This is a genomic window from Paenibacillus sp. LjRoot153 (assembly GCF_964253085.1).
GTDB lineage: Bacteria > Bacillota > Bacilli > Paenibacillales > NBRC-103111 > Paenibacillus_E.
Genome location: NZ_CAXUQH020000001.1, coordinates 2,132,844 through 2,190,514, shown reverse-complemented (window position 1 = coordinate 2,190,514; position 57,671 = coordinate 2,132,844). Strand labels below are relative to the sequence as shown.

Annotated in this window: 58 protein-coding genes (1 of these 58 only partly in view); 10 read left to right on the top strand and 48 right to left on the bottom strand. The window is 45.2% G+C overall.

What is annotated here, in order from left to right:
• Positions 1-92: 92 nt before the first annotated feature.
• From ACSQ8P_RS09675 to cymR, 4 genes are read right to left on the bottom strand one after another with little or no spacing between them, the layout of a single operon-like run.
• Positions 93-296: a hypothetical protein gene (locus ACSQ8P_RS09675; protein WP_028555750.1), complete on the bottom strand. Its 204-nt coding sequence runs from the start codon at positions 294-296 to the stop codon at positions 93-95.
• Between the two features lie 7 nt (positions 297-303).
• Positions 304-825, bottom strand: a complete 522-nt coding sequence (locus ACSQ8P_RS09670; RefSeq protein WP_436234973.1) for a PRC-barrel domain-containing protein — start codon at positions 823-825, stop codon at positions 304-306.
• A 28-nt stretch (positions 826-853) separates the two neighbouring features.
• A complete protein-coding gene (locus ACSQ8P_RS09665; RefSeq protein WP_436234972.1) occupies positions 854-2,002 on the bottom strand; it encodes a cysteine desulfurase family protein in 1,149 nt (382 codons plus the stop codon).
• Positions 2,003-2,009: 7 nt separating this feature from the next.
• Complete coding sequence (cymR, locus tag ACSQ8P_RS09660) at positions 2,010-2,429, bottom strand: cysteine metabolism transcriptional regulator CymR (protein WP_057311968.1); 420 nt, start codon at positions 2,427-2,429, stop codon at positions 2,010-2,012.
• Positions 2,430-2,749: 320 nt separating this feature from the next.
• On the opposite strand from cymR, the gene mnmA reads away from it, so the two are divergent.
• The 3 genes from mnmA to ACSQ8P_RS09645 all read left to right on the top strand — a co-directional run bounded on the left by mnmA (position 2,750) and on the right by ACSQ8P_RS09645 (position 5,312).
• Complete coding sequence (gene mnmA / locus ACSQ8P_RS09655; protein ID WP_436234971.1) at positions 2,750-3,838, top strand: tRNA 2-thiouridine(34) synthase MnmA; 1,089 nt, start codon at positions 2,750-2,752, stop codon at positions 3,836-3,838.
• A gap of 60 nt (positions 3,839-3,898) precedes the next feature.
• Entirely contained in the window at positions 3,899-4,588 is a 690-nt protein-coding gene (locus ACSQ8P_RS09650; protein ID WP_436234970.1) for an AlkZ-related protein, read from the top strand.
• A 376-nt stretch (positions 4,589-4,964) separates the two neighbouring features.
• Positions 4,965-5,312: a DUF3889 domain-containing protein gene (locus tag ACSQ8P_RS09645; RefSeq protein WP_436234969.1), complete on the top strand. Its 348-nt coding sequence runs from the start codon at positions 4,965-4,967 to the stop codon at positions 5,310-5,312.
• Here ACSQ8P_RS09645 and ACSQ8P_RS09640 read toward each other — a convergent pair.
• The 7 genes from ACSQ8P_RS09640 to ACSQ8P_RS09610 form a co-directional block, all read right to left on the bottom strand.
• Entirely contained in the window at positions 5,307-6,626 is a 1,320-nt protein-coding gene (locus ACSQ8P_RS09640; RefSeq protein ID WP_436234968.1) for a replication-associated recombination protein A, read from the bottom strand. The genes ACSQ8P_RS09645 and ACSQ8P_RS09640 overlap by 6 nt on opposite strands.
• Before the next feature lie 138 nt (positions 6,627-6,764).
• Positions 6,765-8,294, bottom strand: coding sequence for an MFS transporter (locus tag ACSQ8P_RS09635; protein WP_436234967.1), 1,530 nt, complete (start codon positions 8,292-8,294; stop codon positions 6,765-6,767).
• 13 nt (positions 8,295-8,307) lie between these two features.
• A complete protein-coding gene (locus ACSQ8P_RS09630) occupies positions 8,308-8,835 on the bottom strand; it encodes a PadR family transcriptional regulator (protein WP_436234966.1) in 528 nt (175 codons plus the stop codon).
• A gap of 141 nt (positions 8,836-8,976) precedes the next feature.
• Positions 8,977-9,735: a tRNA threonylcarbamoyladenosine dehydratase gene (locus tag ACSQ8P_RS09625; protein ID WP_436234965.1), complete on the bottom strand. Its 759-nt coding sequence runs from the start codon at positions 9,733-9,735 to the stop codon at positions 8,977-8,979.
• A gap of 26 nt (positions 9,736-9,761) precedes the next feature.
• Entirely contained in the window at positions 9,762-11,543 is a 1,782-nt protein-coding gene (aspS, locus tag ACSQ8P_RS09620) for an aspartate--tRNA ligase (RefSeq protein ID WP_436234964.1), read from the bottom strand.
• 43 nt (positions 11,544-11,586) lie between these two features.
• Positions 11,587-12,852, bottom strand: coding sequence for a histidine--tRNA ligase (gene hisS / locus ACSQ8P_RS09615; protein ID WP_436234963.1), 1,266 nt, complete (start codon positions 12,850-12,852; stop codon positions 11,587-11,589).
• Between the two features lie 433 nt (positions 12,853-13,285).
• On the bottom strand, positions 13,286-13,594 hold the full coding sequence (locus ACSQ8P_RS09610) for a winged helix-turn-helix transcriptional regulator (protein WP_236290102.1): 309 nt from the start codon (positions 13,592-13,594) through the stop codon (positions 13,286-13,288).
• Positions 13,595-13,751: 157 nt separating this feature from the next.
• On the opposite strand from ACSQ8P_RS09610, the gene ACSQ8P_RS09605 reads away from it, so the two are divergent.
• Together ACSQ8P_RS09605 and ACSQ8P_RS09600 are read left to right on the top strand one after the other, a co-directional pair.
• The gene (locus ACSQ8P_RS09605; RefSeq protein ID WP_436234962.1) at positions 13,752-14,144 is read left to right on the top strand and encodes a DoxX family protein; all 393 of its coding nucleotides are present in this window, start codon (positions 13,752-13,754) and stop codon (positions 14,142-14,144) included.
• Positions 14,145-14,443: 299 nt separating this feature from the next.
• The gene (locus ACSQ8P_RS09600; protein ID WP_436234961.1) at positions 14,444-14,758 is read left to right on the top strand and encodes a hypothetical protein; all 315 of its coding nucleotides are present in this window, start codon (positions 14,444-14,446) and stop codon (positions 14,756-14,758) included.
• A 101-nt stretch (positions 14,759-14,859) separates the two neighbouring features.
• Here ACSQ8P_RS09600 and ACSQ8P_RS09595 read toward each other — a convergent pair whose 3' ends face one another.
• The 10 genes from ACSQ8P_RS09595 to ACSQ8P_RS09550 all read right to left on the bottom strand — a co-directional run bounded on the left by ACSQ8P_RS09595 (position 14,860) and on the right by ACSQ8P_RS09550 (position 26,627).
• A complete protein-coding gene (locus ACSQ8P_RS09595) occupies positions 14,860-16,824 on the bottom strand; it encodes an FAD-dependent oxidoreductase (RefSeq protein WP_436234960.1) in 1,965 nt (654 codons plus the stop codon).
• Positions 16,825-16,959: 135 nt separating this feature from the next.
• Positions 16,960-17,133, bottom strand: a complete 174-nt coding sequence (locus ACSQ8P_RS09590; protein ID WP_436234959.1) for a hypothetical protein — start codon at positions 17,131-17,133, stop codon at positions 16,960-16,962.
• Between the two features lie 84 nt (positions 17,134-17,217).
• Positions 17,218-17,658, bottom strand: coding sequence for a D-aminoacyl-tRNA deacylase (gene dtd / locus ACSQ8P_RS09585; protein ID WP_436234958.1), 441 nt, complete (start codon positions 17,656-17,658; stop codon positions 17,218-17,220).
• 24 nt (positions 17,659-17,682) lie between these two features.
• Positions 17,683-19,869 carry a RelA/SpoT family protein gene (locus ACSQ8P_RS09580; protein ID WP_436239488.1) on the bottom strand — a complete coding sequence of 729 codons (2,187 nt, stop codon included), beginning with the start codon at positions 19,867-19,869 and terminating at the stop codon, positions 17,683-17,685.
• A gap of 184 nt (positions 19,870-20,053) precedes the next feature.
• Positions 20,054-20,566, bottom strand: a complete 513-nt coding sequence (locus ACSQ8P_RS09575; RefSeq protein WP_057311658.1) for an adenine phosphoribosyltransferase — start codon at positions 20,564-20,566, stop codon at positions 20,054-20,056.
• Between the two features lie 26 nt (positions 20,567-20,592).
• Entirely contained in the window at positions 20,593-23,010 is a 2,418-nt protein-coding gene (recJ, locus tag ACSQ8P_RS09570; protein ID WP_436234957.1) for a single-stranded-DNA-specific exonuclease RecJ, read from the bottom strand.
• Positions 23,011-23,076: 66 nt separating this feature from the next.
• Positions 23,077-24,027, bottom strand: a complete 951-nt coding sequence (locus tag ACSQ8P_RS09565; RefSeq protein ID WP_436234956.1) for a cation diffusion facilitator family transporter — start codon at positions 24,025-24,027, stop codon at positions 23,077-23,079.
• A 65-nt stretch (positions 24,028-24,092) separates the two neighbouring features.
• Positions 24,093-25,019: a protein translocase subunit SecF gene (secF, locus tag ACSQ8P_RS09560; protein ID WP_436234955.1), complete on the bottom strand. Its 927-nt coding sequence runs from the start codon at positions 25,017-25,019 to the stop codon at positions 24,093-24,095.
• Positions 25,009-26,241, bottom strand: a complete 1,233-nt coding sequence (secD, locus tag ACSQ8P_RS09555) for a protein translocase subunit SecD (protein WP_082595266.1) — start codon at positions 26,239-26,241, stop codon at positions 25,009-25,011. Before secD ends, secF begins: the two co-directional genes overlap by 11 nt.
• Positions 26,242-26,342: 101 nt before the next feature.
• Positions 26,343-26,627 carry a post-transcriptional regulator gene (locus tag ACSQ8P_RS09550; RefSeq protein WP_436234954.1) on the bottom strand — a complete coding sequence of 95 codons (285 nt, stop codon included), beginning with the start codon at positions 26,625-26,627 and terminating at the stop codon, positions 26,343-26,345.
• A 203-nt stretch (positions 26,628-26,830) separates the two neighbouring features.
• On the opposite strand from ACSQ8P_RS09550, the gene spoVB reads away from it, so the two are divergent.
• Positions 26,831-28,396: a stage V sporulation protein B gene (gene spoVB, locus ACSQ8P_RS09545; RefSeq protein ID WP_436239487.1), complete on the top strand. Its 1,566-nt coding sequence runs from the start codon at positions 26,831-26,833 to the stop codon at positions 28,394-28,396.
• Between the two features lie 11 nt (positions 28,397-28,407).
• Here the strand turns inward: spoVB and ACSQ8P_RS09540 are convergent, their stop codons facing one another.
• Both ACSQ8P_RS09540 and ACSQ8P_RS09535 read right to left on the bottom strand, forming a co-directional pair.
• A complete protein-coding gene (locus ACSQ8P_RS09540) occupies positions 28,408-29,094 on the bottom strand; it encodes a DUF421 domain-containing protein (RefSeq protein WP_436234953.1) in 687 nt (228 codons plus the stop codon).
• 104 nt (positions 29,095-29,198) lie between these two features.
• On the bottom strand, positions 29,199-30,527 hold the full coding sequence (locus ACSQ8P_RS09535) for an SLC13 family permease (RefSeq protein WP_436234952.1): 1,329 nt from the start codon (positions 30,525-30,527) through the stop codon (positions 29,199-29,201).
• 93 nt (positions 30,528-30,620) lie between these two features.
• Here ACSQ8P_RS09535 and ACSQ8P_RS09530 point away from each other — a divergent pair, with 93 nt between their 5' ends.
• Together ACSQ8P_RS09530 and ACSQ8P_RS09525 are read left to right on the top strand one after the other, a co-directional pair.
• On the top strand, positions 30,621-31,019 hold the full coding sequence (locus tag ACSQ8P_RS09530) for a TIGR04086 family membrane protein (RefSeq protein ID WP_436234951.1): 399 nt from the start codon (positions 30,621-30,623) through the stop codon (positions 31,017-31,019).
• Between the two features lie 96 nt (positions 31,020-31,115).
• Positions 31,116-31,955: a phosphatase PAP2 family protein gene (locus ACSQ8P_RS09525; RefSeq protein WP_436234950.1), complete on the top strand. Its 840-nt coding sequence runs from the start codon at positions 31,116-31,118 to the stop codon at positions 31,953-31,955.
• A 62-nt stretch (positions 31,956-32,017) separates the two neighbouring features.
• Here ACSQ8P_RS09525 and yajC read toward each other — a convergent pair whose 3' ends face one another.
• The 8 genes from yajC to ACSQ8P_RS09485 all read right to left on the bottom strand — a co-directional run bounded on the left by yajC (position 32,018) and on the right by ACSQ8P_RS09485 (position 40,014).
• Complete coding sequence (gene yajC / locus ACSQ8P_RS09520; RefSeq protein WP_056610408.1) at positions 32,018-32,326, bottom strand: preprotein translocase subunit YajC; 309 nt, start codon at positions 32,324-32,326, stop codon at positions 32,018-32,020.
• A 15-nt stretch (positions 32,327-32,341) separates the two neighbouring features.
• Positions 32,342-33,481, bottom strand: coding sequence for a tRNA guanosine(34) transglycosylase Tgt (gene tgt / locus ACSQ8P_RS09515; RefSeq protein WP_057311648.1), 1,140 nt, complete (start codon positions 33,479-33,481; stop codon positions 32,342-32,344).
• Positions 33,482-33,530: 49 nt separating this feature from the next.
• Positions 33,531-34,610, bottom strand: coding sequence for a tRNA preQ1(34) S-adenosylmethionine ribosyltransferase-isomerase QueA (queA, locus tag ACSQ8P_RS09510; protein WP_436234949.1), 1,080 nt, complete (start codon positions 34,608-34,610; stop codon positions 33,531-33,533).
• A 9-nt stretch (positions 34,611-34,619) separates the two neighbouring features.
• A complete protein-coding gene (locus tag ACSQ8P_RS09505; RefSeq protein ID WP_436234948.1) occupies positions 34,620-36,830 on the bottom strand; it encodes a SpoIID/LytB domain-containing protein in 2,211 nt (736 codons plus the stop codon).
• A gap of 167 nt (positions 36,831-36,997) precedes the next feature.
• The gene (gene ruvB / locus ACSQ8P_RS09500; protein ID WP_436234947.1) at positions 36,998-38,005 is read right to left on the bottom strand and encodes a Holliday junction branch migration DNA helicase RuvB; all 1,008 of its coding nucleotides are present in this window, start codon (positions 38,003-38,005) and stop codon (positions 36,998-37,000) included.
• Between the two features lie 32 nt (positions 38,006-38,037).
• Entirely contained in the window at positions 38,038-38,667 is a 630-nt protein-coding gene (ruvA, locus tag ACSQ8P_RS09495; protein ID WP_056610398.1) for a Holliday junction branch migration protein RuvA, read from the bottom strand.
• A complete protein-coding gene (gene ruvC, locus ACSQ8P_RS09490) occupies positions 38,664-39,164 on the bottom strand; it encodes a crossover junction endodeoxyribonuclease RuvC (protein WP_056610396.1) in 501 nt (166 codons plus the stop codon). Before ruvC ends, ruvA begins: the two co-directional genes overlap by 4 nt.
• Positions 39,165-39,300: 136 nt before the next feature.
• Positions 39,301-40,014 carry a BofC C-terminal domain-containing protein gene (locus tag ACSQ8P_RS09485; RefSeq protein WP_436234946.1) on the bottom strand — a complete coding sequence of 238 codons (714 nt, stop codon included), beginning with the start codon at positions 40,012-40,014 and terminating at the stop codon, positions 39,301-39,303.
• Positions 40,015-40,445: 431 nt separating this feature from the next.
• On the opposite strand from ACSQ8P_RS09485, the gene sigW reads away from it, so the two are divergent.
• A complete protein-coding gene (sigW, locus tag ACSQ8P_RS09480) occupies positions 40,446-41,057 on the top strand; it encodes an RNA polymerase sigma factor SigW (RefSeq protein WP_436234945.1) in 612 nt (203 codons plus the stop codon).
• Between the two features lie 71 nt (positions 41,058-41,128).
• Here the strand turns inward: sigW and ACSQ8P_RS09475 are convergent, their stop codons facing one another.
• From ACSQ8P_RS09475 to ACSQ8P_RS09455, 5 genes are all read right to left on the bottom strand, one after another.
• On the bottom strand, positions 41,129-42,394 hold the full coding sequence (locus ACSQ8P_RS09475; RefSeq protein ID WP_436234944.1) for a LysM peptidoglycan-binding domain-containing protein: 1,266 nt from the start codon (positions 42,392-42,394) through the stop codon (positions 41,129-41,131).
• 201 nt (positions 42,395-42,595) lie between these two features.
• Positions 42,596-43,462 (bottom strand): prephenate dehydratase, encoded by an 867-nt coding sequence (gene pheA, locus ACSQ8P_RS09470; protein WP_436234943.1) that lies wholly within the window; start codon positions 43,460-43,462, stop codon positions 42,596-42,598.
• A complete protein-coding gene (gene thrB / locus ACSQ8P_RS09465) occupies positions 43,459-44,436 on the bottom strand; it encodes a homoserine kinase (RefSeq protein WP_436234942.1) in 978 nt (325 codons plus the stop codon). Before thrB ends, pheA begins: the two co-directional genes overlap by 4 nt.
• Before the next feature lie 75 nt (positions 44,437-44,511).
• Positions 44,512-45,798 carry a homoserine dehydrogenase gene (locus ACSQ8P_RS09460; protein ID WP_436234941.1) on the bottom strand — a complete coding sequence of 429 codons (1,287 nt, stop codon included), beginning with the start codon at positions 45,796-45,798 and terminating at the stop codon, positions 44,512-44,514.
• Between the two features lie 29 nt (positions 45,799-45,827).
• Positions 45,828-46,280 (bottom strand): ACT domain-containing protein, encoded by a 453-nt coding sequence (locus tag ACSQ8P_RS09455; protein ID WP_056610603.1) that lies wholly within the window; start codon positions 46,278-46,280, stop codon positions 45,828-45,830.
• Positions 46,281-46,477: 197 nt separating this feature from the next.
• On the opposite strand from ACSQ8P_RS09455, the gene ACSQ8P_RS09450 reads away from it, so the two are divergent.
• Positions 46,478-46,987 carry an NUDIX domain-containing protein gene (locus ACSQ8P_RS09450; RefSeq protein WP_436234940.1) on the top strand — a complete coding sequence of 170 codons (510 nt, stop codon included), beginning with the start codon at positions 46,478-46,480 and terminating at the stop codon, positions 46,985-46,987.
• A gap of 65 nt (positions 46,988-47,052) precedes the next feature.
• Here the strand turns inward: ACSQ8P_RS09450 and ACSQ8P_RS09445 are convergent, their stop codons facing one another.
• From ACSQ8P_RS09445 to minD, 12 genes are all read right to left on the bottom strand, one after another.
• Positions 47,053-48,033, bottom strand: a complete 981-nt coding sequence (locus ACSQ8P_RS09445) for an SH3 domain-containing protein (protein WP_436234939.1) — start codon at positions 48,031-48,033, stop codon at positions 47,053-47,055.
• Positions 48,034-48,287: 254 nt separating this feature from the next.
• Complete coding sequence (locus ACSQ8P_RS09440; RefSeq protein WP_436234938.1) at positions 48,288-49,361, bottom strand: anthranilate phosphoribosyltransferase; 1,074 nt, start codon at positions 49,359-49,361, stop codon at positions 48,288-48,290.
• Positions 49,362-49,527: 166 nt separating this feature from the next.
• On the bottom strand, positions 49,528-50,832 hold the full coding sequence (obgE, locus tag ACSQ8P_RS09435) for a GTPase ObgE (RefSeq protein WP_436234937.1): 1,305 nt from the start codon (positions 50,830-50,832) through the stop codon (positions 49,528-49,530).
• 15 nt (positions 50,833-50,847) lie between these two features.
• The gene (locus ACSQ8P_RS09430; protein ID WP_436234936.1) at positions 50,848-51,654 is read right to left on the bottom strand and encodes a Spo0B domain-containing protein; all 807 of its coding nucleotides are present in this window, start codon (positions 51,652-51,654) and stop codon (positions 50,848-50,850) included.
• A 139-nt stretch (positions 51,655-51,793) separates the two neighbouring features.
• Positions 51,794-52,108, bottom strand: coding sequence for a 50S ribosomal protein L27 (rpmA, locus tag ACSQ8P_RS09425; protein ID WP_036742986.1), 315 nt, complete (start codon positions 52,106-52,108; stop codon positions 51,794-51,796).
• 4 nt (positions 52,109-52,112) lie between these two features.
• Positions 52,113-52,466, bottom strand: a complete 354-nt coding sequence (locus ACSQ8P_RS09420) for a ribosomal-processing cysteine protease Prp (protein ID WP_056610370.1) — start codon at positions 52,464-52,466, stop codon at positions 52,113-52,115.
• An 11-nt stretch (positions 52,467-52,477) separates the two neighbouring features.
• Positions 52,478-52,789, bottom strand: coding sequence for a 50S ribosomal protein L21 (gene rplU / locus ACSQ8P_RS09415; RefSeq protein ID WP_028555793.1), 312 nt, complete (start codon positions 52,787-52,789; stop codon positions 52,478-52,480).
• Positions 52,790-52,945: 156 nt separating this feature from the next.
• Positions 52,946-54,109 carry an Rne/Rng family ribonuclease gene (locus ACSQ8P_RS09410; RefSeq protein WP_436234935.1) on the bottom strand — a complete coding sequence of 388 codons (1,164 nt, stop codon included), beginning with the start codon at positions 54,107-54,109 and terminating at the stop codon, positions 52,946-52,948.
• Between the two features lie 23 nt (positions 54,110-54,132).
• Positions 54,133-55,008, bottom strand: a complete 876-nt coding sequence (locus ACSQ8P_RS09405) for a M50 family metallopeptidase (RefSeq protein WP_436234934.1) — start codon at positions 55,006-55,008, stop codon at positions 54,133-54,135.
• Positions 55,001-55,879, bottom strand: a complete 879-nt coding sequence (locus tag ACSQ8P_RS09400) for a peptidoglycan DD-metalloendopeptidase family protein (protein ID WP_436234933.1) — start codon at positions 55,877-55,879, stop codon at positions 55,001-55,003. Before ACSQ8P_RS09400 ends, ACSQ8P_RS09405 begins: the two co-directional genes overlap by 8 nt.
• 145 nt (positions 55,880-56,024) lie before the next feature.
• Complete coding sequence (locus tag ACSQ8P_RS09395) at positions 56,025-57,173, bottom strand: FtsW/RodA/SpoVE family cell cycle protein (protein ID WP_436234932.1); 1,149 nt, start codon at positions 57,171-57,173, stop codon at positions 56,025-56,027.
• 7 nt (positions 57,174-57,180) lie between these two features.
• Positions 57,181-57,671: the 3' portion of a septum site-determining protein MinD gene (gene minD / locus ACSQ8P_RS09390; protein ID WP_436234931.1), read on the bottom strand. Its footprint extends 304 nt past the window's final position; 491 of the gene's 795 nt are visible here — the last part of the coding sequence; the start codon falls outside the window, past its right edge; it ends in the stop codon at positions 57,181-57,183.

Genomic DNA, 57,671 nt, shown 5'->3' with positions numbered 1-57,671 from the left:
CAAATTAATCCTGACTTGGCACCTCATGACAAAAAAGCGTTATTGTTCAAGCGAATCCTCGCCTGACCAATAACGCTTCATACATATTAACTTTAGTTCACGTGTTCGTGGATATGAGAAACTTCTTCCTCAAAAAACAAATCATCCAGAGAACTTAACGTACCATCTTCCTCAACTTGATAGACGGACATCTTATCTCCGTTTACGCTGAGTTCGATGAAACAACCCCAGCAGTAAAATTGATGGGAACCGATCTTTCCAATATCTTTGGAATTACAGTTTGGACAACGCATCATGCTCACCCTATTCTTCTTTGGATACGAAGAGTTCTTCTACTTCCTGAGCGCAATGTCCAGGCACGATGATCGCATCTTCCCCCATGGTTGCCGTGTCTGGCATGGGAAGCCACTTTCGCCCTTCTTTTAAATCAGAAATAAACCCTTCGGACAATTCATAACCTACTATTTGTTTTCCCCAATTCTGGTTTAAATAAACATCTTCTACCACGCCTAATTCGTGCCCTCCCACTGTGATGACTGGGAGTCCCTTAATCTTGTCGCTTCCCTCAAGAAAAGCATGGCACTCATTCTTCTGCCCAAATTCGCAAATGACACTATCGTTCGGTATGGTTATAGCATCCTCACCGGCAGCAACGATTCCCTCCCATGAAATGTATCGTAAGGACGAGAACCACGTCTTTGCTTCCAGTATGATGCCGCTTATGTTCCACGTTGGGTCAATCAATAAATCCTTTACTTCACCAACTTGCTTACCCGACTCAACGGTTACCACGGGAAGTCCTATTAAATCATGCGCTCTGCGCAAGCGTAACGCCTCCTAGAACCACCCAGTACTACTTATTACGCAACCGCTGGATAATGGTTGCAACTTTTTGGGCAGCTGTTTCGATTTGTTCTTTAGAATTCCCCATTCCAAAGCTAAATCGCACAGCGGAGTGTGTCACATTTTCTGGAAGTTTCATGGCTTGTAAGACATGTGAAACTTCAAGTGAGCCAGACGTGCATGCAGAGCCGCTTGCAGCAGCTACCCCTTCTAAATCAAGGTTCATTAAGAGTGTTTCTGTTGAAACACCTGGAAAAGAAATGTTTAAAATGTGTGGGACATGCCATGCCTTATGCCCGTTAATAATAAATCCCTCACAGCCCAATTGCTGTTCTAAGATGGAAATCATGTGTTCGCGAAGCTTACTTGCTTGTGTGTAGTTGCGTTCTTGGAGCGGAAGAATGGTTTCAACTGCTTTAGAGAAGCCGGCGATGGCGGGGATATTTTCAGTTCCTGCCCTGCGCTTGCGTTCTTGTGAACCACCGAATACGTGAGGAAGCAGCTTTGTATGCTTGGAAACGTAGAGGGCACCTGCACCTTTGGGGCCATAAATTTTGTGGGCAGACAGACTCACGAGATCGACCGGCAGTTCTGCAAGATTCAGGGCAATCTTACCTAGAGCTTGCACAGCATCGACATGAAAGGCAATGCCATATTGTCGTGCTAGCCGACCTACTTGCTCAATGGGTTGGATGGTCCCCACTTCATTATTGACATACATCATAGAGATTAGAGCTGTATCGGGACGAATAGCTGCTTCCACATCTTCTATTTGAACAAGTCCATCTGAACCTACCGGGACATATGTAACTTCAAATCCAAGACTTTCCAATTGCTCACAGGGATGAAGCACAGCATGATGCTCAATCGCAGTCGTTATGATATGCTTTTTGCCACCTTGATCCCCATGCATGATCCCAAAGATCGCCATGTTATTGCTCTCTGTTCCGCCGCTTGTAAAGATAAGCTCACCAGGCAAACAGCCTAAAGATTTCGCCATACCATCACGAAAGCGATTCAGCGCAGTTCTAGCCGCACGGCCAAAGCTATGCGTACTGGATGGATTACCATAATTTGCTGTATAGAAAGGCAACATAGCCTCCCATACATCAGCATGTACGGGCGTTGTTGCAGCATGATCAAGATAAATAGGTTCCATGTGTCACCTAAATGTAAAACATGTAATTATCGTTTTTACCTTTATCCTCAAAAGAAATCAGATTCGCCAATGTTGTGGAGTCCAGCACTTCTGCAATGCTATCACGTATACGAATCCACAAGTCCCGTTTGGCAGGATCATCTTCTTCCGTAAAATCTACGGGGCTGATCGGTCCTTCAAGTACGCGAATTACTTCACCTGCTGTTACTTGCTCGGCAGATTTAGAAAGAATATAACCACCGTAAGCTCCGCGAATACTTTTGACTAAACCCGCATTCCGTAAAGGAGCTACAAGTTGCTCAAGATAATGTTCAGAAAGCTGATGTCTCTCAGCAATACTTTTCAGTGAAGTCGGTCCTTCACCCACTCGGTTGGCCAATTCCATCATGATCGTTAATCCATAACGACCTTTTGTGGAAATCTTCAAAATTAACACCTCATTCAACATGATATGCCATCAAGGAGTCTGTATATATCGCCAAAACATGAGATGCTTACCAAATCTGCTGCTCACGTTTTAACGCCAGGGTCGTCCCTATCTAGGTAAACAGCGTTTCCATTTTTCGCAAAAACATTCCAAAACATCCGTATATCGTATCTATGTTATCACAAAACCCTTGTATTGTGGGGGAAAAACAATGACATTCTCATGAAATATTTTAAATTTAAGCAATTGGCATGTATAATAGTAGTGTTCAAAATGAACAGCTCCACAAAGTCAAGCAAGATGGAAAAGAGGTTTACGCTATGGAAACAAAAAAACGTGTCATCTTAGGTATGTCTGGAGGTGTCGATTCTTCGGTTGCCGCGCTGCTGCTCAAAGAGCAAGGTTATGAAGTCATTGGCATTTTCATGAAAAACTGGGACGACACTGACGAATTTGGTCATTGTACCGCAGAAGAAGACGCAGAGGATGTCAGACGGGTCTGTGACCAACTCGACATTCCTTTCTATACAGTAAATTTTGAGAAGCAGTATTACGACAAAGTTTTCGCCTACTTTTTGGACGAGTACACCAAGGGCCGCACCCCAAACCCAGATGTCATGTGTAACCGTGAAATCAAATTCGGAGAGTTGCTGCAAAAAGTGCTCGATTTAGGCGGCGATTACATCGCTACTGGACATTACGCACAAGTAAAGGAACAAGACGGTGAATACGTGTTGATGCGTGGAAATGATGCTAATAAGGATCAAACTTATTTCCTTAACGTGCTTAATCAACAGCAGCTTGCCAAAGCGATGTTCCCTATCGGTCACCTGCCCAAGCCCAAGGTACGTGAAATTGCTGAAGCAGCTGGTCTTGCAACGGCGAAGAAGAAAGATAGCACCGGGATTTGTTTCATTGGCGAGCGTGACTTCAAAACATTCCTCAGCCAATACCTCCCTGCACGGCCAGGCAATATGGTCGATATTCGTAATGGTGAAATCAAAGGGCGTCATGACGGGTTAATGTATTACACATTAGGTCAAAGACAAGGCCTCGGGATTGGTGGATCCGGCTCTGGTGAGCCATGGTTCGTTGTGGACAAAAACTTGGAGAAAAATGAATTGCTCGTTGTGCAAGGCGAACAGCATCCTGGGCTTTACTCCAAGGGTCTAACAGCTACTGATATAAACTGGATTTCTCCGAAGAAACCAGAAGGTGCATACACCTGTACAGCCAAATTCCGCTATCGCCAAGCGGATCAAGGCGTTGTGATTACCTTGCAGCCAGATGGCAGCTGTGAAGTTGTTTTCGATAAGCCGCAAAAAGCAGTCACACCAGGCCAATCTGTTGTCTTTTATGATGGTGAGATATGTCTAGGCGGCGGTGTGATTGATAAGGTCCATAAGTAAGAGTACAGCAAGCATAAGGGCAAGAAATGAATGCAAAGATTAGTGTGGAGGAGAATGTGTATGGCTATGAATGAGATAACGATAAAAGCTGATACGTATGAAGATGTGAAGAGGCTCATTAAGGAAATTGGTATTATGCCCCTCTCTTCGTTTATCCCTGAGCATCCTTCTCTTGAATCCTTAACGGTCCATGAGCAATGGCATACTGGACTCGAAACAGATCCTTGGTTATGGCGTGATCGTCTTCCGGGTGACGGTCTTGCTGCTTATGGACGGTTTTTCGCCAAGAAGCCCTTACTCATTTCGTCTGAGCTATTTCCGTTGATCAAAAACTTACTGGATGATCCCTACACGGTGGACGAGCGTTATTCGGATGGCGAGCTGTCCAAAGCGGCTGTAGATGTCTATCACGCTATTGCCGGCAATGAAGGCATTGATGTGAAAGCTCTGCGCGCTGCGACCGATTTGAAATCGAAAGAATCCAAGAATGAATTTGATCGTGCCTTGATTGATTTGCAGAGCAAAGCAGACATCGTGATTGCGGGAATTAGTGAGCGTCTGAACGCCAATGGTACGAAAAACGGCTGGAACAGCACATGTTATATGACGGCATCGCATTGGATGGAGCTGCATGGCATAGAGAAGAATATACTGCCAACACCTGAAGCTAAAGCTCAGCTGCGAACGCTGCTGCAGGAAAAGTACAGCGAGGTTGCTGGCAAGTATTTGGGGAAAATTTTTAAGCTATAGTTGGGGGAGGAGCACTTAGGTGCTCCTTTTTTGTTGGAATGGAGTTGGATGTGGTGTGGCGGGATTGGGCTAGAAATATAGATTAACTGTAAAATTTACAGCTATTTTGAAGGATTCTACCTGAAAAATTGGTTTAGATGGATTATATGTAGTTAATTCTGCCCCTTTTGGCTATATTGGTTTAAATAGTCGAAATTCCTAGCGGCGATCCTCGCTATAGGCTCGGATTTCGAGTTTAACCACGAGGGATCTTGCTTTACAACCACGTTTTTGCTGTTATTTACCGTTCACAATGACGCATGCCTGCTCCCACTGTCGCACACGCTACAAACGAAAGGTGTGAGCGATACTGAGCAAAATCATAGCTATTTTACTCATGTTTGGCTTGAGCTGGGTTGGATCTTCATCTGTATTTGTAGTAGACGCCATCCAACAAGGAAACGGTGGTCATATCGGAAAGGCGCCCATACATGACCCCTCTTATGCTAAGTGGAGTCGTCTTGCCTTTCACGAAGCCGGTAAGGTGTATACATTGCTGGATTACAAATACATCGGAAAATCCACTGTGTCACCGGGTGTCGTACAGCAGCAGTTTCGCTTCTGGGTCAAAAAGAATGGCGATGAATTCCCGCTCATCGTCTCGATTCGTTATGATCCCGTTACAGAAAAGGTATTTACCATTCTTATGGAGCAAGAAAATAGAGGGACTCTACGGATTCTATGAATCTGTAGACGTCCCTCTTCTTTTATGCTGATTAAGCTTCATCTTCTCTTCAGTGCCTTGATTAGTTGCCGCAAAAATCACTTCATACTGAATCTCATCCGGCAAGTACTGCTGACGCACATAATGCCCCGGGTAATTATGCGGATACATATAGCCTTTATGACCGAGCTTCTCCGCACCTTTGTAGTGTGTATCACGCAGATGCAGCGGAACTTCCGCTGATCTCACCCGCTCCATCAGCTCCTGTGCGCGCATGATGGCAAGCGGGATTGAATTAGACTTCGGACTTTCCACAGCGAATAAAATTGCCTGGGAAATGATGTACTTCGATTCCGGCCAGCCGATCTTATGGTAGGCATCCATCGCCGTGACAGACTGGACCATTGCCTGCGGATTGGCGAGTCCAATATCTTCGCTGCAAGCAACGATGAGACGCCGCAGGAAGGTCATAGGATCCATGCCGAGCTTCTCGACAGCATAGAGGAACCAGAACAGCGCGGCGTCGCTAGAGCCGCGCACGCTTTTGTGAAAGGCGGACAAGACGTCATACTGCGTCGACTCGTCCGCTTTCACGATCGGGCGGCGGATCGACTCCTCCGCCACCTCGCGTGTGATATGAACCGTGCCGTCCGGTTCAGGTGAAGTCGTCAGCGCTGCAAGCTCCAGCGCATTCAGGGATCGGCGGATGTCGCCATTGGCCATCTGCCCGATATGCTCCAGCGCCTCCTCGTCAACGTGGAGGCGCATGAAGCCGAGCCCCTTCACGGGATCGGCGATGGCTCTTCGCATGGCGATGAGCGCATGCTCCGCCGTGAGCGGCTCAAGCTGAAACAGCGTCGAGCGCGACAAGAGGGCCCCGTTCACATGGTGAAAGGGGTTCTCTGTGGTCGCCCCGATGAAGATGAGGATGCCCTGCTCCACCGCAGGAAGCAGCGCATCCTGCCGCGAGGTGTTGAAGCGATGGACTTCGTCCAGAAACAGGGTCGTTTTACGCCCGTACATCGCTTTGGTGCTTTTGGCCAGCTCAATGATTTCACGGACGTCCTTCACGGAAGCATCAACAGCGTTGAGCTTCATAAATTCGCCTTGGGTCCGATTAGCAATAATGTTCGCTAACGTCGTCTTCCCTGTCCCTGGAGGTCCATAGAGAAGAATTGAAGTCACTTGATCAGCCTCAATTGCCCTTCGCAGGAGCTTGCCTTTGCCCACAATTTGTTCCTGACCGATATATTCATCCAATGTCGTTGGCCGCATCCGGTCAGCTAAGAGCTTCCCCACTGGATCTTGTGATGACGCATATGTAAACAAATCCATGATTAGTTTCCTTTACTTGGTGTTAAAAGTTGGTCTGTCCATTATACCTTGTCAGGATTGGCATGTCATGTCTAGTCGAATAAAAAACTCCTCCAATGCGCTTGGAATTCGCATGGAGGAGCCATTTTAAACACAAATCTAATGAGAAACAACAGGCTCCTGCTGGGCATCCTGACGAGGTGCTGGAACTGCGAAACGAAGGGGTCCCGCAATAAAGGCAGCACCTAACCCCACAACACCAAAGGCTATACTAAGAATAAATCCATGATTGATCGCTGTCCCTAGCGAGTCGCGCAGGAAGTTCATTGTAGCTGGAGACAGTTCCGAACCTACACGTATTAATTGCTCAGGATTGGCTAGTGTAGCAAGCTTATCAAGCGGCATTTGATGAGCGGCAGCACCATCCTGAATAAGGCTATTGTAGTTATTGTTCACGATGGTCGCCATAATTGACGCTCCTAGAACCCCGCCAATATTCCGCCAGAACCCAACAATTGAGGAGCTGACACCGATATATTTATGATCTACACTTTGCGCAACGGCATTTTGAGCCACACTCATTAAGGGTCCGATCGCACCAACGCCAAGAATGACCATAAGCACGATCATATAGAACTTACTTGCATCATGACTTACTACGCTGAGCAGGTAACTTACAAGAATACCCGCTGTCATACTGAAAGCGAACAAAGCACGGAAGCTGAAGTAGCGTTGCAGGAACCCAAAGCCAACAGCACCAACCATTAAGGAGAACATCATGGGAGTCAGCAAACTATTCGAATTCGCATTGCCTAGAACCGCTGTTGAGAAAATAGGTAAATAAGCAATCGCCGAAAACATAATAGCACCTTGACATAGACAAGCTAAGACTGTGGCCAGAACCATCCGATTTTTGAATAAAGGTAACGGAAGAATAGGTTCATGCGCTCGGCGCTCAACTTGAATAAATAAGAAACCAACGACAACTGCAACGGCTAACAAGCTAATGATTTGCCATGAGCCCCAGGCATAATCCTTACCACCGAACTCAAGCGCCAGCATAAGCGAAATGGTTGTAACAATGAGAAACAGCGTACCTAGATAATCGATTTTCGGACGGCGATCAGAGCGAGATTCTTTTAAAGCAAAAAATAGTACAAGGAACGACAATACACCAAGCGGCAAATTCACATAGAAGCACCATCGCCAGCCCCATGATTCAGCTAAGAGCGTACCGATTTGCGGCCCAGCAACGGAAGATAGTCCAAATATCCCTGCAAATACGCCTGACAACTTCGCCGCCTGCTTGGGATCGGCAAATATCGTGTAAATGATCGTGAAAGAAATCGGGAAAATCGCTCCAGATCCGATACCCTGAATAGCACGGAACACAATAAGTTGGGTCATATCCTGGGCCATACCACATAATGCCGACCCAATCAAGAAGATCGAAATCCCAATCATATAAAACAATTTTCTACCGAACATATCCGACAACTTACCGAAAACAAGCATCGTGCTTGTGGAGGCAAGCATATACGCGGTGAATACCCAGCTTATTTTATCAAACCCATTAATATCGCTAATAATGTGTGAAATTGCTGCTGATGTCACGGTGTTGTCGAGTGCGGACATGAGAAGTCCAAGAGCCATCGCTAAAATAATCAAACCTGTTTTCTTATTCGCCATTTCGAAATCTACCTCACTTCTGTTCTACATTTTTTAAACGGGCTATCCCTTGTGCCAGGGTAAGGATCTGACTTTCTGAATTGTTGATGCCAATTTGAATGCATATTTCCTGTGTAGGCGACATCTCGGGCTGGCAATCCACGTACAGCTTGCGTAACCGCTCCAAATTTACCTTCGTTCGCTTAAGGTACTCTTCTAACACACCAACCATAATATCCGCCTCTACAAACTCGCCAAAAAACAACCGTGTCATCGCATCTGACTTGAACTCATTGTCTTCAACTGGACTGTACATATACTTTTTAAATTGAAGTTGCCCCTCCTCCGTAATGGAATAGAGATTCTTATTCGGTCTACCTTCTTGGATGACGCTTTCCTTGGTAATCAAACCATCCTTCTCCATTTTGCTAAGCGTGGGATAAATCGTGCCGAAGCTCGCGTTATTAAAGTAGGATAGAATCGTTTCCATCTTATGCTTGATGTCATATCCAGATAAGCTATGGTGCATCAATAAACCCAAAATCACATCTTGACTATTCATGTTGTGAAGCCTCCATTTTTTGTAACTGTCTCGCTCTAATTTTAATTTATCAGATTACATATATCGAGTCAACATATACTTAATTGATATATGTATGAATCCAAAAAAAAGACACCCATTTTAAATGGGCATCCCTAAGTGCTATGATTTTTTCTTCGCACCGATCTCCAACAAATCCTTCACAGCCGCACTCACCATGATAAGTCCTGCTACAGGAGGTACAAAAGAATTACTCGCAGGCGGTTGTTGCGCCTTACGTCTATCTGGTGCATCTGCAGGCACGATTTGCTCAGTAACGTCTTCCCGTGGCTTCATCGGTTCTTCCATCGAGAATACGACCTTCACACCTTTCTTAATGCCATCTTTACGTAATCTTTGGCGAATTACGCGTGCGATCGGATCCATACTTGTCTTAGAAATATCAGCAATTCTAAATTGCGTTGGATCCATTTTGTTTGCCGCGCCCATACAAGAAATCATCGGAATTTTGCGTTCAAGACATTGCTTGATCAGATGAATTTTGTAGGAAATCGTATCACTTGCGTCGAGCACATAGTCGATTGGGTACGCAAATACTTGCTCGTATGTTTCTTCTGTATAAAACATCCGGAGAGAAATAACTTCACACTCGGGGTTTATCAAAAGGATGCGGTCCCGCATCAGATCAGCCTTTGGCTGACCTACAGTTGTCGTAAGGGCATGGATCTGACGGTTGATATTCGTGATATCGACAACATCTTTGTCGATCAGAATTAAGCGTCCAACGCCAGATCGTGCTAAAGCTTCAGCTGCGATGGAGCCGACACCGCCAATACCGAGTACAACAACGGTACTATTTTTCATAATTTCAAGACCCTCAGGGCCTATCGCTAGTTCTGTTCGCGAAAATTGGTGAAGCATAAGGGAACACTTCCTCTTCAAAGTTCTTAGGCTTTAGCAGCAGGTTGCTTAAGCGCTAAGCGAATCGACAGTTGTTCTAGTTGTTTGTCATCCACCGTTCCTGGTGCATCCGTCAACAGATCTGTAGCACTTGCTGTTTTCGGGAATGCAATAGTTTCTCTTAAGTTCGTACGGCCTGTGATTAGCATCACCAAACGGTCAAATCCGAATGCAAATCCACCGTGAGGAGGCGTGCCATATTCAAATGCTTCCAACAAGAAGCCGAATTTCTCAACTGCTTCTTCTTTGGAGAAACCAAGAGCTGCGAACATTTTCTCTTGTACATCACGTTGGTAAATCCGCATGGATCCGCCGCCTACTTCATAGCCGTTCAAGACAAGATCGTAAGCTTGCGCACGAATTTGACCTGGATCTGTGTCGAAGAAATGAATATCATCTTCGTTCGGACGTGTGAACGGATGGTGTTCCGCTACATAGCGTTTCGCTTCTTCATCATACCCAAGAAGTGGGAAGTCCACTACCCAAGCGTATTTGAAGACGGAATCATCGATAAGTCCTAGTTGACGACCGATTTTCAGACGAAGGTTACCCAATACATCAGCAACAACTTTCTTCTTATCTGCAGAGAACAAGAGTAAATCCCCATCTTCCGCGCCCAAACGATCTGTTAAAGCTGCGATTTCAGCTTCGTTGAAGAATTTCACGATAGGCCCTTTGAACTCGCCATCTTTCACTTGAATCCAAGCAAGACCTTTCGCGCCGTAACGAGCTGCAAATGGTAGAAGATCGTCGATTTCTTTACGACTCCATGTGCCACAGCCTTTGGCATTAAGTGCTTTAACTTGACCACCGCCGTTTACAACGCTAGCAAATACTTGAACGCCTGAAGTGGAAACGATATCGGATACATCTTTCAGTTCAAGGTCAAAACGAAGATCAGGCTTATCTGATCCGTATTTCGCCATCGCATCTGCATGTGTAATCCGTTGGAACGGACGCGGAATTTCAACATTCGCTGTTTCTTTCATCAGTTTCACAACAAGCTCTTCGAGTATATCAAGAAGCTGATCCTGGGATAAGAAGGACGTCTCGATGTCGACTTGCGTAAACTCAGGTTGACGGTCTGCACGAAGATCTTCGTCGCGGAAACAACGAGCGATTTGGTAGTACCGCTCAAGACCACTAACCATCAACAATTGCTTGAAGATTTGTGGGGATTGTGGAAGCGCAAAAAACTCGCCTGGATGCACGCGGCTTGGTACCAAGTAGTCACGCGCGCCTTCTGGTGTACTTTTCGTCAAAATCGGTGTTTCCACGTCAATAAATCCTTGGGAATCCAAGAAATTACGGAATACGTTGGATGCTTTGGAACGCAGCATCAAGGTACGTTGCATTTCCGGACGACGCAGGTCAAGGTAACGATATTTCAAACGAACCGCTTCATCCACTTCCACGCCATCTTCGATGAAGAATGGAGGTGTTTTCGCTGCGTTCATAATTTCGATTTCTGTAACTTGAATCTCAATTTCACCTGTCGGGATGTTTTTGTTCACTGTTTCAACATCACGTTCTACTACTTTCCCTTTAACTGCAAGGACATATTCATTACGTGCACGGTCTGCAATCGCCAATGCGTCGCCAGAGAAATTCGGGCTAAACACCGTTTGTATTAAGCCACTGCGATCACGTAGGTCGATGAAAAGAAGGCCGCCAAAGTCGCGTCTTACTTGCACCCACCCGTTAAGTATTACTGTTTCGCCTACCTGGGCTTTCGTTAGCTGCCCGCAATGATGTGTTTTGAGCATCATAATGATTGTTGCCTCCTTGGATTGTTATGAATGATGTTGCTATCTATTCGAATAGTGTCTTTGCAGCTTGTGAGGCAAGATCCACTAAACTTACCGTGATTTGATTCCCTGTTTCCATCTTCTTCAGCGTAATTTCGCCGCGTGCTAACTCATCATCACCAAGAATCGCTACATACGTTGCTTGGAAACGATCAGCGGACTTCATTTGCGCCTTCATCTTGCGGCCCTGATAGTCCTTCTCTGCTTTTAAGCCTTGAACTCTAAGCTGGTGCAGAAGCTTCGTAATTTCTTTCTCAGCGGCTTCACCAAGACCAATTAGGTACACATCAAGCGGCTCTGGCTTCGGAATTTCAACCCCTTGTGCTTGCAGTACGAGTAGAATACGTTCAAGACCAAGGCCCAAGCCTACGCCTGGTTGATCAGTACCATGTCCACCGATCTGTTCGACTAGACCATTGTAGCGTCCGCCTCCACCTATCGTGTCAATCGCACCGATACCAGCTGCCTTAAATTCAAATGCAGTGTGCGTGTAGTAATCCAGACCACGTACCAAGCGAGGGTTAATACGGAATGGAATCTCCATCGCTGTTAAGTGCTCTTGCACCTGTGCAAAGTGTGTGCTGCACTCTTCGTCCAAGAACTCAAGGATGTCAGGTGCGCCTACGCCATGCTTTTGATCTATTTTGCAATCGAGAATACGCATTGGATTACGGTCGTAGCGCGACTGACAATCCTTACATAGCTGATCCTTCACTGGGGCAAAGAAAGCCTGCAGCTGCTCGCGGTAAGCCGTTCTAACCGCTGGTGTACCCACAGAGTTAACCTCCACGGTTACTTCTTTGAGTCCAATCTCTTTGTAGAACGTGTAGCCAAGCGCGATAACTTCTGCATCAATACTTGGATCCACCGAACCGAAGGCTTCAATGCCGAACTGGTGAAACTGGCGATATCTCCCCGCTTGCGGCTGTTCATAGCGGAACATAGGTCCTACATAAAACAGCTTCGTTAGATCAGGAATACCGTAAAGTTTATTTTCTACATACGCTCTAACAACCCCCGCCGTACCTTCCGGGCGAAGCGTCATGCTGCGATCGCCTTTATCAAGAAATGTATACATTTCTTTTTCGACGATATCTGTCGTTTCTCCAACTCCACGCGAGAAAAGCTCTGTACTCTCGAAAATTGGCGAACGGATTTCTTTGTAATTAAAACGTTGACACAAGTCTCTCGCTTTGGTCTCAAGGTACTGCCATTTCTCCACTTCGCCTGGAAGCAGATCTTGTGTACCTTTGGGCTTCTGAATACTCATCTAAGTAACCTCCCTTTTTCTCTACTTTCGCTCTCTTTCAAAAAGCAAAAAATCCCCCATCCCCGACTTACGTCAGGGACGAGAGATTTGATTAACAAATTCACCCGTGGTACCACCCACATTCAGCAATGCTATGTTTCTTGCTTACGCAATCAAACACAACTTGCTCTTTGCGGTTAACGCCCGCTATTCGCACAACTACTACTTAGCACACGAGTTCATTGCTGTTCCCAGTTGGTCCTCGGGGAGGTCTGTTCATTCACTCATCATGGGAAGCTTGCAGCCTAGGCTTCCTTCTCTGTACATGTGGGGGCGAATTACTGTGTCCCTTCAATGGATCACATTCTTATGAAATTACATTATGGTTATTGTAAACATTGGTAAGGGCAAAGTCAAGAGATAACCATCCTTACTTTGAGTCCTCCACCTATATTTAGTTAAAGGAATCCGCCCATTTTTGTACTTCATCCATGACGGGCTGAAGCCCTTTCCCTTTGGGTGTTAATTCATATTCAATCCGAACCGGTGTTTCTGGATAAACATGTCGAATAATAATCTCTGCAGCTTCGAGCTCCTTGAATCTTTCCGAAAGCATGCGATCACTCATACTTGGGATTAATACGGAGATATCTTTGAACCGCTTAGGCCCAGATAGCAACACATTCACGATAAGTCCTGTCCAACGTTTTCCCAGAAGTTCGAATGCATGCTCGAATTTGGGACATAGTTGATCATTTTCCATCTTAATCATCTCCTTCGAGTTCTTGCCGATTACGGCATCAAACACTTCTGTTAGAACTATTTTATCATAGTCGCTTGACAAAAGTAAGTGCTTCGTAATAATATACTAACATAAAGTAAGTTGTTAAACAAAATATATTTAAAGAGGAGATGTTAGTATGGCTTTAGGACTTCTTATTATTCGTTTGGTGATTGGGTTAACGATGGCGGCACATGGTACACAGAAATTGTTTGGTTGGTTTGGTGGTTACGGACCTAAAGGTACAGGGGGATTCTTCGAATCCATCGGTATCAAACCAGGTGTCATGATGGCGGTCGTTGCTGGTTTAATAGAGTTAGGTGGCGGTCTACTCTTCGCCGCTGGTTTATGGACAGAAGTTGGCGCGGCTCTTATTATTATTACAATGATTATGGCTATTATTAAAGTACATGGCAAAAACGGTTACTGGGTAACCTCCAATGGATATGAATATAATCTAGCCTTACTAGTCATTGCGCTTGGTGTTGCATTAATCGGTGCTGGTGACTATTCCATAGATGCACTTATGTAATCATTGAATTCACAAACCGTCCAGCTTAGGCTGTGGCGGTTTTTCTGTGTATACAAAGAAAATAGCCTGCAGCACGGGGCAGCAGGCTTTCAAAAGTTTATATTTTAAAGGGGGTCGTCTATTAGTATATCCCCCCAAGATTAAAGGAACATGAAGCTCTTATTACAATTTGATTACACCAAAATCTCGTTTATTTTCAAGCATTTTCATTTCTTTTCACTCGTATATTCATCCTATTTTCACATATACATGTACAACAAGGCGGATGGCCTTGAATATAACATCTGGAGGCTGTAACAATGACACTACAAAACGAGTTTCAAGAGGAACGTCAAGATCTCGTGGTGCTTTTCTCTGAAGAATCCGAAACCGAAGCCGAAGTAGAAGATGAAACTGCTGACGAAGAAGCAGCCGAAGAAGAGGCCATTGAAGAGACGGATACTGAAGCTGAAGAAACTGATGACGAAGAAGCGGCTGATGAGGAAGAAGTAGAAGCTGAGGAATCAGAGGAAGCCGAAAGCGAAGAATCCGCTGATGAGGAGGCAGAAGCTGCCGACGATGAAGAGGCAGAAGAATCCGCAGAAGCGGACGAAGAAGCTGCCGACGAAGACTAAGAAATGTAACCGCAAACATCCTTTTCTCTTACAGCCAACTACAAACTAAGAGCCTTACAGCCACATCCAATGCGGCAATAAGGCTCTTTATTGACTCTAATTTAAGGCTTACCTGTCAACCCAAGCTTAACATCACGAATCATCATGTATGTATCGGCGTTGGTTAATTTTTGTTTATCCGCTATACCGTTAATTGTTGCTGCAGTTAGCAATTTGCCCTCTACGAGCTTCGCTTGCGCTTCAGCAGCCGTGCCCTTAATACCAAGCGCTTGCGTGAAGGTATAGCTTGCTTGCTCAAGAGTCAACGGAATTTTGTCCGCATTGTCCACCTTAGCGATGGCTTGGTTAACGTCTCCTGCAAATGCATCCGGCTTCATCTTCCTCGCGCCACCAACCACATTGACCATTCGTTTCGGATTAGCCGCGTCATCAAGGCGGAAGTTATTATCATAAGCACCAGATGCTAGTCCGAGCATCATCGCCGTTTTCAAGCCCTCGAATGACTTATGTTCCATAAATGGCTGCGGCTTAATGGTCATCGGCTGAACTTCCATACCTTGCTTATTCAGCTGAGCCTGCAGCTTTGCTATCATGTCCTTGGATGCTGAAATCTGACGGAACGTCATATTCTCCGCTTTTGCCAAACTCACCGCAGCTCCAGCCGCCTCACCCTCTGCCATGCCAGTCGGCATAACGCGAGCACTTCCATGTGGAAGTGTATCGTAGCTCGCCGCTCTGCCTACAACGAGTAGGCCATCAATCTTCAGTGGAACGATGCTTCGGAAAGGAATCGCGTATTGTTTCGGCTTACATACGACATTACCTGAGTCTGTAGGCGCAATACGCTGGATATCAACGGGATAAGATCCGAAGCCGATGCGATCCCATTGATCTGCATTTGTACAAACATCGACGATACTCAATCGGTATTCGCCCTGCATGTGACGGGTCTCCCTCACATAAAGCTCTGGTGCGGAACCATCGAGCTCAACCGATGAGAACTCAGGGAACGTTTTCTGCATATAAGCAACAATATTCGGCAGTTCCTTCTTCCCAATATCGAAGGCCTCTTGGACCGACTTCGGATCAAATGTGTCTACGCCAAAAATCTGCAAGGCATTAATAAGCACCGTGTTGTTATTCTGCCTCCCCATATTAAGGCCTCTCATTTTGGCTCTATCCTTGTTAAGTGCAGGATAATTGCTCATTTCGCTGTATCCAAATACACTCACATCCGTAACACCAGTACCCGAATTGTCATCCCCATTCAATCGATTAGCCATCAATTTCCATACTTCAGGCGTGACATTCTTCAAACGAAAGGCCAGCGTGACGGCCATTTTTGATTTTGGATCCCCAATATCCTCATGTCCCATTGTAAAAGGAACCCCTGCTGCTGCTGCGAAATCACCATCCTGTGTCGCATCAATGACTGATGCAGCTTTGACAACTTGCGTGCTGCCATTTTCCAGGGTAATCGTTGCACCTTGTACCGCATTTTTATTTTGCGAAAGCAGCGGATCAATCTTCTTCGTCTTCATCAAGACATCGATATTCTTTTCATTCTTTACTGCTTCATAGAAGGCATTGGCCGCTGTATTCACATCGAAGGAATCGCCTTCCGTTTTGGCATACCATTCTGAGAAGTACCCTTTATTCCATACATCATCTTTGCCCAGCAAGGTTTTGCTCGTTGAATAATTCATATCCAAGGAATTAATCCAGCCGAGCGTCATCAATCCGCCAAAAATCTCACGATCCCGGCCATCGACAAGCAGCGTGCTCAAACCATTTCGAGCTGACGAAACCGCTGCGGCTACGCCCTCCGGGTCCGTGCCAATTACAATGACATCATAGGCTTCTTTCGCCTTTTTTACCGATTTCACTTCTTCAAGGGCTTGTTGCTGGTCACTATGTCCTTTGGCGTTCTTATGGTGATTATATTGATAGTACATGGCGGCCGTTGCAGCAAGCAGCGTAAGTACAATCAATATTCCCATTAACCATAGCCAACCTCTGGATGTGGATTTGTTGCGATTTGAATTTGCCATTACGACTTTAAGCACCCACCTTATCTCCTGCATGTCTTACAATAATTCCATAGGCTAGTTTACCACAATTTAATGGAGGAGAGAAATTCTACCTTTGGCACAAATAAAACCACGCAGAGCTGACGAACAGCACACACGTGGTTTTATGAATTACCGGTACGATTTCTTAGGAATACTCTTCATTTTTTCCTGATCAGAAGTGAATTCTGCACTAATTTCAACATCCGCAAAGGCATTTGCTTGACTCATCCGCTCAGCCATGGAGGTATGGAACAGTTGCTGTATTGGGGCAGTCATCATCTTTTCTTTAATGGATTGACGCATCTGTAGGCTCCTAACCGCAAGTTTATACATGTATAGTATAACCAGCGACCAAGCTGCCTATCCTGAATCCTTGACTCAAATCGTTTATTTACTATCGATAATCAAAGTAACAGGTCCCCAATTCGTCAGGGAAACATCCATCATTTCACCAAAAGCACCCGTTTCAACTTGCAAACCCTGCACTCTAAGCATTCTGTTGAATTCCTGATACAACGGTTCCGCTTGTTCAGGTCGAGCTGCCGACATGAAATTCGGGCGCTTGCCTTTACGACAATCCCCATACAGCGTAAATTGTGATACAGATAAGATGGCTCCTCCTGTCTCGAGAACAGACAAATTCATTTTACCTGCTTCATCTTCAAAAATACGGAGCCCGGCCACTTTATCCGCAAGATACTTCGCATCCTGTTCGGTATCTTCATGGGTAATGCCAACCAATAGCATTAGACCTTGCTCAATGCGACCGACGCTTAGATTATTGACGGTTACTTCCGCATGTTTACAACGTTGAACAACTACTCTCATCGTTCCGAAATCCCCTTATTCTTGCTAGGTCTGCATAATCCGTTGGACGGAATATATGTCTTTGACGCGTTTTATTTTCTCTACAACAGACTGTAGGTGATCAATATTTTTAATCAAAATGGTCATATGAATCGTCGCCATTTTATTCTTATCGGAACGTCCTGAAACAGCTGAAATCATCGTCTTGCTCTCGGAAACAGCTTGCAGCACTTCGTTTAAGAAGCCGCGGCGATCATGGCCAGTAATCTCAATCTCCACATTGAAATTAGATTCAACAGCCTCCGCCCAATCGACTTCAATAACCCGTTCTTCCTCGCCCATACTCGTCGGGATGTTCGTACAATCCGCGCGATGGACCGAAACCCCGCGTCCACGAGTAATATAGCCAATAATGAAATCACCAGGCACTGGATTGCAGCAACGAGCAAATCGGACAAGCAGGTTATCTACACCTTTCACGCGTACGCCATTCGTAGGACGGCTTTTGCGCTCTGTGGATACAGGTGCTTTGACCTCTTTCACTTCACTGCTCAGCTTAATAATCTGAGCTTCTTCCGCTTCCTTGCGCAGCTTCTCCGTTAGTTTGGTACATATTTGTGCTGCTGTAATGCCACCAAAGCCAACCGCCGAGAGCATGTCTTCAATATCGCTAAAATTAAACTTCTTCGCTGCTTCCAGCATTTTATCATCGCTCATTAAGGTTGGAGGATCAATCGCTAAGCGTTTAAGCTCACGTTCAATCATATCCTTACCTTTTTCAACGTTCTCTTCACGCTTCTCTTTCTTAAACCATTGCTTAATTTTACTGCGAGCGTGAGAGGATTGTGCGATTTTGATCCAATCTTGACTTGGACCATAGGAATGCTTGGAGGTTAGTATTTCAATAATATCGCCAGTTTTGAGCTTATGATCGAGCGGAACAATCCGCGAATTGACTTTGGCACCAATGGTGCGGTTCCCAACTTCGGTATGAATGCGATAGGCAAAATCCAGCGGAACAGACCCAGCCGGAAGCTCGATAACTTCCCCTTTTGGCGTAAAAACGAAAACTAGATCAGAGAAGAAATCCATCTTCATGGATTCCATGAACTCAGACGCATCGTTCGTTTCATGCTGAAGTTCCAGAATTTCACGGAACCAACTCATTTTATCTTCGAAAGTGCCGGATGGAACAACAGAGCCGCCTTCTTTGTATGCCCAATGCGCGGCAATCCCGAACTCGGAGGTACGATGCATTTCCCACGTCCGGATCTGAACCTCTAGCGGCTCACCCTTCGGCCCAATAACGGTCGTGTGCAAGGATTGGTACATATTCGGCTTCGGCATCGCAATATAATCCTTGAAGCGGCCAGGCATCGGTTTCCATAAGGTATGAATGATACCCAAAGAAGCATAACAATCTTTAATGCCATCAACAATGACACGCAAAGCCATGAGATCATAAATCTCGTTAAATTGCTTGCCGCGGGAGCTCATTTTCTTGTAAATACTGTAGAGATGCTTCGGTCTTCCCGAAATATCCCCCTGAATCCCCATCTCATCTAATTTCTCTTTGATGCTGTGAATCACATCTTCAATGTATTGTTCACGCTCAGTCCGTTTCTTCTGCATGAGATTCACGATCCGGTAGTATTGCTGCGGATTCAAATAACGGAGGGCAATGTCCTCCATCTCCCATTTGATCGTGGAAATACCAAGTCGATGGGCAATCGGGCAGAAGATCTCCAGCGTTTCTTCCGCAATGCGGCGCTGGCTTTCTTCCGATTGATACTTGAGTGTCCGCATATTATGCAGACGATCCGCAAGTTTAATCAGAATAACCCGAATATCCTGCGCCATCGCAACGAACATTTTGCGGTAATTCTCATTCTGCTGCTCTTCTTTGGATTTGAACTTAATGCGTTCCAGCTTCGTCAAACCATCAACGAGCATCGCACAAGTCTTCCCGAATTTATCTAGAACAGTTTCCAATGAAACTGTCGTGTCTTCAACCACATCATGCAAAAGTGCAGCGATCACCGAAGTGACATCCATCTGCATATTCACCAATATATCTGCAACAGCGAGTGGATGCAGAATATAGGGCTCGCCTGATTTGCGCACTTGGCCATGATGGGCTTCATCCGCGAATTCATAGGCCTCCCGAATCCTCTGCAAATCATTCTCTTTCAGATAGGTGGCGGCCTTTTCCAGCAGCTGCTCTATACCCATGCATCTACCCATTCCCTTTAGTCGATTTTTATTCATTATGCCTGCAAGTCAGGCCCCTCGTCAACTATTCACGTACAGGCTTCGACAAAAAGCATCAAAGCTGCCGAGAACACATCACATTCACTCCGTAGAATGCTATGAAAAAGAGAATCGAATAACGATCATTCGATTCTCCAACCCTGTCTTAATATTGAACAAGTGAAACGACATCAAAACCTTCGAATTTGCTGCGGCCATCCAAGTACGTAAGCTCGATTAAGAAAGCAGCTCCGACGATTTCTCCACCAAGCTGTTTGATCAAATCAACGGACGTTTGAATCGTTCCGCCTGTTGCAAGCAAGTCATCCGCAATAAGCACTTTCTGTCCAGGCTTAATGGCATCCTTGTGCATAGCTAGCTTATCTTTGCCATACTCAAGCGCATAATCCGCTTCAATCGTTTCGCCAGGTAATTTACCACTTTTGCGAATTGGAATAAAGCCCACGCCGAGTGCTGTAGCCAAAGGGGCACCAATGACAAATCCACGTGCTTCCGGACCTGCAATTACATCAATTTCTTTGTCTTGGATCAGTTGTTTTAATTGCTCGATGGCTTCTTTGTACACAGGGCCATTCTGAAGCAGCGTTGTAATATCTTTAAAACGAATGCCTGGCTGCGGAAAATCCGGGATAACGCGAATATAATCTTTGAAATTCATATGATTTCCTCCAATGTAAACTCTGTTTATTTTATGTTATCAGCGATCCACTGCTCCAGCTCTTTCGCTGAAGAATACATTACAATGGCTTCAACTTCTTGACGATGCAATCGATGCTGGTACAATCGTGATGTTGTTAAATCTCTTTTGGCAGGCGTGGCACTCAATGTAACCATATTATCATGTTTTACGATAAATTCTAATTCTTCAAAAACAGATAAAATAAAATGAATCATTCCGAGTGATAATCCCGAACGTTTACTGAAAGATGTCATCATCCTGGTATCATTCAGTTGAAGTGATTTCTCCTTCTGCAAGGTGCCATAAAGCATCTTAAACATATCCCTTGAAGGCAACGTATTACCGCTGTCCTGCCCCAGCTCTGCAAATACAGGGTAGCACCGCATCATCCCAGTCGCCTGCTGAAGCACCGATTTCAAACTATCAAGGCGACGAGGCATCGTGTAAAGAATGACATCTTGCAGCTCGTCGAACACCGCCCCGTTCGCAGCCTCATTGGCTGGCCTTAATTGGCCAGTATCCTGCACGATCCAATACGGCACTTGATGCCCGATTTGAGCAGCCATTGCTTGATACAACGCTGCATCCGATTCATCGAACAGCACGATTCCTGGTGAGCGCAGTGACACTGCTGGTCCCGCTGAGAGATTGCTTGCAAGGGTTGCAAGCTTCAAGTGCAATTGTCCCGTGCCACGCCAATCAAATACCTGCGTATGCGGGATACGCAGATCCTGCATAATGATTTGCGGCTTTCGAACGCCATTCCACTCATTAATCGAGAGCTCTCCCAATACATCCACCTTAGCCGAGGGTGCAATTAAAGCTGCTAAACTCCCTTTGCCAAAGCCTACTGCTTCTACCGTACAGCTCACTTCATCCTTAGCTTGAGATAGTCCCAACTTCAGATGCTGCTTTTCTTTGCCCATGGTTCGAATATCTTCAAGTCCTAAATCCGTGAACATGAACTTAGGCGATGGATTCCCCATGCCGAATGGTGCCAGTAATTCTAGCCCCTCAATGCTTGCAATTGGGACATCGGCGAGGTTGCACTCATTATCAACGCGTAATACAGGAACGAAGTCCTGCTCTGTCAACGTTGCCGCTGCAAGCTCGTTTAGTCGAAGTGCGAAGGCTTCCAGTTGGCCGCTAGCCAAGCTCATCCCTGCCGCTGCTTGATGCCCCCCGTAGTGGTCAAGTAGATCCTTACAAGCTGTCAACGCCTTGTGTAAATCAAAGCCTGCAATTGAACGTGCAGAGCCTTTGGCCATGCCCTTCTGCGGATCAATACTCAGCACAAGCGTAGGTCGATAGAATTTCTCCACAATCTTGGAGGCAACGATTCCAACGACACCAACATTCCAGTTCTCTTTAGCTACGACAATGACTTTATCCAAGCCCTTCGCCCGCTGCTCCTCAGCCATCGCAAACGCTTCTTGGACCATATCCTCAACAATTTGTTGACGCTCTTTATTCAACATATCCAATTCGAAGGCAATTTGCTCCGCTTCTTTTTCATCTGTTGTGGTCAGCAGCTTAACCGCAATGTCAGCCGCTTCTAAGCGACCACTCGCATTAATTTTGGGAGCGAGCGAGAATCCGATGTGCCCTGCAGTAATCTCTTTCCGTTCAATGCCAGACACACCAATCAACGAACGAAATCCAACATAGCTGGAATCCTGCATACGTGCGAGGCCCATCTTCACAAGCAACCGATTCTCACCTGTGAGCGGCATAAGGTCGGCGACGGTTCCAAGCGCAGCGAATTCAAGAAGTTCCTCCGGAAATCGCTCCAGCAGCGCATGTGCGAGCTTAAATGCCACACCTACACCCGCTAAGAGCTTATAGGGATACGGACAGCAAGGCTTCTTAGGATTGATCACAGCTAAGGCATCAGGCAGCACTTCTGGCGGTTCATGATGATCAGTCACAATGACATCCAAACCAATTTCATGGCAATAAGCAATTTCATCAACGGCACTTATTCCCGTATCCACGGTGATAAGCAACTGAACACCTTGTTCCTTCGCCAAGTCCATTGCAGCACGATTCAACCCGTAGCCTTCGCGAATCCGGTGCGGAATATAAGTATCGAAGTGTGCCCCTAACCCTTTTAACAAGTGCGCCATTAAGGATGTACTGCTAACACCATCTGCATCATAATCGCCGTAAACACGAATGAATTCGTTATTATGTAATGCCTTGCGAATGCGCTCCACAGCTGGCTGCATCCCATCCAACAAATAGGGATTATGGTAATCGCCGACGCCGCCTTGCATAAATTGTTGGGCCTCAGACACGCTGCGGATATCTCGAAGTACTAGAATACGGGCTACCAAGGGATCCAACTGCAGCTCACGAACAAATTCTTCAACAAGCGCCTCATCCGCATTTCCAATGTTCCATCTTGCCTTCGGTGCTAGCACTTGGTGGCTCCTCCTTGGTGTTTTCCGATGAAAATCTCATGGTACGTAATCTTCGAAAACAATGATTTAGTGTAAAACAGACGGCAGCTCACTTGTTTCCACATCTGCCTGCTTATAGGGATAACCTGCATCGTAAGGATTCACATGTATGTATACATGCGAGACATGATGATATTGCTTCATCAGCTGTTGTTTAATCTTCTTAGACACCTCATGCCCTTCCCAAACAGAAAGCCTAGGATTCACACTGATTGTCATATGGATGACAACATAATGCCCATGTTCTCTTGCGTTCAAATCGTCAACCGTAATCACGCCATGAATCTTTTGAACAGCTTTCACATAATCAGCTGCCTCTTCCTGGTGAAGAACTTTTTCTGTTGGTGTAGATATGGTTTTGCTGACTAATGAGAATCCCATTTTACCTATAAAGAGTGCAACGATGAGTCCAGCAAATGTGTCTACATAAGAAAATCCGGTAAATCCAATTGCTTGAGCCAGCATCGTCGAGAGAACACCTACAATGACCACAAAAGAAGAGTATATATCGGAACGGCGTCTTCGTGCATTGGCAATAAATTCCTCTGTCCCTAGCTGTTTGCCAAACCTACTTAAGAATTTGAACATCCCTTCCTTCGCAAGCAACGAAATAACGAGAACAGCAAAGGTCATTATAGTGGCATCATATTCGACCTGGTTTATCAAGGATTTAACCGCAATAACGCCTAATTCAGCACCAATTAGTAAGATCAAGACAATGAATAGAATGGAACCAACTGAAATTTGTGGATCCAACCCCCGGAAAGAAGCTCCAGCAAGCTGCACCCTCATCGTCCTTACTCTAGTGATGGCAGCAGCTACTACACAAATTCCTGCTGCCGACTGCGCCGCAGCCGCGATCAGAGAATTACTATGTGCTTGAAAGCCAACTATCCCCATCAGACATGCCAACACAGTAAGCACAAGCATAGCTGACCAAAGCGCGTATTCTGTCTTACGAAAACCCTCATCATTCACGTGGACATTCCCCCTGAACGGATACAAAGGCCGCGCAACAATCACGCGGCCGGTTATTATGGTTATTACGCTGCAACTTTCTTTTTAGAACGCGATAATGAGTTTCTTTTGAACAAATACCACAAGGAACAGGCAATGAAGATGGAAGAGTAGGCACCGCTCGTTAAACCAATTAACTTGGCCAAAGCGAACAACTTAATGGACTCGCTTCCGAACAGATACAAACAGCCAGCAGCGATTAACACGACGAGTACTGTATTGATGTTACGTGCCATCGTTTGCCAGATACTGTCGTTAACGAGTGCAACTAGATCTGCATCGGTCTTCAGTTTAGCGAAACGTAAATTCTCACGAATCCGGTCAAAGATAACGATCTTGTCATTAATGGAATAACCGATCGTGGTCAACACAGCGGCCAGGAACGGAAGGTTCACTTCGAAGCGGAAAATAGCAAACATCGCGATAACGATGAACGCATCGTGCAGAATTGCGATAATCGCAGCCAAAGCAAAGCGCCATTCAAAACGGATACTGACGTACAAACAAATTAGTACGCTTGAAATCGCAACTGCATAGACAGCTTTCATCAATAATTCTTTCGCTAGCTGTGGATCCACGGTGTTAATTTCCTTGGAAACTTCTGCGCTATAGGCTGTTGCAAAAGCGGTTTGGATTTTGTTCACCGTCGCATCGTCAAGCACGTCATCGAAACGAATAGACACGCGATCACTATTGTTACCACCAATTGTAGGATCCGCATATTTCGACTTCACATCACCGCTGGTGTTCAAGCCATGCAAGATTTCCTCAACCTTCGCACTGTCCAGCTGTTTACCAACAACGAGGTCGATATTCGTTCCAGCTTTGAAATCGACACCAAAATTCATGCCTGAGGTTAACATAACAACTAACCCAATGATAAGAATAGCGGCCGATAAGATGAAAAATTTATTGCGATTTTTAACAAAATCATACTTTTGCTTAGAGTCCACGGATGTCTGCCTCCTTCACACCGAAATAACTTGGCTTTTTCAGCAAATTACCCCGGATAATAAGATGTAGCAGCCATCTGGAGAACAAAACGTTCGTTAAGATACTGATAATAATACTCATCATCGTAATAACTGCGAATCCGCGAATTGCACCGTTACCTACATAATAAAGCACGATACCCGCGATTAAATTGGTTACGTTCGCATCCATAATCGTACGGAAGGAATGCTTCGTCCCTGCTTTCAAGGAGGAAAGGATACTCTTGCCTGCACGGATTTCTTCGCGAATTCTTTCGTATGTGATAATGTTCGCATCAACGGCCATCCCTGCACCTAATACAAGGGCGGCAATACCAGGCAACGTCAACGTGGCATTCATAAAGTCAAAGATCGCTAATAAAACCCATACATACGTAATCAAAGTGAAAGCCGCAACTAAACCTGGAACACGGTAGTAAATCACCATGAACAAGAAGATTAAGATCGAAGCGATTAACCCTGCTCTTGCCGTCTCATGCAAGGAAGCTTTTCCTAATGTAGCATCGACACGTTGTATGTATTTTTCCGTTAATTTAAGAGGCATTGCACCCAAGTTAATCATCTTCGCTACTTTGGTTGCTTCTGCAACATTCGTTTGTGTAATGATTGCGGAGTCGCTGTCAATTGGGAAATTAACCGATGCCGTCGACTGAACAACATCATCCAAGTAAATAGACAACGTACTGCCAACCAGCTTCGTTGTTACTTCTTTGAATTTCTCTCTGCTCTTCATTTTGATCTCAACGATCGGTTGCTTCGTATTCGGATCATAGCTTAATTTCGCTGCATTCTCGACGAAGTCAGTTCCATTCATGTAAACCGTTCCATCAGGACCTCTGAAAGTAAGTACAGACGGTTTGGACATCAAAGTACGAACTTCTTCTTCGTTCTCAACACCTGCAAGACGAACACGGATGCGATCTGATCCTTCTGGGTACACCTCAGGCTCAGCAACACCAAGTGAATCCGCACGTTTAGCAAGGCTTTGTGCAGCTTCCGTAAGCGTTTCCTTCGTGAGGGGTTGTCCAGCCGTTAATGGCTCTGCGGTATACAATATTTCAAAACCGCCTTTTAAATCCAATCCAAGCTTAATACGATCTACAAGCCCAGGGCTCGTTATTCCAACTGCGCCAAGAACAATGACAACCGTTAGAAAAAAGAACGAAATTCTTTTCCAATCCAGCATCTGTTGCTAGTCTCCCTTCAATACTCAATATGCCTATTATACTCAGGTCTGAAAAACGAGTCAATTTAAGTCGTTTCATGCAAAAAATAAGCCCATTCTTAGAATTGGGCTCCTCTATACATACTAATCGTCATCCAGTTCATAAACGCTGTAGATTTGAGGGATAAAATGTCATTTACGATTTGATGGAGAGAGGGCAACCCAGTTTTGCGGTATTTATCGCTTACACAATCCCATATATCCTTGCCAGTAACGTGCTCGTACCCAAGCAGAATAAATTCCTCAACCTTGCTCAAACACAAGCTTTCGATGATTTCATTCAGTTCTTGATCCGACATACCTGGATTCTCTTCTTCACTTCCGTTATCCTGTGCGTCATTCATGGGGGATCCTCCTAAAAGTTTTGCTTTAGCAAAACTATCTACGTAAGCATAAGCTAAGGCATTGGTTTTACCTGTATGTGATACAATTCGATAGCCTCCTCGGTAATTCCTGCCAAATGCGCACTTGTCCATAAAATCTTAGCATGAGCTTGGACAGCTCGCGCATAGTCATAGGTATGACATTATCGGAAGAGGGTATGGCAGTGACCAAGCAGTCGTTTATAAGAGGTACAATGATCCTGCTCGCCGCAGGTATTTTGAATCGCATACTTGGCTTCATACCCCGTATGACTTTACCGCGCGTTATCGGGGCTGAAGGTATTGGTATTTATCAAATGGGCTGGCCATTCCTGTCCGTTATTTTAACTATCATTACCGGAGGTATTCCCGTTGCAATCGCCAAGCTGATCGCAGAGGCGGAGGCAGAGAAAAACGAGACCCGAATTCGCAGCATTTTACGCATATCCCTCGCGATCACCATATCTCTTAGCCTCATTTTCACAGTTATCTGTCTTGTAGGTGCCTCATGGATCACGTCTCACTTGCTGACAGATTCCCGTGTTTACTACACTTTCTTATGTATGAGTCCCATGATACCCATTATTGGTGTCTCCGCTGTATATCGGGGTTACTTTCAAGGCAGACAAAATATGATTCCTACTGCAACCTCACAAATTGTGGAAACATTGATTCGTATTGTCATGGTTCTCGTCTGTTCGTATATGATGATCCCATATGGAATCGAATATGCGGCCGCAGGCGCGATGATTGGCGTCATGGCAGGCGAAATTGGCGGACTAGCTGTGCTGGCTATTCATTTTAGATGGGATAAAAAAGCTGCACCCCAGTCTCCACTTGCTCAAATCGGCACGAAGAAAACTACGGGACGACTCTCCAATCTGCGTAGAATCTTACGTATTTCCATCCCAATCACAGGAAGTAAACTCATCGGTGCTAGCTCATATTTACTGGAATCAATTCTAATTGCTCAAAGCTTAGCGATCGCTGGAATTACCACATCACTTGCAACCGCACAATACGGGGCATTACAAGGTATGATCATTCCCATTATTCTTTTACCGAGTGCGCTTACCATGTCATTATCTGTTTCTCTGATTCCTTCGTTAAGTGAAGCTGCCGCCCGCAAAGACCTCAAAACCATACATATGCGTCTGCATCAATCCTTAAAGCTCGCTTTAGTGACAGGTGCTCCTTTCTCCGTATTGATGTTTGTACTCGCCGAACCGATTTGTAAGTATCTATACAATCAACCTGATGTCAGTGTCATGCTTAAGATGATGGCACCGATAGCTCTTTTCATTTATTTTCAAGCACCACTGCAATCTGCTTTGCAAGCATTAAACAAGCCTGGAGCTGCTCTAATCAATACTTTCATTGGATCGACTATCAAATTAATCTTAATTTACTGGTTGGCCAGTAAGCCTGAAATGGGCATACACGGCGCTGTATTCGCCATCAATGTGAATATCGTTCTAGTTACGTTGCTGCATTGGAATAGTGTCGTTCGACTGCTCAAATTCCGTATGGAAGGCAGTAGTTTCGGGAAAATTGGCGCGGCCATGCTTCTCTCTGGTGTTGTTTGTTACTTCATCATGTACACGCCTTGGGTATCCGCGACTTGGATTCGATTCGTCTCATCCATATTAATCGGGCTCTTTTCTTACCTCTTTTTCATCACGGTATTCCGACTCATCAGTCTTAAAGATATCGGCCGACTGCTGAATATGGGCAAAAAAATGATACGATGAATCACTGAGACTCACCGCTTGCGATCAAGAAACATTCTGCCGCGATGATCAATTGAGCAGTAGAAAATTTCTTTAAAATCCCGTGCCCCTTTTTCTTGGAGCTGGTTTTTCAACCAAAACCTCGTTTGACCGATTTTCTCTAAATTATCGTCTTGTACTTTACCATCCATGATAAGAGGCAGCGGCAAGCCTTCGTAACGAATCGTGTTTTTTAATTTCGTAACTTCTGGCCCTGTCTCTTTTTCATTTTTATCTTTCTCAACTACACTTAACTTCCCCGAAGGTTCCAAGATCGCAAACTCCACATCGGCCACGTTCATAATTTTATTTTGTCTCAATTGCAGCATCAGATCATCTAAATTATAGCGATGCTTCTTCATTTCATTTCGATTAATCATTCCCTTATTGATGAGCACACTCGGTTTTCCGTCGAAAAGCACACGAATTGTGCGACTTTTTAACGTAATATAGGCAATGACAACTTGAATTAGCACCAGAGTCCCCATAGGTAAAAGGCCAGACACAAGAGGCTTCTTCACGTCCTCGAGCACGAACACGGCAATTTCTGCAATCATGATCGAAATGACTAGATCGAAAAGCGAAAGCTTACCAATTTCACGTTTCCCCATAATACGAAGCATGAGAAATACAACAAAATAGATAAGCACCGTACGCAAAAAAATGGTCAGAATATCCATCGCAACCTCCCTGATCTAAGCTCTAGCTTGTTCTCGGAGTTCACTGGTATTCTGACCGCGTACGCACTTCATCATGCAGATATTACGTATTCAATTGTTGGCAATTACAACAAGAATAATTTGAAATATAACGTAGAAATCAACAGCAATACGAAACAGATCGGAGCAGCAACGACAACATACTCACTTTGTTTTAACTTCACGCCATCATGATAGGTAAAAGATGCCGCGTATAAGCTTGCGATTGAGCTAACTAGTGTCACGCCGCTTCCGATCCCGCTTCCGACGATCAACGCCCACCACATCGGCTGTGTAGACATCTCTACAAGCTGCTCCATCTGATCAACAATCGGAATCATCGCAGCAATGAACGGGATATTATCCATCATCGCTGTACCAAAACTATTCAACCATAGCAATAGAATGGATAGGAACGGGATACTCCCTTGGCTTAGCTCGAGCCCTCGATTTGCAATGAAACCTGAAAAACCTGCATACGTTAAGCCCCCAACCATGATGAACAGCCCCAAGTAAAAGAGCCATTGTGTTTCTCTCAAGTGATGCCATGCCGCACCATAATCTTTGTTTCTAATTACCTCAAACATATCTTTGTAATTCATTGCAAGTAATGCAATAGCTCCAGAGGCAGCAATGTAGGCTGGACTCCATGCTAGTACACCATGAAGGCAAAGCGAAACAAGGGTTAACCCCGTAATCACGCTGCTTCCCAAGACGAATTCTCTATTGGTGGATAAATAGGAGCTTGGATTTAAGCTAAGCAGTTCACGCATATGTGCTTCAGCTGCAACCAATCGTTTTCGATAGATCAACCACATGATGAGATAAACGACGGCCAGCAGCAAACAGATTAGGGGAAACAACTTAATAAACATCTTCCCCGCCGATATATGCCCTGACGCCCCTAGCATACGGCTAGGTATATTTCCCATGATGGTTGCAGCACCGCCGATATGTATAGATAACAGCATGGAGATTAGAAATGGAGCCGGTAGTAATCTCATTTTCCTTGATGCAATTATGATAAAAGGAACGATGACAACGACAGCCATTAAACTATCCAAGAGTGCAGAAATGAGTGCTGCTAGAAGCGATAGACTAATGATAAGTGTTAATGCCCGCATACGATATTTTCGAACAATTGAACACACGACATACGAAATAATACCCGTTTTCTGAAAAAGGCTCGATATAATGAACAGGCTCACGAGATAGATCAAAATCGGCCAGTTCGCGTAACTTGTAAGTGCTTTATTGAGCGGCACAATGCCTAGAATCAGCATCAAACAAGCCCCACCAAGCGCGGTATACATACGATCCCACTTTTCAATCAATATACAAACGTAAGCAACTGCAAAAATAAGCAGCGCCGCTACTGCTTGCCACATTACCGGACCTTGAGAGAATTCAGTCATAAATAATCACACTCCTTTGATCTATAGTTTGTACTAATTCTATGTGCTTGGCCATACAATGATGATAATGAAGCGCTCGAATATAGGAAAGGAATGATGCCTGTGAACCCTATGAAAACGGTCAGTCAGGTTCGAATAACATCGCCATTATTTTCAGGACTCGTCTATTCTTTTAGTATGATGACCATTGGAACCATTGTGACCTCCTTGTTTTTGCTTTTAACTAGCACACAAGAAAGCTCCTTACACACATTAACAACCATCATCCACGCGGTCTCCTTATTTATTGGAGGATGGGTTTCAGGTAAACGAGCCGGTAGCCGCGGCTGGTATCACGGGGGTATGGTCGGCATCTTCTATTTCATTCTCATTTTCTTAGTCGGTTTTTTGGCATTTGATGCAGGGTTGAATCTTCAATCCCTCCAATTGCTTGGCATTTTATTCGCATCTGGGGCGCTCGGTGGTATACTTGGTGTAAACACTCAAAAATAAGTCTTTTCCGTGAAGATTGCACTCCCCCCCCGTTGAATGTGGTATAATGTCATAGTTATTGCCGCACAAAACTTCCAATATATAGGGGGATACAACTTGAGCCCTTTTCAATCTATGACGCATGCGACAGTTTATATTGTACTAACAATTTTCGCTTTTGTAATTATCGCAACGCGAAAGAGCCCATACACCATTGCAAGTAGCTTAGTTCATGAAATTTTTACTTCACGCAAGTTCCTTTTTCATTTCATCGCGTTGCTTATGATTCTCATGTTTAACAAGATGGAGATGGCGATCGAGAAAGGCATGCAATACAAAGCCGATTTCACGAAGTCGATCTATGGCATTGAGGGTGACTTTGTAGCTATTATCCAGAACTTTTTCCATAATGATATTCTTACGATCGTTTGTAGTTATTTCTATGTCATTATTTTCCCATCGATTATGATTACTTCCATTGCGCTTTACACGTATCAGAAGAATCATAAACTTTTCTATGCGGTTTGTTATGCACTCATGTTCAATTATATGATTGCCATTCCGTTTTATCTCTTTTTCCCGGTTAATGAAGTATGGTTCTTCCACCCTAAAGTAGATCTTCTAATCTTAGATGTGTTCCCAACTTTCGAACAAGATTACAGACCATTGTCTGGACTCGATAATTGCTTCCCAAGTTTGCACACTTCCATATCCATTTCAATGGCGGTCATCGCGGTTAAAAGCCGAAACATGTTTTGGAAAATTTTCGTTCCCTGCTCCGCAGCCTTTATTATTTTCACAATCTTCTATCTAGGCATCCACTGGTTGTCCGATATGTGCGCTGGTGTTGTACTCGGTGTCGTAGCTGCTCGAATGGGTCTTCGCATTGCCGAAGGTCGTCTCATCCTTGGTGAGCGCGCGCTCCTCAAGCGACCAGTCAAGAATAACGAATATTAATTTCATGTATATAAGTAAATAAAAAGCGAGAGCCTATTATAGGACCTCGCTTTTTGATTTCTTTATTCCTTCGTAGCTGGCGTTTGTGCAACTGCATTAACTGCAGAGCGATCAAATGTCATTTTCGTTGCATCGTTGACACGAAGAACGCAAATGTCATCTGTGATTTCTACAATCGTGCCATGAAGCCCGCCAATCGTAACGACCTTATCCCCTTTTTTCAATCCTCCGAGCATTTGACTACGTGTTTTCTGTCTTTTTTGCTGTGGACGAATAAGTAAGAAGTACAGAACTACGAACATAAGCACTAAAGGTCCGTATGTATACAAATATCCTACTGCACCAGTGGTACCTTCTTCAGCTAGAAACATAGGTATCCTCCTCTCTTAGAATCCTCTTTCATTATCATTCAGCCCGTAAGCGGCAAAGAAGGTATCGCGGAAATCAAGCAATCGATCTTCCTTAATCGCTTCTCTAACTTCACGCATAAGCTGTAGTAGAAAGTGAAGGTTATGAATCGTCGTCAAGCGAATACCGAATGTTTCATCTGCTTTGATGAGATGTCGAATATAAGCACGACTGTAATTCGTACATGTATAACAAGAGCATTTGGCATCAAGCGGGCCGAAGTCCGTTGCATATTTCGCATTACGAATAACTAGACGACCTGAACTTGTCATACAAGTCCCATTTCTAGCAATCCGCGTCGGTAATACACAATCAAACATATCAATACCTCGGATAGCGCCTTCAATCAATGCGTCCGGCGAGCCAACCCCCATCAAATAACGAGGCTTATTCGCAGGCATAAGTGGTGTCGTGTAATCTAACACTTCATACATCAAGTGCTTAGGCTCACCTACACTCAGTCCACCAATAGCATACCCCGGGAAATCCATGGAAGTCAACTGCTCTGCGCTCAGCTTGCGTAGATCCTCATGCATACCGCCTTGGATGATCGCAAACAAGCCTTGATCCTGTGGTCTAGCATGACTTTGCAGACAACGCTCTGCCCACCGCGTCGTACGCTCCAGTGATTTCTTCACATATTCGTATTCAGCTGGAAACGGCGGACATTCGTCGAAGGCCATCATAATGTCAGAACCAAGTGCGTTCTGAATTTCCATAGCCTTCTCTGGCGAAAGGAATAACTTATCTCCATTCAAATGCGATTTGAATGTGACGCCTTCTTCCGTAATTTTACGCATATTGCTTAAGCTAAAAACTTGAAATCCACCACTGTCCGTCAAGATCGGACGATCCCAATTCATGAACTTGTGCAACCCGCCAGCTTCTTTCACAATCTCATGTCCAGGACGAATGAATAAGTGGTACGTGTTGCTTAAAATAATTTGAGCGTCCATCGTTTTCAGTTCTTCCGGACTCATCGTTTTCACAGTTGCTTGTGTGCCTACAGGCATAAACGCCGGCGTTTCGATAACGCCATGCGGGGTGTGAACGCGGCCTAAGCGAGCGCCGGATTGTTTACAGGTTTTAATCGGTTCATACGTTACTGCTGCTGTCATGATATCCACTTCCTATTCTAAGCTTGCTTTTCTTGTTCAATCAAAAGATTTAATAAATCAACATGGCATCGCCGAAGCTGAAAAATCGGTACTCTGCTTTCACAGCTTCTTCGTAGGCTCGCATGACATTGTTCTTACCAGCTAACGCACTAATAAGCATGAGTAATGTTGACTTTGGCAGATGAAAATTCGTCAACAACGCGTCTACGACACCAAACGTATAGCCAGGATAAATGAAAATGGACGTCCAGCCTTGGGAGGACTGAATGTGTAAAGGTTGTCCTTCTTGGTAACCTGGCTGTTCGCGACTCAATCCAGCTGCTGTCTCCAACGTTCGTGCAGATGTCGTACCGACAGCAATAACACGTTTCCCCGCTGATTTCGTCTCATTAATTAATGCAGCTGTCTCTTCTGATAAAATGTAATATTCCGCATGCATCTGGTGATCTTCGATCTTATCCACGGATACTGGGCGGAAAGTGCCTAGACCTACATGCAGCGTCACGAAGGCTAGTCGGACACCTTTGTCCTTCAGTCTTTCCAAATACTCTGCCGTAAAGTGCAAGCCTGCTGTTGGCGCGGCAGATGATCCTTCATGCTTCGCATAGACAGTTTGATATCGTTCCCGCTCGGATAGCTGCTCCTTGATATAAGGCGGAAGCGGCATCTCGCCTAATCGATCCAGAATCTCATTGAAAATCCCGGTGTACCGGAATTGCAGAATACGAGCCCCCATGTCGCCAACGTCTACGACTTCCGCAGTTAGAAGAGGTTCACCGCCCTCATCAGATGTGGTGCCAAATACCGCAACAGCGCCTAGCTGCATACGTTTCCCTGGCTTGACCAGAGCCTCCCAACGGTCCTCGCCGAGCGGCTTAAGCAGCAATAATTCCACTTTAGCGCCCGTGTCTTTCTTCATGCCAAAAAGCCGTGCTGGAATGACTCGTGTATCATTCATCACGAGTAAATCCCCGGCTTCTAAATAGGCTATTAGATCTTCGAATGTGCGGTGAGCGGTTTCGCCTGTTTCTTTATTCAGTGTAAGCAATCTAGACGCCGTGCGTTCTAGCAGCGGCGTCTGGGCAATCAAGTATTCAGGTAATTCAAAATCGAATGCTTGTACTTCCATGTTAGTTATTCATTCCTTCGTTATGTTGACCCCAGTAAAGTACGTCTGAAGTATTTTTTTGTAATCGTAGCCCTTCTCTGCAAAGCCTTTTGCACCCCATTGCGACATGCCTACGCCATGACCAAAACCTTTTCCACGGAAAAAAATTTGATTTCCTTGTAGGGCAGTTGCCCCCTTAGATGGGATGCTAGATGACACTGTTCCTGTCAACACAGGCTTACTTAAGCCCGTACTGCTTAGCGTCATTAATTCCGTTTTCTTCACAGCTGTTGGCTGCGTTTGTTTACCGGATAACACATAGACGCTGTCTGATGATGAACTGCTCGAGACCATACCTGAGCCGCTCAAGATCGCAATGCTTGCAATGCTTGAAACAGATGTGCTAGTACCAGTATAACTGCCTGCTCCTTCTATTTCAAACAGCGTGCTCGGTAAACCGCCTAGTACGCCCCGAATAGCATCCGGATTATCAACCTTCACGACAACTCCGTTCGCTTTCAACTCGATTGCTCGACCAGACGGGCCTCTCTTGGAAACTTCCAGTGAGGTCAACTCCCCGTTAATGGTTATCTTAGCAGCTTCAAGCTTACTCTTGATTTCACTTAAGGTATACGGCCCCCGTATCCACGAATAAGCATTCGATTCTCTCTCTTGACCAAGGATGACAACTTTTTCTTTGGCAGCGAGTTTAGCTATGGAAGGATTCGCAACGTTATCCACATATGGTGCTACTCGAACGTTGATATCTGACTCTGTTGCTTCGAAAATAGCTTTACCTGACTTGTCCTTCTGTCCACTGTCTTTCACATACATGCTATGTACAAAACCGATTCGTCCGTCTGTCAGTTGAATCTGATACCAGATGGCTTTGCCCTGTTCAGCGCCTTCATCCGGGCTAGCAACACTACGTAAATAATCAACCGAATTGCCCCATGCCTCCGTGGAATCTGCTGTTATCCCACCCGCATTCGAAGCAAATACAGGTGAGATCAAGCCTCGCTTATTCGAAATAACTTCATCCTTCGTCGCATCAACGGCTTGGTTGCCAGCTGTAAATTCTTTATCCAAGCCATAGTAAGCCTGATCAAGCGTTGTATCCGTAACTTGCGCAATCTCATATTTGTTTCCTTGATATATGGCATATGTACGCGCAGCTACAGCCTGAGCCTTCAGCGCTTCTGCTGGCCATTGTGAGTTAAGCTCCGCTCCAACAACCCCATATAAATATTGCTCCATTGGAACTTCATTGACTACTGCCAATCGGTCGTGATACGTGCTAATCTCCATGTCGCCACGGAATTTGCGGTCCATACGTTCTTTTACAGCGATGCCCTGTTTCTTAGGATGTATCACTGTTTTCTGCTCTCCAACGGCTGTCACATAATGAGCTACAGCAACAGAAGGACTACTCGAGCTAGTTACATCCGACCTTCGGATCAAGTAGGCAGATTTCGTATTCGCAGCTTGGAGAGGGATATTCGGCGCAGCTTTCAGCGCGGCTTGCTTTACGCTCTCCAGATTAGTGTCCGTTGCCTCACTACCTACCCATACGCCATAGCCAACTTTTCCAGCCCCATCAGCCTCTAAAACCAGATCAGCTTGGACACCAGCCCCCGTGTACACGGTGATTTGCTGCTGTGCTGCCGCCTCTGAAGCATACGTCCCCGCACTCCAATGAAGGGGACCACTAAGCATAGGAGCAACTGACTTCGTTAACGCCGCTACCGTAGGGTCCTTCAAGGCTTGAGCTGCTGCACTTTCGGCTTCAGCCTTCGTAGGAAGATTCCCGTAATACACTTGGTACACCATTTTGCCCAGCATGGTACGACTTAACATGAAGCTTTCCTCTGCCATAGCAGCCAGCTTGGTGTTCAAAGACTTGGCTACTGCGAAGTCTGACGTTTCCAGCATCATCATACTATACTGATCTAATGACATCCGAATGGTTGTATCCGAAATGGAAGCCCATGGCTTCGCCTCCGTATTCGCTGAACTACGCACGCCAATATCGAATCCACCTGGGGATGAGAGTGAAACTAGCGGTTCTATCTTTTTATATTTGGCAGCATTAATGACAAGGGCAACACGAATCTGATCCAAGTGCTTAATCCCATCGGCATTAACTTCAGATCCCCCATATAAAATGGCTGTAAACGTTAATGCAGCTGCCGATATGATGGCAATTCGCTTTGGGTTAACTAGCTGATGTCTTCCAAACATAAAGGTATCGTATCCTTTCTTACGCTATCATCTACTAATGTAGACTCTAGCAAGAGACAGAAGTTTTGTTTATTCGCTGAAAAAAGACAAAAAAAGCTCTTGCCCGCCCTTCCAGCAGCGGCAAAAGCTTATAATTGTCATTTCATGAAGACTGTACGATTAATGATTTAACGTTGCTCCGGTACTGGCAATCCGAGATGGTGGTAGGCTTGCGGCGTCACGGTCCGTCCTCTAGGTGTACGCTGCATAAAACCAATTTGAAGCAAATACGGCTCGTAGACATCTTCAATGGTTTGGCTTTCCTCACCGATGGTTGCTGCGATGGTTTCAAGCCCGACAGGGCCCCCTTGGAAGCTCTGAATTATCGCACGCAGCATCTTATGGTCAATTTCATCCAATCCCAGATCATCCACTTGCAAGAGTCTTAGGGACTCCTTGGCTAACTCCATGGTGATGATGCCATCGCCTCTCACCTGCGCAAAATCGCGTACACGCTTCAGCAATCGGTTCGCGATACGCGGAGTCCCGCGCGAACGCATGCCGATCTCGCGCGCAGCATCACCAACGATGCCGACCTGCAAGATGTCGGCTGTCCGGCTGACGATGTAGCTAAGCTCATCGACCGTGTAAAACTCTAACCGGCTGACGACCCCGAATCGGTCGCGTAGAGGCGCAGAGAGCAAGCCAACGCGTGTCGTGGCGCCGATCAAAGTAAATGGCGGCAGGTCGAGACGCACGGAGCGTGCGCTTGGCCCCTTGCCGATGATAATATCAAGGGCAAAATCCTCCATCGCTGGGTACAGCACCTCTTCCACCGTCCGGTGGAGTCGGTGAATTTCATCGATAAAGAGCACATCCCCCTCCTGCAAATTCGTCAGGATGGCAGCAAGATCTCCAGGCCGCTCGATGGCAGGCCCGGAGGTTGTACGAATATTCACGCCAAGCTCATTGGCGATAATGTTGGAAAGCGTTGTTTTCCCGAGTCCAGGCGGCCCATACAGGAGTACATGATCTAGGGCTTCTTTTCTCATTTTCGCAGCTTCAATATAGATCTTGAGGTTCTCCTTCGCCTGTTTCTGACCGATATATTCAGCCAAAAACCGTGGGCGTAGACTATACTCGACCACATTGTCTTCCATCATAAAATTAGCCGATATGATCCGATCATTGTCCATGGTGTCCCTCCTTTCTTTGCACGTTCAGTTTCTTACATGGTGAATAAAGCTTGCAAAGCAAGCTTCACTAGCACATCTACAGAATCCGATGGCCCTGCTTTTGGCTTCACTTGCAGCCATGCACGATCGACTTCTGCTTCCGTATAGCCAAGTGTCATCAAGGCTTCCTTCGCTTCACTCCAAGGCAGCCCGCCTTCCGTTAATTGTGCCGATCCGACAACACTTAGTGCGACAGCAGCCTCCGGACTAGAGAAGCTCACAGAGCCCAGCTTATCTTTCAAGTCTAGAATAATCCGTTGGGCTGTTTTCTTCCCGATACCAGGAAGCTTCGTCAGAAACGCCAAATTTTCTTGGCTAATCGCTAGGATGACCGCTTCAGGTCTTCCACCTGCTGCTAGAATGCCAAGCGCTACTTTGGGACCAATACCACTAACATCCAGCAATAAGCGGAATAAAGACTGTTCATCACGCGTAATAAAGCCAAACAGGAGATGAGCATCTTCCCTTACATGATAATGGATGAACATCGTGACATCCTCATTTTCTTTATGCGAAAGCGCATAAGGGTTCGGGCAAAAAACACGATAGCCCACACCATTCACATCGAGAACCGCATAGTCACTTTCACGGAGAGCTACTTTACCTCGTAAGAAATCTATCATCGCTTGACCTCGTTTATTCTAGATTGGAGTGCGGAGGAATGTGCATGACAAATAGCGATAGCGAGCGCATCAGCGACGTCATCAGGCTTCGGTATTTGGGACAACTTCAACAAAATCTTAACCATTTCCTGCACTTGCTTCTTCTCGGCATTCCCATAACCTACAACGGCTTGCTTGACTTGAAGCGGCGTATATTCAGCAATCGGCAAACCAGCCTGCACGCCCGCAAGGATCATTACGCCTCGCGCCTGGCCTACGGTGAATGCCGTTGTTACATTTCGATTAAAGAATAGTTTCTCAATGGACATCACATCTGGTTTATATTTCTCTATCAATTGTACTGTAGCGTCATAGACATCCTTCAATCGGATACCTGGATCCGTGTGTGCTTCCGTTTGAATCGAACCATATTGTACCGGGACTAGTTTACTGCCGATTTTATCAATAAAGCCAAAGCCTACGATCGCGATCCCTGGATCAATCCCTAGAATACGCAAAGAATTTCTCTCCCATCTATAAAAAAAAGCGAACATATGTAGTCATTTTCCATTATAGCAGATAACAAAAAAAAGAGATAGACTCGGGATTTCCCGAAACTATCTCTTTTTTTTGTTATCTGTGATATGGTTTGAACTAGGGACGCGACATTGCACCTTCCGTAACTTCTATGGCATAATCGCTGAATGTAGATAATACGCTATTATACTCCTCTATATCCTTGACTCGGATTCCTTCATGGAGTTGTGCCACTGTATCTCTTGGTAAACTGCTTTCTAACTGCTGAATATTGAGTTGGAAAAAGGTTCGAATAATGTGATTGTTTGCAGGGGTCCCATTGAATAACGACAAATTGCTGCTGCCGTCTATCCCGAATACTGCTTTTTCTTTGCAGTCTGGCGATAAATCTTCAATGTTTTCCGTAAAAACAACCTCGCCTGTCTCTTGAATGCTTACCTGCCAACTAGGGTGTTGTTTCTGCAGTGATAGTAGTTCTTGTGACGTATGCGAACCCAACTGACTACGTTCTTCTCCACAAACATAGGACTTGAGCAAATAGCTTTCTCTGCGATCCGAAATGGTTTGCAACAATTTCGTTGCTTCCTGAAGACGTACATCCTCTTCTGGTGTTAAACCAGCGAGGGTCGCGCGTGTGGCAACTTTCGGGTTGTAAGGAGCATCATCACCAAATACGGACCAGGTAACCATAGCAACCAGAACAAATATCCCTAAGGTCAACCAACTTCGCTTCCAGCGTAATCTCTTCTTCAATTGCTTCAAGAACCGATGTACAATCACGTTATCCCCTTCTTCTTGTTTTTTCGTATTGTTTCCATTTGCAAGAAGCACTATACATCATTTACCATAGAAGAGAATGAAACCAATCAAGACGGATGGTGAATTTACCATGAACGGAAGAAAACCAATTAAACGCACAACTCTCCTGATAATAGGTGTCGTTTTATTTTGGGGAAGTGTAGCTTTATGGAACGAAATTCATAAGGTTGGATCCGGCACCTCGAATACCAATACAACATCTGTCTCCCATTCAAATCCAAGTCCCCGTAGCTAATCGTCACGAAACTTCCATGATTTCGGTAACAATTGGTTATAATCGGACTCTCACTCTCATTTGAATTTGACTGTAGCCACAGAAATGATATAGTCAAAGATAGATAAAAACTCTCATAGGCATACAGGAATGACGATATATATGATATAAGCAAATGAGACTGATCTACGACTTTTTTCTAAACGACAACTCTAAGGAGGGAAACATCATGAATGTGGCAGAACTTCAATTAATTCAATTATCCAGACGAGGCGATCGCAACGCTTTCGTGGAGTTAGTCGAGCTCTATCGTAGCAAAATACAAAAGCTTGCGTTTCGGATGCTGCATAACCGTCCTGATTCCGAGGATATTGTGCAAGAAACCTTTATCCGAGTCTATTTGAATTTAAACCACTTTGATGAAAGCCAGAATTTCTCAACTTGGATTTATCGGATCGGAAAAAATGTTGCCATCGACCTGCTGCGCAAAAAAAGGCCCGTTCAATCACTTGATGCGGAGCTAAATGATCTTGATGATGATTACAGCTACTACAGTAAGCTTGCCAGTCAAGATCAATCGCCGGAACATGCCGTGCTTCAAACCGAAATTCAAGAGCATATGCACGCATCCATTAATAAATTAGCTGACAAATATAAAGGCATTATTACGCTGTACTATTTAGAGGAGCTTTCTCTTCAAGAAATTAGTGAGCGCTTGAACCTGCCCATTACGACTGTGAAAACTCGGTTGCACCGAGGGCGTGAGCTCCTTCGCAAAAAGTGGGGAATGAATTTTGTGATTGGTTTAATGACGTTCTTCACATTAGGCATGATCGCTTAATACACATGCAGAATAGAAATAAGCCTCAAACCACGATGAACATCGTGGTTTGAGGCTTATTTGTTTGGAACTTAGAAATTATTAATCCATGGGCTATTCGGTCTGCTTGGTTCTCGCTTCTCCGTGCCCCGATGTTGTTGTTGTAAGAAAGCACCCAACGCTGAGGCTCCAGATAATTTAACTTTTCGCGTTGTGCGGCTTCCGCTTGTTTTGGGTTTAGCAGATTTTTGTTTGTCGCGGATGTCAATTTCAATTTCTTCTAAGGTATCCGAAACCTTCTTTAGCTCATGAGTATGAACTTGAGGCAACAAGGAAGATTCTTCATAGGGAGCGTGCTGCCCTGCGCCTACATAAGGAATACCATAGGGATCATGTTGAAATGCATAGTGCTGAGCCATTGGGTGATCATACGGCATTGGAGGCGGATAAAAGGCAGGTATCACAGGCATCTCATGTGACATATGATCCCAAGGATTCCCCATAGGAACATTGGCGTAGGGGGCTGGATAGTTCATCCATGGATGCTCATTCACGGAAGGACCACCACACCCGCAGCCTTCATCGACTACATTAACTGGAGCTGCCATCGCCCCAAGCGGCTCACAAGGCTCTTCCTGGTACGGAGAATAGGCTGGATACGTCATTGCCTCGTGCTGCTGCTCAGGGTAAGCAAAAACCTCTGTCGCTGTAATATGAAATTGTTGAAACGGATGTACCGCTTGCCCATAGGGTTGATGGAGTCCATGATCTTCCATGACTGGAGCTGGAATAACCGGCGCCTGCTGCGTTATTTGCGGCACGGCTGGAACCGTTTCTCCTGTAGATAACGGTGGTACTTCAACGACAGGTTGTTGTGGGCTCGGGATAATTGGCTGTTGATACGCATCTGTTGGCAGCATTGGCTGAGTCATAGGCACGGGAGCAAATGGCTCTGTGCTGAGCTTTGATGTATTGTGGTGCGTTTGATGCGCTCCATGCTGATTACTTTGCGTATGTCCATGCTGCATTTTGGGGACAAAAACAACATCACCCGTCATAAGTACATTTGGATTTTTCAGGTGTGCATTCGCTTTTATCATCGCTTGCAATGGCACATCCCAGGCTTTCCCAAGCTTCCACAAACTGTCACCTTGTTGTACAACATGCTTATAAACAAAATCAGATGCAGGTGGTTCAACTGGTTTAACTACAGATGGAATTTTCACTTTCATCCCAATCTCAATCTGATTTGGATCAGCTATTTGCGGATTAAGTGCAATAATCTGGTCTAGGGTGGTGTGGTACTTTTTTGCGAGCTCGTACAGGGTATCGCCTTTTTTGACAATATGGATTTTCAAAACCCTACCTCCTCCAAAGTTTTCATCTGAAAACTGACTTCGTAAGCATCTCTTTCGCGTTTCTCTTCCAATCGCCATAAACTTGGCCGCGTCAGCATTCGCTTATTCACAATAATGATATTACAGTTTATGCACGTTCCTAGGCTTTTGCCCCTGTCGCAAAAAAAAAATCCCTCGCGTCATTAACACAAGGGATTTCTCTTAAGAACCAACATATGGATAGCTTGGATAACAGCCCAAAATTCGAACCTGACATCCAATAGCTTCAATCTCTTGAATAGCTGAAGGCAGAAGAACAGAGTCCATCGTACCAGCAATATCGATATAGAAATAATAATTGCCAAGCTTCTTCTTCGTCGGTTTCGATTCAATCTTCGAAAGATTAATTCTCCGCCATGCAAAAGCCGATAGCACTTGGTGCAAAGCACCAGGATAATCCTCTGGGAGTGTAACCAGAATCGTCGTCTTCATATCCTCCGATGGCATCAACTCCGATGCTTCTTTACCAACAAGCAAGAAACGAGTCATGTTATCCTTGTGATCTTGAATCTCGCGCTGCAGCATAGGCACACCATAGTTCGTCGAGGCAATGGCTGTCCCAATCGCAACGACCGTTGGGTCCTGAAGCGTAGACACAATGCGTACGCCCTCAGCCGTAGAGCTTACTTGTTCAAACTCGGCCTCACGCAAATATTGCTTCATAAATTGATTGCATTGCGCTGGCACAACTTGATGAGACAGGACCTTACGAATATGACGATAGGGATTCGATGAATCAACTTCTGTATCGGGATTCGGGTAACCAATCAGATTCATATCGATCGGAAACACCCATTCTGCTCGAATCGGAAGATCGACTTCATGAACGAGCCAATCCACGTGAAGATGTACAGAACCCTCTAGCGTATTCTCAATTGGGATCACACTTAAATCGGTTTCACCCGATGCAGTTGCATTGAAAACCTCAGAGATCAACTTATACGAGACATACGTAAAATTCTCACCTAGAAAGTGACGTGTAGCTTCCTCCGAGAACGTGCTGGGTCCAAGAATCGCAACTCGCTTCATGCCAGCACCTCATTTTCCACCAAGGAAAGCAGACTCTCATCTCCGCTTTGAAGGACTGTCGTAGTTACACCCTCTTGGCTTGGCTTCAACCATAGAAGCTGGGCTTCAATGCCTTCCTTAGCCAACGTGTCTTGAAGAAACGCCTCTAGCTCAGCCTTCCTGTCGCTGCGTGCATCGACCAGCGCTAACATGGTTGGTCCCGCTCCGCTCAAAGCAACACCAAGCGCGCCATGATCTTCACATTCATTCAATAGTGTCTTCATGCCAGGGATAAGTGCCGCGCGATAGGGCTGATGCAATCTGTCCTTCATCGCAAGACGAATCATCTCTAAGTTCCCTGTGCTTAAGGCAGCAACAAGTAACGAGGAGTGACTAAGATTGAACACCGCATCCTTCATGGTTACATGCTGCGGCATAACGCCCCTCGCCTTTTCGGTCGATAGTTGGAAGGCCGGTATCGCCACCAGCACCTCCAAATTATGATCTGGCTCAATCCGTATGGACTCTGCCCTCACTTCGTCCCAGAACGCAACGACAATTCCGCCATATAGGCTTGCGCCCACATTATCAGGGTGCTTCTCCAAGCGCGAAGCGATTTGAAACAGCTCATAGGTTGAGAATCGATTCCCAATTAGCGCGTTCGCTCCTGCAAGCGCACCTACGATTGCTGAAGCACTGCTTCCTAGACCACGTGTAAGTGGAATTTCACTATACATGGAAATCTCAAGCTCTGGATGTGAAACGCCTGCTTTATCAAACACCATTTGAGCTACTTTATAGATTAAATTCGATTTATCCGTAGGAATTCCACTCATCTGATCGCCGATCAATTGAATTCTTGTCTGATCAGAGATCGCCATATCAATCCAAGCATATAAGTTCAAGGCCATCCCCAAGGAGTCAAAGCCGGGACCTAGATTCGCTGTACTTGCCGGTACTTTCACCCTTACCTTTTGTTCTGTCTTGTAGCTCATTTCGAAATTGCGCCTCTCTTCACTTAAATTAAACGACTAACGCACCCCTCCTAGGACGAGTGCGTTTACCGATTTCTAGCCTTCTACACGATACACGCTCTTAATCGCATGGATAACATCCATGGATTCGAATTGATTCAATACATTTTTCATGCTCGCTTGATTTGCATCGTGTGTAATAATGATGATTTCAGCTTTCGGGTTCGATTTATTCGGATGTTGGAAGACCGATTCCAAGCTAACCTCATGCTCTGCGAAAATTTGTGTAATTTGAGCGAGCACCCCTGCTTTGTCTTCAACATGAAGTAAGATAAAGTTTTTGGAAGCGATTTGTTCGTCCGTTTTAAGCTTCTTCTCTTTGTAAGGCGCCTGTACCGTACGTCCGTTAATACCTAATTTCAAATTGCGTACAACAGCCACTAGATCAGCTACAACGGATGTTGCTGTAGGAAGCTCACCCGCACCGGCACCGTAAAACATCGTTTCACCAACAGCTTCACCAGTCACATAGACTGCGTTGAATACGCCGTTTACGGAAGCTAGTGGATGCGAGTTTTTGACCATTGTCGGTTGAACACTGACGGAGATATGGCCATCATGATTCTCAGCTATACCGAGTAGTTTTACTTCATACCCTAACTTTTTACCGTACTGGATATCTTCTTTCGTTACCTTGGAAATCCCCTTCGCTTCCACATCGCTCAATGCGACATTGGCATGAAAACCAAGCGTCGATAAGATCGTCATTTTGCGAGCCGCATCTAAGCCCTCAACATCCGAAGTTGGATCTGCCTCTGCATAGCCCAATTCCTGTGCTTCTTTCAACACATCGGCATATGCTGCGCCTTCTTGACTCATTTTGGTTAAAATGTAGTTCGTAGTGCCGTTCACAATCCCCATAATCTTCGTGATACGATCGGAGGAGAAACCTTCAACAAGTGCACGAATGATTGGAATCCCGCCTGCAACACTCGCTTCATAAAAAACATCACAGTTATTTTCAGCGGCTTTGGCCAAAATTTCAGCACCATGCATCGCCATTAGATCCTTATTAGCTGTAATGATGTGTTTGCCGTTCCCTAGTGCTGTTAGAATGTGTGCTTTCGTTGCTTCAACGCCACCCATCACTTCAACAACGATATCGATATCACTATCCCCGATTACATCCCAGACGTTCTCTGTTAGCTTATCTGCATCAACAGAAATGTTACGATGTTTGGATTTATCTTGTACAAGAATTTTTGCAATTTCAATGACTGAACCTGTTTGACGTTGCAAATCCTCTTGATGCCCTTCAACAATACGCACTACACCTGTTCCTACAGTACCTAATCCTAGTAAACCAACCTTGATGGGTTTCATTTCATTACCTCCTGAATTCTATGCTAATCTTAACTGCCTTGACCGATGACCATGGCACGCTTGACTCCGTCTTGCGCCCCAAGGCGATCCACAATTTCCCGGATCTCCTCGCCCATGGATGAAATTTCTAAAGATATAACGACATTCGCCATACCTTGTAATGGAATCGTTTGGTGGATGGTCAATACATTGCCATCCAAGTTGGCGATAAGTGCGAGTACGCGGGACAATATCCCGGACCTATGCTCCAAATCCATTGAAATCGTAATTATGCGTTCGCGCTCTAGCTTGCTAAGTGGATGAATGCCATCTTTATACTTATAGAAGGCGCTTCTGCTCAGCCCAACTTGTTCTACAGCGTCGTGAATCGTCTTCACTTCACCCCGTGCAAGTAACTCCTTGGCCTGTGCTGTTTTAAGAACACCTTCTGGAAGAATGTCCTCGCGGACTAAGTAGTACCTTTCAGGTCCGATGTGCTTCATGGTTGGAAGAAACTCTTTGCTCTCCGGCACCTAACTACCGTCCTCTCCAAAAAGACTAATGTTTCTCTATAGTGGACATTATATCGAAACATGCCTCGGGAAGCAATAGGCAAAATGCATACAAGCACTCGCCTTTGCAGCCCCTTCCCTTTCTATGATAAGCTGAAATGGAACCAACGAAGGGAGGGGATCTCTCCATGAATACATTACGAATGATGTCTACCGCACTTTTATGGAACAAACATGACGAGCTTCTCATGATGAAACGCGCGTTAAACCGCACTCTCTCTCCGGGCTTATGGGCGGCAATTGGCGGTCATCTCGAACCGCATGAAATTAGTCAACCAAGAACGGCTTGCTTTCGTGAAGTCTGGGAAGAAACCGGCATTGAGCAAGACGAGATTCACGATTTACATCTGCAATATGTCTTAATTCGGCTCAATGGCCAAGAAATACGGCAACAGTTTTTCTATATCGGTACAACGGATGTGAATCCACGAATCGTTACATCGGAAGGTGATTTGCATTGGATTCACAAAGCAGCCGTCCTAGATCGCCCGATGCCCTATATTTTCCGCTGTTTACTCCAACATTATTTCAGCGTAGGCCGGACTTCCCATCCGTGGATAGGCTCAGCAGGGATTCAATTAGGGACAGATACACCTACGATTCATTGGAACCCATTATTGGACCCGATGCAAATTTAATCCAGCCCTTGACTTGGAAAAGAGCAGACAACGATTTCTCGTTGTCTGCTCTTTTTGTAGCTCCTTTATAGCGCACTGCCTCCGAATAGAAAGCGATATTCCCAGTGCCGATTCGCGATGGAATCAATTCGCACGCCGCCACTTTCTTTGGAATACGTCGAAAGGATTTGACCATTGCCTAAATAAATAGCAACATGTGTAATCGTTTGTGCTGACTTATTAATTCCTGAATAGTTGGATTGCGCCGTCCCTTTATAAGACATAAAGAACATGAGATCGCCAACTTTGAGATTATGCCAGTCCGTTACATTGTGTCCGAGCGACTTCACATATGCGCCTTGACCTCTAGAATCGGATGGTAATTTCAGTCCAATTCCGTCCAAGAATGCCTGACGTACAAAATCAGAGCAATCAAACGTAGACGTGTTATCACGACTGGAAGCATATTCATATGGCGTTCCTAAGTATTTCTTACCTGCAGCTATCACTTTTTGAATCTTTTCGCTTGTTGTCCCGCCTGTATTCGTTCCAGGAGATGTGCTTACACCTGAGGTTGAAATATAGGTAGGACTTGAACTTATGTATCCTTCACGACCATCTGATGCTTTGACTTTATACCAATAAGCATTTACTTTCTGCAGGATTTGAACGGTTTCTCCTGCCTTCAGATAACGGATTCGCGTTGCATTCTCATTTGCAGCAGTACGGAAGCTCACGCTTGCGACGATACGTCCTGTACCCGTTGAAGGTGACGTAGTTTGACCGTTTGCTTGTATATACTTAGAATTCGTTGAGACATAACCGATTTGTCCATTCGTCACTTGAACTCTATACCAGTAGGCATTTACTTTCTCAATAATGGAGACAGGCTCACCAGCTTTCAAATAGCGAATACGCGGTGAATTCTCATCAGGACTTTGGCGGAAGCTCACACTGCTAATAACTTGACCAGTAGTTGCAGCAGAAGCTGCTTTAGGGAATGGGACTGTGACAGCACCAAATAGTAGTGATGGGATAAGGGCAAAAGCAAGTAGTTGTTTCTTCAATGTTGTAGGCCTCCTAGCATTTTGTACTTACGAATCATAATGACACTAGTAAATGGTAACATATCCATTGATTAAGTTTTAGCTGTAACATCTACCAATTCTCCTACCCCCATAAAATAAACGGCTACTCCGTCCTACTTGGACAGGTGCGTTTATCTAAAAATATAGACAAATTATCGTGTGAAACTATATATTCTATATTTCAAAAAAAGACCTCCCATTTGCTGTCTACTCACAGCTTTATTGGAAGGCCTTCAACCTATTTTCGTAGAGGAGTCATCACTATCAGCAAGATCTTGCATTTTCAAATACTGACTCTGATCGATCCAACGCTGCATGATTTTATGCGCTTCTTTCCGCTGTAGTAAAGCTTCGGCAAGCTGAAAGCCCTCTTCGTAGCTATCTACCTTATCAAACCATTTCAATCTTAGCCCCGTATTGAAAATGACGTGATCACGTTCACGTTTAACTTCTATCCCGTCTTCACCTGATATAATGCGTTTCACCATCGTAATCTGATCTTCTTTCGCGAGATTAGGTAAAGGCGTACTCGAGAAGCCAAATTTCTGTGGCTCCACACTACGGGACTCATCTCCCCAGGGTGTCACAATCCGGATCGTGCTGTTCTCATAGAGGGGTAAATCCTCAGAGCCATCAATCCCGCTAATAATATAAGCTTGTTGAAACCCCGAACGAATCGAAATCGGTATCAAGGATTCCATTGCTTTGCGCTGCTGCACACCGATAATTAAATTCGTCGAAAGCACAGGATTTAGTACTTTCTCTATGGTGTCTATGACTGTCCGTATACCTAATTGTTCTCGGACCTGCTTTAGTCGTCCAATTGGCGGACACAGTTGCTCTGTGGGCAGAAATCCAATATGCAAATGAAATAACAAGGATTGCCAAGCCTTCACAGAAAGTTGCAAGGAAACACCAAAGCTTTCTACGATCTCCTTCAGTGCTGTCCCTTGTCGGGACGGAAGCGCATCGCCACCTTGCATCACCTGGGTGAACCCCACTGACGCAAGCAGCAGGCTGACTGGCAGCGTAACAGGGAATCGCTTTCTCCCTTCCGTTGGCCCGATTGAATTAAGTGAGTTAGGCTGAGTATGATAATTCAACGAATAGCCGCGATAGACATCGATAAAGGCCATCAACTCGTCATCTGCTTCCCCTTTCATACATAACGCCATTAAAAACGCTGCGCATTGCGCGTCTGTAGAATCTCCTTTCGCCATTTCTCCAGCAGCTTCTACAGCTTCTTCGTAGGTTAGATTCCGCATACGCGTCTGATCCGAACCCATCGCTTGAATCCATCTTTTCATCATGCTCCTCCTTTCTCAGGCTCAAACGGTGTTATATTTACTTACATAATTTTAGTGTTATATCTAAAATGGTAATACTTTCGATACTACATGTCAAGTATCATGACATTAAATGCATCGAAATGAAAAAAAGCACCTATCCCGTAAGGATAAGTGCTTTTTTGATCTATAGATTGTTCTCGTCGAACTCGAAATCAAAGTCGCCAATTTGAATCGTTTGTCCATGGACTGCGCCACGTTTACGCAACTCATCATCAATGCCCATGTTACGCAAAATACGTGCAAAACGCGCGATTCCATCCTGGGTGGTAAAATTCGTCCGCTTGATCAATTTCTCAATTGACGGGCTCTCGATAACGAAGACATCATTATCACGACGAATCGTGAAGTCATTCTCTTCGCGTTTCTCAAATCGATATACTTTACGCTCTTCCGTTTGAGCTACCCCCTCAACCTCAGGGGCATTCGGGATGCTTTCCACGATGTCAGAAATCTTATACAGCAGCTCTTGAACGCCGCCGCGCGTCAATGCCGAAATCGGATAAACCGCATAATCCTTACCATCAGCAGCCAACTGCTCTTTGAACATGGCCAAATTATCTTCGGACTCTGGCATGTCCATTTTGTTGGCTACAACGATTTGAGGACGTTGCTCTAACTTCGCATTATAGAGCTTGATTTCTTCATTGATTTTGATGAAATCCTCATAAGGATCACGTCCGTCCGCAGCCGACATATCCACGACATGGACAATAACCCGCGTCCGCTCTACGTGACGTAGAAACTCATGACCCAAACCTACACCTTCGTGAGCGCCTTCGATCAAGCCTGGCAAATCTGCCATCACGAAGCTTCTGCCATCCCCAACATCAACTACTCCTAGGTTTGGGGTTAACGTTGTGAAGTGATACGCTGCAATCTTAGGCTTCGCGGCAGAAACGACAGACAATAAGGTAGATTTACCCACACTCGGGAAACCGACAAGCCCTACATCAGCCATTACTTTCATTTCTAAGATAACCCAACGTTCTACGCCTTCTTCACCGTTCTCAGCAATCTCAGGAGCTGTCACACGCGCAGTAGCAAAGCGCGTATTTCCTCTTCCGCCTCGGCCACCCTTCGCAACGACAACTTCTTGCCCATGACGTGTTAAGTCAGCAATCACTTCTTGCGTGTCGTCATCAATTATGGTCGTACCAGGGGGGATTCGAACGATCATATCCTCTGAGTTGGCTCCATGCATCGATTTGTTACGGCCTTTCTCGCCGCGTTCTGCTTTAAAATGCTTCTGATAACGGAAATCCATCAATGTCCGTAGACCTTCATCTACGCGGAAAACAACATCACCGCCGTTGCCTCCGTCACCACCGGCAGGACCACCCTCCGGTACATACTTCTCCCGACGGAAAGCAACTAAACCGTCACCACCGTCGCCGCCTTTTACAAAAATCTTCGCCTTATCAACAAACATTTCTACACCTCAACTTTATATATGAAACGGCAATCGTAGTGTGACACTTGCTTCTTCTTCATGCCAATCATCATTCTCAAGCGAATACTGGGAACCTTTTGATGAAAAACTTTCTAAAATCGATTGCTCAAGTTGTTCCCGATTATAGGGGCCTTGATATACAAAATCAAGCAGTAAGCCATCTTCCTGGGCATCAAACTCCAAGCTGAGTGTGCCACTTTCCCCATCTTCGAATGCCGTATGTTCCTGAATGCAGGCCACCATTTGCCGAACCAATCGTTCAATCAGTCCGTGCTGGATCGGGAGTTGTCCAAGATTAATTTCTTGTTCGACTTCCACATTCAGCTCTAACGACTTTGACTCCACACGGAATTGAAGCAAGTAAGCAATAAAAGATGGGATCCCCAGCTTGGAGAGATTACTTTCCTGCTGCATAGTCATTTTTATTTTTTCCATATAGGGCCGCAAATTATCAAACTTCTTCATTTGAATGTAACCAAATAAAATCTGGGTATCATTCATCCAATCATGCCGTAAGCGATTTACAACGGCAATCAACTTCTGATGATCCTCTTGCTCTTGCTGCTTCAGCGTAGAACGCCACTTTTCTTCCATTCTACTTACTTCTAGTCGCCAAGCTGTATACCCACTTACGAGAGTAATTAGTAGAAATGCCACTCTAATAATCCACGGTTCTGTAACCAACAAGCCAGTCAATCCTATGAGCACAAGTGCTAATACATAGACCTGTGCGCTGCCCAATTGCTTCATTATCCGCTCGCCCCGTTCTCCTGCTTTGTAACCGTTCATCCAGTATATCATGATGCCTGGAAAACTTCACCAAACAAACGAGAAAACCCCCGCCCCGGGCCATCCGAAATGAGTGATCACGGTTAGAGGTTTTTTCCATGCATATTGAGAAAAAATCCCTGGATGAACTCTCGCTCACCAGGGATTCTAATTACGCTTCTAGAGCTGCAGCTACTGGAGCTACATCAACTGGGTATACGCTCACTTTTTTGCGATCGCGGCCCAAACGCTCGAATTTCACTACGCCTTGTACCAAAGCGAAAAGTGTATCATCCGAACCGATGCCTACGTTCGTTCCTGGGTGAATTTTCGTACCGCGTTGACGGTAGAGAATGCTTCCCGCAGTAACAGTTTGACCGTCAGCACGTTTAGCGCCAAGGCGCTTAGAGTGTGAGTCACGACCGTTCTTTGTGGAACCTACCCCTTTTTTGGAAGCGAATAATTGGAGATCCAATTTCAAAAACATGGTGTTATCCTCCTTTGTGATAGATTGTTTCAATCGTTATATAGTCACCGTAAGTTTGTTCAATCGTTTGTAACATAACGACCATCGATTCTATAATTAACTGCACTTGACCCCAAGTTTCAGGCATGGCACGCGCACTATCCGGGATGGTTACATCCAGCAGTCCAGGCTCCATTTCGTGAATGGGAATCACACCGGTTAAGGATTCTATCGAATTACATGTACCAACGGAAATCGCTGATACCGCGGCGCAGACCAAGTCTTTGCCAGGTACGTCATATTCAGCATGGCCTTCCACTACAAAAGAAAGAATTTGAGGTGAATCCGGTGCAAGACGTTCTATGGTCACGTAGATCATAGGCTTGTCTCTTACGCTTGGATTTTCTCAACTACTACTCTTGTGTACGGTTGACGATGACCTTGCTTTTTGTGATAGTTCTTTTTCGGTTTGTACTTATAAACGATGACTTTTGCGCCTTTGCCGTGTTTCTCCACTTTCGCGGAAACTGAAGCACCAGCAACCAATGGAGCACCTACTACTAGGCCATCCTCTTTGGAAACCAAGAACACACGATCAAAAGAAACAACCTCACCCTCAGCAGCGTTCAATTTCTCGATGTAAAGAACATCGCCCTCTTGAACTTTGTACTGTTTACCACCTGTTTCAATAATTGCGTACATTTTCATTACCTCCTCATGTCTCAGACTCGCCTTGTGCAGGTGACGGAACGGAATCAAATCCACTCGCGTACTTCGACCTGTTTCGTGCGGTTACAGCATGCCTAAACAACACACTCCGAGTATTATATCACAGTTATATTTTCATATGCAAACCTTTTATTTGCGTTTCCGAGTCATTTCCAACAAACCTAACTTGGTCCAACCTACAATTGTCGTCTTGGAACGATCCTTGCGTACAGCTTCCGCCATATTCGCCATGACCTTCGCACGATTGTCCTCTGCATGCATATCAATAAAATCAACAATAATGATGCCTCTAAGATTACGAAGCCGCAAAAGCCTAGGTATCTCGATAGCTGCTTCACGATTAATATCTGTAACGGTTTGCTCTAAATCAATAGAACCCGTATATCGTCCTGTGTTGACATCTATTACCGTCAGCGCCTCGGTTTGATCGATGATTAAATACCCGCCGCTAGGGAGCCAAATTTTACGACGAAAGCTCTGGTTCAGCTCTTCCGTGACGCCGAAATGATCGAACATAGGTGTTCTACGGTCGTAGAAAGCGACGCGGCCACGCCAGCCCGGTTGCTGCTTGCGCAATAAGGTTCTCATCTCTTCAAAAACCTTGTTATTGCTCATCCACACTTCTTGAACTTCATCCGATATCACATCTCGTGCTAGTTTGGGTAGTAAATCCAGGTCTTGATAAAGCTGTGCGGGAACATGCGTTTCTTCTCGCTTCGCTAGAATGGTACTCCACACATCGCGTAAATTTTGCAGATCGTCTCGAATGGCTTCTTCACTTTGACCTATTGCACCTGTTCGAATAATAACGCCTTCACCAGGCATAAGATTACCCTCTGCTAGCTGCTTCAGTCGCTGTCGCTCTGCCTCTAGATCAATTTTACGAGATATGGCAATATAATCTGCATCTGGCATATAAACAATCCAACGGCCCGGAATGGAAACGTGCGTAGTCACTCTTGCTCCTTTGGTCCCCTGTGGATCCTTGCTCACTTGAACCATTAACACTTGCCCAATTTCAGCAATATCCGTAATGGAAGGCTTAATCTTAGGCTGCTTGTCCACATGAACGGGGAGGAGATCGTCTATATAAAGAAAGGCATTCTTCGCAAGTCCAATATCGACGAATGCCGCTTGCATGCCAGGAAGTACGTTAACGATGCGGCCCATGTAGATGCTGCCTGCCCGTTGAGATTCAAGCGGATACTGCGTATCATACTCCACAAGACGTCCATCCTCTAGCAATGCCGCTTGTGTAAGCTCTGGTGCGCAGTGAATTATCAGTTGCTTCATACATGTTCACCTCACCAGTTATTTTACATGAAAAGATCGGAAACTGCACTCCCCGGTTTTTTCCCATCTAAATAACCGCCGACGATTTGCTGTTCGGGCAGCACAGCTTGAATGCGCCCTGCTTCATTCACAACATAAATCAAATGGTATCGTTCTCGCATAAATAACTTCAACGTCTCCGCCATCGTAAGCTGCTTCGTAATTACAATGGGCTGCGCTCTTGTACCTCGGCTCAGCAACTGTCCCACTCGCAATCCGCGCCCCATTAGAAAACGTAAAAAGTGATAGGGGATTTGCCGGTAAGCATACCAATTGGATACAAGTAGAAATAGACCTATAACTAGGATATTGATTGGCAGTTGCCCTTGTACGAGCTGAATAATCGACATAACAATGATCGATAGGCTTATGATTATACTGATCCAAACCGAATAAACGATCGTGTTATGGTACGACATGATATAGCCTAACAAGCTTTGCATGATTTTCCCGCCATCGAGCGGCATCACCGGGATGAGATTGAATAAACCGATCATGAGATTCGCTTCAATGAAGTAGTCCCACCAGTTACCATTACCTATATCAAACGACTTCATTATCACCGCCAGCCCTATCATCCATACGTGTTGAAGTGGTCCTGCTAAGGCGACGATCAATTCCTCACGAGTAGACGTACTCCCTAGCTCATCAACAATCAAAACACCACCGAAGGGAAGCAGTTGCACTTCTTGGACCCTCCAACCGAACCCCTTCGCCGCGGTTAAATGACCTAGCTCATGGATGAGTACGATTCCGAATAAAGTGATTGCCTCTAGGAAATACCCCGTTATCGCACAGCCAATCATAATTAGCGTAAATAATGGATGAAATCGATATTTCGTCCCTGCCCATTTAATCAAAGGTGATCACATCCGCCGGATTGATCGTCACGCCCTCTTTCATGACTGAGAAATACAGATTCCCCTGCGCTGGATTTTTGGCAGAAGCCTTACCTATGGGCTCCCCTACTTTCATCCAATCCCCTACGGCAACAGTAACCTCACTCAGTCCACCATATAAAGACTCCAATCCACCGGGATGTCGAATCATAATCGTTAATCCCGTATCCGTAGTTGTACCTGCGAAAATAACCTGTCCCGTGTCCATCGCATACACCGGAGCAAATTCAGCCGTGTTCAATTTGACTCCCTTATGGGTTGTCCCATCGTACCTTATTAGCACGGTTCCTTTGGCTGGTGCGAACAACGTACGCTTCGAGGTACTTACAATCACAGCTTCATTTCCTGTGCGGTTAAAGCTTGGAATAAAGGAAGGAGCTCCTCCGAACTTATCGGCATACCACGCGGACAACGCCGTAAAGTCATAGGACTGCGTTAGGGCTGCCGTTATATATAGCTTCCCTTGATTAGCCCATGGCTTGTCTATGTGAAACATACCGTAAACAGAAGCAAATATGACACCACTGATGAGCAGCTTAAAGGCGATTCTCCGAGCAGAAGGAGGGGTGAGAAATCCTCTTTCTGAATCATCATTCTCCGTATCCATCATAAGCTTCTGTCTCCAAGCGTATTCAGGGTCCTCCATTCGCCTTCTCCAGTCGGGATCAGCATATACAGGCATTTCCTCTTTCTGTCGTGTTGGCAGCAGGAAATCAACCGACGGAGAGGATCTGTGTGAGCTTCCATTCCCGAGTGGTACTTGTGACGACGAATCTCGCAAATGGCGAAGTCGCTCTAATCGGCGCTGCTTTACTTTATCTTTTATAACCATAGAATCCCCTCCTTATAGACTTTCATTAGTACAGCCTATGAGCAGATGTACAAGATTATGTGAAAAGTGAAGCCTTCGTTCTACTTGCAGCAATAGAAAAAGTCCGCGACCCCGATAAGGTCACGGACTTAACATAGATACAGCCTTAAAACAATTCTGGCGCACGCTCCTGATGCAGTTTCACACTCATGACAAGGCCTAGTGAAAGCATGTTGATCAGTAGCGAGGTCCCTCCATAACTGACGAAAGGAAGTGTAATACCGGTCAACGGCATAATGCCAATCATCATTCCAACGTTCTCAAAAATTTGGAATACAAACATAGATACAACACCAACAACGATATAGGCGCCAGCAAGCTGAGAACTTTGAATAGAGATTAGAATCATACGATATATAAGCAAGAAATAAATAAGCAAAAGTACGGCTGAACCACGGAATCCGAACTCTTCACCTACAACAACGAAGATCGAATCTGAATAGGCGAAGGGAATGAAGTTACTGTGTACAGAGGTCCCTTTCAAGAAGCCCTCACCTTCCAAACCACCAGAACCAATAGCCCTTACCGCGTTGCGTACCTGATAATTATCATCATCCGACACATCCTGGGGATAAAGGAACGTATCTATCCGATCCATCCAGTGGCTGAAGCCGTATCCCTTAAGCATTTCAAACAAACTATCATGAAAATGTTTATATAACGTAAGCGTCAGGAAGCCTATACCGGCCACGAGAAGGATACTTATCAAGACCTGTGAGTATTTGATATTCCCAATCCATAGCATTCCAAGCAAAATAATGATAAAAATAATCGCATTCCCAAGATCTGGCTGTATGAGCACAAGTACGAAAGGGATCAAAACAGCTAACCCTACAGGAATTATATCATTCTTCACCTGAAGCAAATCCCCACCGCGTCTGGCAAGGAGAGCTGTAATGCAAATAATCAGGATCAACTTGACGAGTTCAGCTGGTTGAAATGTCAATCCTCCTGGAAGCTCAAACCAACCGCGGGCACCGTGAATTTTTTTACCAAAAAAATAGACGGCAACCAATGAGACAATTCCAATGCCATACAAATATGGAGCAATTCGTATAAGTACGCGATAATCGAATAAACTACAGGCTAGAAAAGCGACGAGTCCTACCGCATATAGAACCAGAATTTTCGTGATGCTGATGTTAATGGTCGGATGATCGACTGATGAGCTGTAGACCATCATTGTACTTATCACCATGAAGGCAAACAGAATGACAACAATTGGAATATCAATGTTTTTCAGTTTGGCAAACACAGAACAATCATCCTATTCCAATAAACTTTTTCATTCGTTTTACCCAACCTGTTTTGTCCTCTAATTGCATAAGCGGTACTGTATCGCCAACAATACGCCTAGCAATATTCCGATACGCAATGGCTGCGCGTGATGAAGGGTTCATCACCGTTGGCTCACCTAGATTTGCTGCCTTAATAACGTGCTCATCATCTGGTACAATTCCTAACAAATCTATCGCAAGTACAGAGCAGATTTCGTCGATATCCAGCATTTCGCCTTTTTTCACCATTTGAGGACGAATGCGATTAATGACAAGCTTTGGTGAAGATATTTTCTCATTCTCCAAAAGACCAATAATCCGATCCGCGTCACGCACAGCGGCATTTTCTGGAGTCGTCACGACAATCGCTTTGTCTGCGCCTGCAACCGCGTTCTTGAAGCCCTGTTCAATCCCCGCTGGACAGTCGATAATGACATATTCGAAATCATTTTTGAGTTCCAAAATAATCGTCCGCA

Excerpts from the sequence above, each read along its gene's own strand:
- ACSQ8P_RS09675 (WP_028555750.1), bottom strand. The coding sequence starts at position 296 with ATGATGCGTTGTCCAAACTGTAATTCCAAAGATATTGGAAAGATCGGT.
- ACSQ8P_RS09665 (WP_436234972.1), bottom strand. The coding sequence starts at position 2,002 with ATGGAACCTATTTATCTTGATCATGCTGCAACAACGCCCGTACATGCT.
- mnmA (WP_436234971.1), top strand. The coding sequence starts at position 2,750 with ATGGAAACAAAAAAACGTGTCATCTTAGGTATGTCTGGAGGTGTCGAT.
- ACSQ8P_RS09650 (WP_436234970.1), top strand. The coding sequence starts at position 3,899 with ATGGCTATGAATGAGATAACGATAAAAGCTGATACGTATGAAGATGTG.
- ACSQ8P_RS09645 (WP_436234969.1), top strand. The coding sequence starts at position 4,965 with ATGTTTGGCTTGAGCTGGGTTGGATCTTCATCTGTATTTGTAGTAGAC.
- ACSQ8P_RS09640 (WP_436234968.1), bottom strand. The coding sequence starts at position 6,626 with ATGGATTTGTTTACATATGCGTCATCACAAGATCCAGTGGGGAAGCTC.
- ACSQ8P_RS09635 (WP_436234967.1), bottom strand. The coding sequence starts at position 8,294 with ATGGCGAATAAGAAAACAGGTTTGATTATTTTAGCGATGGCTCTTGGA.
- ACSQ8P_RS09630 (WP_436234966.1), bottom strand. The coding sequence starts at position 8,835 with ATGAATAGTCAAGATGTGATTTTGGGTTTATTGATGCACCATAGCTTA.
- ACSQ8P_RS09625 (WP_436234965.1), bottom strand. The coding sequence starts at position 9,735 with ATGCTTCACCAATTTTCGCGAACAGAACTAGCGATAGGCCCTGAGGGT.
- aspS (WP_436234964.1), bottom strand. The coding sequence starts at position 11,543 with ATGATGCTCAAAACACATCATTGCGGGCAGCTAACGAAAGCCCAGGTA.
- hisS (WP_436234963.1), bottom strand. The coding sequence starts at position 12,852 with ATGAGTATTCAGAAGCCCAAAGGTACACAAGATCTGCTTCCAGGCGAA.
- ACSQ8P_RS09610 (WP_236290102.1), bottom strand. The coding sequence starts at position 13,594 with ATGGAAAATGATCAACTATGTCCCAAATTCGAGCATGCATTCGAACTT.
- ACSQ8P_RS09605 (WP_436234962.1), top strand. The coding sequence starts at position 13,752 with ATGGCTTTAGGACTTCTTATTATTCGTTTGGTGATTGGGTTAACGATG.
- ACSQ8P_RS09600 (WP_436234961.1), top strand. The coding sequence starts at position 14,444 with ATGACACTACAAAACGAGTTTCAAGAGGAACGTCAAGATCTCGTGGTG.
- ACSQ8P_RS09590 (WP_436234959.1), bottom strand. The coding sequence starts at position 17,133 with ATGCGTCAATCCATTAAAGAAAAGATGATGACTGCCCCAATACAGCAA.
- dtd (WP_436234958.1), bottom strand. The coding sequence starts at position 17,658 with ATGAGAGTAGTTGTTCAACGTTGTAAACATGCGGAAGTAACCGTCAAT.
- ACSQ8P_RS09580 (WP_436239488.1), bottom strand. The coding sequence starts at position 19,869 with ATGGGTATAGAGCAGCTGCTGGAAAAGGCCGCCACCTATCTGAAAGAG.
- ACSQ8P_RS09575 (WP_057311658.1), bottom strand. The coding sequence starts at position 20,566 with ATGAATTTCAAAGATTATATTCGCGTTATCCCGGATTTTCCGCAGCCA.
- ACSQ8P_RS09550 (WP_436234954.1), bottom strand. The coding sequence starts at position 26,627 with ATGAATGACGCACAGGATAACGGAAGTGAAGAAGAGAATCCAGGTATG.
- ACSQ8P_RS09540 (WP_436234953.1), bottom strand. The coding sequence starts at position 29,094 with ATGGATATTCTGACCATTTTTTTGCGTACGGTGCTTATCTATTTTGTT.
- ACSQ8P_RS09535 (WP_436234952.1), bottom strand. The coding sequence starts at position 30,527 with ATGACTGAATTCTCTCAAGGTCCGGTAATGTGGCAAGCAGTAGCGGCG.
- ACSQ8P_RS09530 (WP_436234951.1), top strand. The coding sequence starts at position 30,621 with ATGATGCCTGTGAACCCTATGAAAACGGTCAGTCAGGTTCGAATAACA.
- yajC (WP_056610408.1), bottom strand. The coding sequence starts at position 32,326 with ATGTTTCTAGCTGAAGAAGGTACCACTGGTGCAGTAGGATATTTGTAT.
- tgt (WP_057311648.1), bottom strand. The coding sequence starts at position 33,481 with ATGACAGCAGCAGTAACGTATGAACCGATTAAAACCTGTAAACAATCC.
- queA (WP_436234949.1), bottom strand. The coding sequence starts at position 34,610 with ATGGAAGTACAAGCATTCGATTTTGAATTACCTGAATACTTGATTGCC.
- ACSQ8P_RS09505 (WP_436234948.1), bottom strand. The coding sequence starts at position 36,830 with ATGTTTGGAAGACATCAGCTAGTTAACCCAAAGCGAATTGCCATCATA.
- ruvB (WP_436234947.1), bottom strand. The coding sequence starts at position 38,005 with ATGGACAATGATCGGATCATATCGGCTAATTTTATGATGGAAGACAAT.
- ruvA (WP_056610398.1), bottom strand. The coding sequence starts at position 38,667 with ATGATAGATTTCTTACGAGGTAAAGTAGCTCTCCGTGAAAGTGACTAT.
- sigW (WP_436234945.1), top strand. The coding sequence starts at position 40,446 with ATGAATGTGGCAGAACTTCAATTAATTCAATTATCCAGACGAGGCGAT.
- pheA (WP_436234943.1), bottom strand. The coding sequence starts at position 43,462 with ATGAAGCGAGTTGCGATTCTTGGACCCAGCACGTTCTCGGAGGAAGCT.
- thrB (WP_436234942.1), bottom strand. The coding sequence starts at position 44,436 with ATGAGCTACAAGACAGAACAAAAGGTAAGGGTGAAAGTACCGGCAAGT.
- ACSQ8P_RS09460 (WP_436234941.1), bottom strand. The coding sequence starts at position 45,798 with ATGAAACCCATCAAGGTTGGTTTACTAGGATTAGGTACTGTAGGAACA.
- ACSQ8P_RS09455 (WP_056610603.1), bottom strand. The coding sequence starts at position 46,280 with ATGAAGCACATCGGACCTGAAAGGTACTACTTAGTCCGCGAGGACATT.
- ACSQ8P_RS09450 (WP_436234940.1), top strand. The coding sequence starts at position 46,478 with ATGAATACATTACGAATGATGTCTACCGCACTTTTATGGAACAAACAT.
- ACSQ8P_RS09440 (WP_436234938.1), bottom strand. The coding sequence starts at position 49,361 with ATGAAAAGATGGATTCAAGCGATGGGTTCGGATCAGACGCGTATGCGG.
- obgE (WP_436234937.1), bottom strand. The coding sequence starts at position 50,832 with ATGTTTGTTGATAAGGCGAAGATTTTTGTAAAAGGCGGCGACGGTGGT.
- ACSQ8P_RS09430 (WP_436234936.1), bottom strand. The coding sequence starts at position 51,654 with ATGATATACTGGATGAACGGTTACAAAGCAGGAGAACGGGGCGAGCGG.
- rpmA (WP_036742986.1), bottom strand. The coding sequence starts at position 52,108 with ATGTTTTTGAAATTGGATCTCCAATTATTCGCTTCCAAAAAAGGGGTA.
- ACSQ8P_RS09420 (WP_056610370.1), bottom strand. The coding sequence starts at position 52,466 with ATGATCTACGTGACCATAGAACGTCTTGCACCGGATTCACCTCAAATT.
- rplU (WP_028555793.1), bottom strand. The coding sequence starts at position 52,789 with ATGTACGCAATTATTGAAACAGGTGGTAAACAGTACAAAGTTCAAGAG.
- ACSQ8P_RS09410 (WP_436234935.1), bottom strand. The coding sequence starts at position 54,109 with ATGAAGCAACTGATAATTCACTGCGCACCAGAGCTTACACAAGCGGCA.
- ACSQ8P_RS09400 (WP_436234933.1), bottom strand. The coding sequence starts at position 55,879 with ATGGTTATAAAAGATAAAGTAAAGCAGCGCCGATTAGAGCGACTTCGC.